We start from the raw sequence: 55,815 nt of genomic DNA on the forward strand, positions 1-55,815 counted from the left end.
TTCATTTTTCTCGTCGTGAGCCATAAATTTGGTAGTTTTCTTTACGAACTTACCATAAATCGGGTGTTTTACTTTACGTTCCACGCTCACTACAACAGATTTATCCATCTTGTTGCTTACCACTAACCCGGTTCTTGTTTTTCTTAATTGTCTTTCCATGTCGACTCTCAAATTATTTAGTTTCAGTAGCTGACTCAGTGTTTTTCACTTTAGTCAACTCAGTGTTTAAACGGGCTATGTCTTTCCTTACTTTTGCAATACGCGAAGGATTTTCGATAGCTGAAATAGTGTGAGCGAACTTCAATTTTGATAAGTTCTCTTTTTCTTCCGCAATCTTAGCTACTAATTCTTCTTTTGAAAGCCCTGTGATTTCTGAATTTTTCATTTTTCTTTTTCTTTTACGTTGAGTGTAGCGGTTATAATAAACAAGTATTTACAACATTCACCTCAACACTTTACTATGCTTCTACGTAATCTCTACGTACTACGAATTTGGTTTGGATCGGTAATTTCTGAGCTGCTAAACGCAATGCTTCTTTAGCAACTTCTAAAGGCACGCCTTCAGCTTCGAAAATTACACGTCCAGGTCTTACAACTGCTACCCAATACTCAGGAGCACCTTTACCTTTACCCATACGTACCTCAGCAGGTTTTTTAGTTACCGGTTTGTCCGGGAAGATCCTGATCCATACTTGGCCTTCACGTTTCATGAAACGAGTTACGGCAATACGGGCAGCCTCTATCTGACGACTTGTGATCCAAGTAGCTTCTAGAGATTTGATACCGAAAGATCCGAATGCTAACTCAGCTCCACGAGAAGCTAAACCCTTCATTCTGCCTTTTTGCATCTTCCTGAACTTCGTTCTTTTTGGCTGTAACATTTTATTTTGTTCTAATCGTTAAACGATGTTAATAAATCAATTATTTACGAGGACCTCTGTTAGCGCCTGCGCCACCACCTCTGTTTGCACCACCTTGGCCTGGACCACGACCGCCACCTTGGTTTCCACCACGTCTGTCGTTACCACCGCCGCGGTTATCTCTTCCGCCACCACGGTTATCTCTTCCACCGAAAGCTGGTTTATCTGATGCGCCTTTTGGACCGTTGTTTGCTGCACCAATGTTTGGAGACAAATCACGTTTTCCATAAACCTCACCTTTGCAGATCCAAACTTTAACACCTATTTTACCATAAGTAGTTAAGGCTTCAGCTAAAGCGTAATCGATATCAGCACGGAATGTATGCAAAGGCACTCTTCCTTCTTTGTACTGCTCAGTACGTGCCATCTCAGCACCACCTAAACGACCAGAAGTCATGATTTTGATACCTTCAGCACCCATACGCATGGTTGATGCGATAGAAGATTTCATTGCTCTACGGAATGAGATCCTTGCTTCTAATTGTTTTGCAACACCTTCTGCAACTAATTGTGCATCAAGCTCTGGGCGTTTAATTTCGAAGATGTTAATTTGAATTTCCTTTTTAGTCAATTTCTTTAACTCTTCTTTGATTTTATCAACCTCAGCACCTGCTTTACCGATTACGATACCTGGACGAGCTGTGTGGATAGTTACAGTGATACGTTTTAAAGTACGCTCGATAACTACTTTTGCAACACCGCCTTTTGCGATACGGGCAGAAAGGTATTTTCTTATTTTCTCATCTTCAACTAATTTATCGGAGTAGTTGTTGCCACCGAACCAGTTAGAATCCCATCCTTTGATAATTCCTAACCTGGCACCTATTGGATTTGCTTTTTGTCCCATTTCCTAATTAGTTTTGAGTTTCTGTGTTTTTACTATCTACAATCAGCGTTACGTGGTTAGAACGTTTACGAATTCTATATCCACGGCCTTGAGGAGCTGGACGTAAGCGTTTTAACTGACGGCCACCATCAACCATAACTGTTTTTACAAAAAGTTGGTTTTCTTCAGGGCGGGCACCTTCATTTTTAGATTCCCAGTTTTTGATAGCAGATAATAATAATTTCTCAACTCTTATTGCTGCTTCTTTATTGGTAAACTTTAAAATGCTTAATGCTTTTTCTACACGTTCACCTCTGATAAGATCTACAACCAAACGCATCTTACGCGGTGAGGTTGGACAATTGTTTAATTTTGCTATTGCTTCCATTGTCTAATTATTTTTTCTTTTCAGCGTGTCCTCTGAATGTTCTGGTTGGAGCAAATTCTCCCAACTTGTGACCAACCATGTTTTCTGTAACGTACACAGGGATAAATTTATTTCCGTTGTGTACAGCAAATGTATGATTCACGAAATCTGGTGATATCATTGATCTGCGAGACCAAGTTTTGATTACAGACTTTTTGCCTGAATCATTCATAGAGTTTACTTTTTTCTCTACGTTATGGTCAATATAAGGTCCTTTTTTTATCGAACGAGCCATTATTTCTTCCTTCTCTCTATGATGTAACGATTAGAATATTTTTTAAGTTCTCTGGTTTTGTAGCCTTTAGCTAAAACGCCATTTCTTGAACGTGGGTGACCACCTGATGATCTACCTTCACCACCACCCATTGGGTGATCTACTGGGTTCATCGCTACCGGTCTAGTTCTCGGACGACGGCCCAACCAACGTTTACGACCTGCTTTACCTAATACTTCGTTTGCGTGATCTGAGTTAGATACAGCACCGATAGTAGCAAGACAAGTAGTCAAGATTAAACGGGTTTCGCCTGAAGGCATTTTTAAAGTAGCATATTTACCATCGCGGGCAGCTAATTGTGCATAAGCACCTGCACTACGAGCTAATTGTGCTCCTTTTCCAGGGTGAATCTCCACGTTGTGGATGATAGAACCTAATGGAATGTTCGATAATTTTAAAGTGTTACCTACTTCTGGTGCTGCTTTATCGCCCGATAATAATACCGAACCAACTTGCAATCCTTCAGGAGCGATGATATAACGCTTCTCGCCATCTGCATAATGTAATAATGCGATGCGGGCAGTACGGTTTGGATCGTATTCAACAGTAGCTACTGTTGCAGGAATATCAAATTTATCGCGTTTGAAGTCGATTAAACGATATGATTTTTTGTGACCACCGCCCATGTAGCGCATAGTCATTTTTCCTGTGTTGTTACGTCCACCAGACTTTTTTGATGATACAACCAATGATTTTTCGGGCTTGGTTGCTGTAATCTCCGTAAAACTAGCACCAACTCTGAAGCGGGTACCTGGAGTAACTGGTTTAAATTTTCTTAAGCCCATAGTTATAATGAATTATTAAATTAAAGGGTTGCGTAATAATCTATTGTTTCGCCGTCTTTTAACGTTACGATAGCTTTTTTGTATTTCGGGCTACGGCCAGATACAAAACCCGCTTTAGTGTAACGAGATTTAGCTTTTCCATCAACAACCATAGTGTTAACTGCAACGATGGTTACACCGTACAATTTCTCAATAGCTGCTTTAATTTGGATTTTGTTAGCCTTATGGTTAACGCTAAAAGTGAAACGGTTAGATTTCTCAGTTAAAGCTGAAGCTTTTTCGGTTAATATTGGTTTTTTTAAAATTTCCATATTACTTGGCAAACGCCTCCTCCAAAGTTTTAACAGAATCAGCAGTTAACACAAGTACACCAGCGTTTAATACATCATAAGTATTTAAATCTGCTGCCGAGATTACTTTAGTTTTCTGAACGTTTCTGCTTGATAAATAGATATTATTATTTTGTGCAGGTAAAACCAATAAAGTTTTTTGAGTATCTACTTTTAAAGCAGCCAATAAACTTGTATAGTTTTTAGTTTTAATGGTATCGAAGTTGAAATCTTCTAAAACTACCACGTTGTTGTCTTTTGCTTTATAAGCCAAAGCAGATTTACGTGCTAATGATTTTAATTTCTTGTTCAATTTAAAACTGTAATCACGTGGCTGAGGACCGAAAACACGACCACCACCGTTAAATAACGGAGATTTAATGCTACCAGCACGGGCACCACCTGTACCTTTTTGTTTGTATAGTTTGCGAGTTGAACCAGCAATCTCATTACGTTGTTTAGATTTGTGCGTACCTTGACGTTGGTTAGCCAAATACTGCTTAACATCTAAATAAATCGCGTGGTCGTTAGGCTCGATACCAAATACCGATTCAGGAAGTTGCACCTTGGCACCTGTTTCTTTACCCGAAATGTTTAATACTTTAACTTCCATCTGATTATTTGTCTAAGATTACGTAAGAACCTTTAGCTCCTGGAATGGAACCACTAACTACTAATAAGTTTTGCTCAGCATAAACTTTCAAAACCTGTAAGTTTTGAATTTTTACCCTGTCTCCACCTGTTCTTCCAGCCATGCGCATTCCTTTGAATACACGTGAAGGGAATGATGATGCTCCCAATGAACCTGGGGCACGTAAACGGTTATGCTGACCGTGAGTCTGCATACCAACACCGGCAAATCCGTGGCGTTTTACAACACCTTGAAAACCTTTACCTTTTGAGGTACCTACAACATCAACAAAATCGCCTTCTGCGAATGCGTCAACGGTTACTACATCACCTAAATTAAGTGAAGTTGTAAACGAATCGAATTCTACCAGCTTGCGTTTCGGAGTTGTGTTTGCTTTCGCGAAATGGCCTTTTAACGGTTGAGTTGTGTTTTTCTCTTTTTTCTCATCATAACCCAATTGGATTGATGAATACCCGTCTTTTTCTTCGGTCTTTACTTGTGTAACTACACAAGGCCCAGCCTCGATTACCGTACAAGGAATGTTTCTTCCTTCGGCATCAAAGATACTGGTCATTCCTACTTTTTTTCCAATAATTCCTGACATTTTATCTTTTCTTTTTAACACCCATCGAAGCAGTAGGGCTTCGTTCAAGGTGGTTGTACATCCCCCGAAAGGGACGGCAAAGATAGACAAGAATTATTAATTTTCAAATAGTTAGCCAAATATTTTTTCAAATAAATTGCTGATATGATGGGATTTAACTAAAAAAGAGATGTTAATGTGCCAAACCACCATTTAAACTGATGGTTATGATCGCTAAAATAATAAATCCAATGAGTACATATAGGTAATCGCGCTCAATTAAAAAGCTGAAAATAGCGAAAACAATGCGGGCAATCGGCGTAAAAATCAACATCAGGATGCCAAACTGCACAATTGCATCTCCCTGAAAAGTAGATACTCCTTTAAATATAGCCAGTATAGAAGAAAACTTGCTCAGCTCAGGTTTAAAAACTTTATAATCGGTAATGGTCCAACTATTATGGATCAGGAAAATGGCGCCACCTATTAAAACAATGCTCATCGAAATAATTACACCTGCGCGCAGAAGCGTGCCTAAAATTACCTGAATATCCTTATCGTTTAAGTTTTCTTTTCCTATTGTACTCATTATAATCCGCTTATTCCTTTATAAATCATCTGCAATGCCAAGAATACAACAACTACGGCAAATATCATTTTGAGCTTATCGGTTTTGGCTCGTAATAAAATTTTTGAGCCAATAGTTGCGCCTGTTAGCACCCCAACACAAACGGGCATGGCAATGCCCGGATCGATCTGGCCGCGATGTAAGTAAACCACTGCACTTGCAGCAGCAGTAACACCCATCATAAAATTACTTGTTGTGGTTGATACCTTAAAGGGCAAACGCATAATATTATCCATCGCGATTACTTTTAATGCCCCACTCCCAATACCCAGCAAGCCCGATAATGTTCCGGCAAAAAGCATCATTAAAAAACCTCCCGGAACATGTTTTACCGCATATGGATGATCTATACCTTTATCTGGATAAGATCCATTGAGCTTAAAAAAATTGGCCCATTTATCGGTGTTATCCAAAGTAGTATGATCTACCTTTTTCTTTAGTGTCATGATGGCCGAAAAAATCAGGATACAGCCAAATAGAATAGCAATATAGTTGGCGTTTAGATAAACAGCTACAATTGCACCGCACACCGCACCTATTGTGGTCGCGATTTCTAAAAACATTCCAATCCGGATATTGGTAATCCCTTCTTTTACATAAGCCGCTGCAGAACCCGAAGAGGTTGCAATAACAGAAACAATCGATGCACCTATAGCATAATGGATATCAACCCCTAAAGCTAAAGTGAGCAATGGAATAATAATTACTCCCCCACCCAAGCCCGTTAGTGAACCCAATAATCCGGCTAAAAAAGCACCTAATAAAATGATAATGGTAAACAGCAATACCGACATGCGGGCAAATATAATGCACTCTTTTTGGGTAAACGAAGAATTAAGGGAATAAAATAAAGTCTATATGTTATATCGATGATGTAAGATCGGAGGCGGAAAATGGAAGTTTACAGCATCGTAATTTTGAATGGGTGAATTATGAATGTGTAAATATAGCACCTGTCCTTTAGATCATTCAAAATTCAATCATTAACTATGACTTATAATGAAGTTTACTTTCCTTATTCAAATCAACATCCCGAAAACTTTCAAGTAGTTCGAAAGCAATTTGCCGAACGATTTCAGGAATTGGGTTAATGGCCGATTTGTTGCCTTCAGCATCTTTAATCGTCCAGCCCGAAGTATTTAGCACCAAGGGCTCGGTATTAGCTAATGATTTAATTATTTTAGCTCTTGTAAAAGCAATCCCGTCCGAATCGACGATTATTTTTTTATTGTTCCACCAGTTTTCTTGTGTTACTGCGTTTAAAGCAGAACGGTCTAACCTGGCAGCATACCCCCACCCCGTTCCAGTATGATGCGCCAGTTTCAATAATCCGATAAAATTAGTGAGGCTTTTGGAATTATAAATCTCCGAACTGCAATACATATCGAGATGGCTTAATTTAAGCTGGCTCACCAATGCTTTTGCATGATCGGAGTTATGGAAAATCACAACGATTTTTTCGGCAATTGACGGAATAGCAGCATCAGTTCCTTTATCGTACTCCCTACAAAGTATTTCTATCTCTATTAATTGTTGTTGCAACAGCGAAACCAGTTCAGGTTTAGGCAGCGTGGTCTTCATTCCTGATGGTTACTTCCCTAACCGCTTAATCATCTCGGCACTCAAATCCCTACCATCATTTAAACGGTTGGCAAAAAATGATTTTGCTGCTTCAAAATGTTCTTTGTAGCCCTTTAAATCGCCATAACCTATAATAGAAGCCCATTCATGTACAGCAGTATGGAATTCTAAATCATCACCACGGATCGATTTATCATACAAAGCAGTGTTGATCGATTCCTCTAACATGGCTTCGTTTTTGAAAAGATATTCGGCAATACCCAACCTCAATTTAAAAGGTGGTGTTTGGCAGATCAGGTTATCATAAGGATTTACCCCCATTTTATACCAGGCATATACCATACTCAGCAAACTTAAATGCGAATTTGGTTTCTGTTTATGACTGGCGTCTGATAGGCTGAATTCTTTCATAATATTATCATCCAATAGCAAAAGTGAACGGCTCTCATGAAAGACAAAATCACGTGCCGCATAGATCTTTTCTCTAAACGCTGCCTCATTTTCGCAGATCATCAGTTTAAACAGCTCAGATTCTGCCTGGGCATAATATTTTACCTGTTTCTGTGCATAAGGATTTAAAATGGCTAAACCGGCATAAATGTGCGATTTGTAACTAAAAATCCTCAGTGTGGTCAAAATTTTCACATTATCGATTCCACCCGCATAAGCAGGATTATCCCAGGGGAAGAAACCTGCATTTTTCCATGCTGAGCCCATACTTTCGAAACCCATGTGTGTTACCGCCTGTGTATCGGCCACAATGCGATCGTGCTCCCTGTAATCGTCCATTTCTATAATGTTCGATTTTAAAGATTTATAAATTTCTAAAGCTTTAGCATAAACAGCATCGGTAGCACGGTGACGTACCACCACAAGTGTTTGCCCCTCCGGGCTAAATGCCGGACCATGCAAAGAATGGCAGGTTACAATCTGCGTATCTTCTGGAAGGTGTTTTTCGAAAGCAGCAATTTCAGGATGTTTAACCGAGGTTTGCCCGGCAACTATGGCACCATATTTTGTTGAACGGGCAAAAGTAGCCACTACCTCATCAATTTTTTCAGCTTCAACACAATAGATAATAAAGTCTGATTTACGGGCAACCTCATGACCATCGATTAAGACTTCGATTCCTTTAGGTTCCAGCTCATTTTTTAAATCTGTAAAACGTAAGGGCATATCTGCCCCACATACCTTATAACCCGCGTTTACAAAAGATAGTGCATACAATTTGCCCATATCTCCTAAACCAATAATTCCTATTTGCATGAAACAAATGTAACCTATCGCAAATAAATTTATAATAAAACTTAGATAAAATTGTTATTTAGAATGTTAAACCAAAACAATTTTATCGATTTGCCAAAACCTTAAACAAATTTACTAACCGGGAAATAGATAAAAATGTAGTTTTACATTCTAACACCTATATTTAAACTATGCAGAAAATTAAACACACCCTATTGTTTTTAGGCGCTATGCTATTTTTAAACGTTGCGTTTGGGCAAACTTTGCCTGACACTACAAAAAATACTGATCCATCTCTAAATGGCCAGTACCAATTCATGTTAAAGAAATCCAAGAGCTTCAACGGCGCAAGGCTGATTAACCCAAACCGGTTATCATCTTTATGGAAAAGTGTTAACGATACGCTAAGAAAGGAACGCAAGCAATTGCAGGAGGCCAGGCAGGAAATTAAAGCGCAGGCTGGTAATATTTTGAGCTTAAAAGGTGAAGTAACCGGAAAAGAAAGCTCGCTGGCCAATGCTACTGCTTCGGTTAATGAAATTAAGTTTTTAGGTATTGCCTTTGATAAAGGAACCTACAACACCATTGTATGGTCGATAATTATTATACTGGCCATTGGCTTGGCTTTTATTATTTTCCAATCTGGCAAATTAAGGCACGAGGCTAAGTATCGTACAGAACTTTACCAGGAAGTGGCCGACGAGTTTCAGGCACACAAAGTAAAGGCAAAAGATAAAGAAATGAAACTTGCACGTGAGCTGCAGGATGAGCGTAATAAATGGGACGATGGCCGGGGAAGATAACTTAATCTTTCGGCAGGCTACCATTGACAGACTTCAATAGAAAAATCATCATCTCGGACCGAAGCAATACGGAGCGCAGAGATCTTTAAAACTATTGATTTATGCTATAAATTAAAATTCAGGACGACAATACTTTTTTATTATAAGTAAAGCAGGGCTTGTGGCACTTCGGTTCTGCTAGCCCCGTCATTCGCTACTTCCGATGAAGAATCGGAATCGCTACTGGTTAATTCCACTTACGGTAGTACCATTTGGCCAACTAAACCCCAATCAGGATGCCAACTCCTTTAATTGGCAGAAGCAAGAGCGGGAATACTCTTCCCTAAAAGCTACCACAACTTCATTCAAAAAAATGACGATTTTTAAAAAACATGTTAAAACAGCTACGTTTCTGAAGGAAAAGATATTCCCTTAATATTCCGATATAAATCTACAGCATAAAGATCTGTCATACCCGAAACAAAATCCAATACACTCTGTATAATAGAATAAATATCGGTTAAATCGGTATGATATTGTTTAGGAATAAGTTTAACCAGTTTCTTGTAATAGTGTGTATTGTTATGAATAAGTGCAGGAACAAACTCTTCTAATAAACCAGCCATAATTTTGTAACCAGCTACCTCTTTTTGTATAACCGACGAGAAATTGTAGATACGCTCAACTGAGATTTTTTCTACGGCTTTCCAGGCTGAAATATAGGGTTCGGGCAGTAAATCGGTTAAACTTTGATTAAGCTCCCCTTTCAATAATTTTTCTTGTTCTCTAAAAAATATGGCTGCACATTGGTTAGTTAACGTGTTAATTGCTTTTGCCCTTAACAAACCGATTTTTGCATCGTCGTCTTCATAATCATTTTTTAAACGATCTTCTATGGTGCTAGAATTGGCAAATGGCAACAGATAACTTTTTACTTCTTCGTATGAAAGTATCTTTAATCGGTGTGCATCTTCCAAATCAATGATGCTATAGCAGATATCATCGGCAGCTTCTACCAGATAAACCAAAGGATGGCGTTTATAAATGAGATATTCGCCTTCTTCTTTCTCCAAATGAAGTTCGGCTGCGATCTTTTGAAAAGTTTCTTCTTCTGACTGAAAAAAACCGTATTTCTTACGGTGCAATAACCCCTTTTGTTTACCCGCAATTGAAGCGCAGGGATACTTTGCAATCGACGCCAGAGTAGAATAAGTTAAGGCATAGGCATCGTTGCCTTTTCCTTTTAAAGGATGGGTAAGAATCCGGATGGCATTTGCATTACCTTCAAAATTAATTAAATCGTGCCACTGCGATTCGTTCATTTCTTTCTGATAAACTTTCCCATCACCATCGGTAAAATATCGTGAAATAGCTGCTTCTCCTGAGTGCCCAAAGGCTGGGTTTCCTAAATCATGCGCTAATGCAGCCGCGGCCACTATATTACCTACTTCATTAATTAAAGGAACATCTTTAATCAGTTGCAGCTGATGTTCTTCCACACTTTTTAAAAATATATTTGCCATTGAGCGGGCTACGCTGGCAACCTCTAAACTATGTGTTAAGCGGTTGTGTACAAAAACACTTCCAGGTAATGGGAAAACCTGGGTTTTATTCTGCAATCTTCTAAAAGGAGATGAAAAAATCAACCGGTCGTAATCACGCTGAAAATCTGAACGTGCCCGATCTGTGCTGGCACCATATTGCTCTTGTCCGTATCTCCTATTCGAAAGTAAATATTTCCACTCCATTTATCCCGTTGGCATTTAAAATTTGGCGCAAGTTAAACAAAACGCGAAAATGGTTAAGCATAAAAATTTAGGTAAATTTTACCATTAAAATTGTGCTTCAAACTATTTCTAACCTCATCTGTTTAGTATAAATAGATAATACTATGAAAACGAATATATATAACAAGAAAGAGCATATTGAAGGTTATGTAGGATCGGGTGATGGGCAATCAGAAAAATCTGATGTACAAAAAGCTTACGATGCAGGTAACAACACCGATATAGTAACCAGTTATGGAAAAGAACCGAGCGAGTTGATTAAAGGAAATCCTTTAGCCAAAGACGGCCTGGATAATTCTGGCACACAAGGCAAAGATTCGCTTAGCGATGACGCATATAATAGCGCTGATAAAAACCCAACCATAAAGAGCGCCGCAAGCCATACCGGAAGTTCATCTGAAGATTTTAAAACAAATACTGGCATTAATGAGGCGGATGAAAACCATGCATTAAATACAGGAATATAAACAGGCAATTATGGGAATATTAAAATATGCTGTTTTAGGGGCAGCAGCCATATATGGTTTTAAGTATGCCACAAAAAAGCGGGCAGCTGATGGAAAATCATTAATTGACGACTTAAAGGAAAAAGTTCCAGCATACATAGATAAGATTAAGAATTATTCTGAAAAAATAAGACAGGATTATCGGCAAACAAGTGATTTATACTGACAGTTAACCTAGTACAGAAATACACATTAGCTTGACATATATCAATATATTAATACCAAAGGTCTTGTAAATTGACGATAAGTTCTTGAAATTTGCAGCGCTGTAGGATTCGCGACAAAGATTAAAAAAAAATCAGAGACTAACGATTTAAGGGCATTTGTTCTTGATTAACGCATTTCAGTTGTGGAATCCTAATTAATTTCCATCTACCGGAAAATGCATAAATTTTATAAAGGGATTATTCTATATGGATAGTCTCTTTATAACCAGATTATAAATCTTTCCCTTTCAAACCTTTCTCCTTATTCTTATTTCTATTTCCAATGTCTTCACTCTGACTTAAATTCAAATTTTCATTTACGGCATGTGTAGGATCATTTTCAGCTTTCGATAAATGCGACGCTGCTGGTTCATCTTTACGTTTAAAATCGGCGCGTTTATGCCCATAAGTAGCCTCTCCATTATCCCATTCTATATCTTCCTCATTGTGGTTAATCTCCTCATTAGGATCGACATTTTTATTTTCATTACTTTCCATAGCCATTCTTTTGTAGATGCTTCTGTTATAACAACAATTGGTACAATAAAAAGTTTAATTGTATACCAGCTGGTCTTTTCGTCTCATCTTACCCATCCTGCAATCAATTGCTGCTATTGTATGCCTTTACTTTGATCAATCTCTCTACTACTGTCCAAATCATCTTTAGTGGATCCATTTTCATCACGATGTTTTGGTGGATTTTCCATTCTGCTTTCTTCTAGTTCAGAAAAATCACCATCTTTTTGATTAACCACTTCGCCATGAGCGGAAGGTTTATCTTTCAGTTCTTCTTTAGGATCGGCAAAATCCTGTCCCTCAACAGGTAATCCTTCTCGTCTCTTTTCTTTATTAGTCATACCAATACAACCAGCCAGTTCAGCTTTTGTTTTGGAATTTGGGGCATATAAAAAAAGGCCTCGATTTGCATCGAGACCTTTTCTGTTCTTTTAAAATCAATTAAACTTTGATTTCAACTTCAACACCACTAGGTAATTCAAGTTTCATTAAAGCATCAACCGTTTTAGAGTTAGAGCTATAAATATCCAATAAACGTTTGTAAGCGCACAATTGGAATTGCTCTCTAGCTTTTTTGTTTACGTGTGGAGAACGTAAAACAGTAAAGATTTTTTTCTCTGTAGGAAGTGGAATCGGACCACTTACCACTGCACCCGTAGGTTTAACAGTTTTTACGATTTTCTCAGCAGATTTATCTACCAAGTTGTAATCGTAAGATTTTAATTTAATTCTGATTCTTTGGCTCATCTTATTTTTAATTATGGTTTCCTGTTAGAGCTATTAACAACAGAAACCGGATTTATCTTTTTTAGAAGCAAGTATTTAGAAGCAAGTATCAAGATTGATAGTTCGTCTTAATACTTGCTACTTTTATCTTGATACTAACTAGTCTTCAGATTTTACTCTTCCTTTAGATTTAGCTACTACTTCATCCTGAACGTTTTTAGGCGCTGGCTCGTAGTGGTCGAATTCCATTGTAGAAGTTGCACGGCCTGAAGTGATGGTACGTAACTGGGTTACATAACCGAACATTTCAGAAAGTGGTACCAATGCTTTAATTACCTGAGCACCGTTACGGGTATCCATACCTTGTAACTGACCACGACGACGGTTCATATCACCGATTACATCACCCATGTTTTCTTCAGGGGTTAAGATTTCGATTTTCATGATTGGCTCCATCAAAGCAGGTCTACATTTAGGTAAAGCCTCACGATATGCCATACGGGCAGCAAGCTCGAATGATAAAGCATCCGAATCGACTGCGTGGAATGAACCATCAATCAAACGTACTTTCATATCAGGAAGCGGATAACCAGCTAATACACCATTTGTCATTGCAGATGCAAAACCTTTCTCAACTGAAGGGATAAACTCACGAGGAATAGCACCACCCACAATTTCGTTTACGAATTGCAAACCACCTTTTTCAAAATCAGCATCAATTGGTGAAATCACAACTTTGATATCGGCAAATTTACCACGACCACCTGATTGTTTTTTGTAAACTTCGCGGTGTTCAGTAGTACCGAAGATTGCCTCTTTGTAAGCTACTTGTGGCGCACCTTGGTTAACCTCTACTTTAAATTCACGTTTTAAACGGTCAATTAAGATATCTAAGTGAAGCTCGCCCATACCAGAAATTACAGTCTGACCAGTTTCCTGATCGGTTTGAACTCTGAATGTAGGATCTTCTTCAGCCAGTTTAGATAAGCCCATACCTAATTTATCAACGTCAGCCTGAGTTTTAGGCTCAATAGCTAAACCGATAACCGGATCAGGGAATACCATCGATTCAAGAACGATTGGGTTTTTCTCATCACAAAGGGTATCACCAGTTTTGATATCTTTAAATCCAACTACAGCAGCAATATCACCAGCAGCCACATTAGGCACAGGATTTTGCTTGTTTGCGTGCATTTGGAAGATACGTGAAATACGCTCTTTGCTTTCTGAACGTGTGTTGTAAACGTAAGAACCAGCTTCTAAATTACCCGAGTAAACACGGATAAAACATAAACGGCCTACAAATGGGTCAGTTGCAATTTTAAATGCTAAAGCTGCAAATGGCTCATTGATGCTTGGTTTTAATAAAACTTCAGCACCTGTATCTGGGTTAGTACCTGTTACACCTTCTGAATCAAGAGGCGAAGGCAATAACTCCATCACGTAATCTAACATGGTTTGAACACCTTTGTTTTTGAAAGATGAACCACATACCATAGGAACGATTTTAGCATCTAAAACAGCTGCACGTAAAGCGTCTAAAACTTCGCGCTCAGTGATGGTTTCAGGAGCATCGAAGAATTTCTCCATTAGAGACTCATCATAATCAGCAACTGATTCCAATAATTTCTCTCTCCACTCAGCAACCTCATCAATCATATCTTCTGGGATTGGCACTTCAGTAAAAGTCATACCTTTATCGTGCTCATTCCAAACGATACCACGGTTGTTGATCAAATCAACCACACCTTTGAAGTTATCTTCAGAACCGATAGGTAATTGCAAAGGAACTGCATTACTACCCAACATGTCTTTAACTTGCTTAACAACTTTTAAGAAGTCAGCACCAGAACGGTCCATTTTGTTAACGAAACCGATACGGGCAACATTATAGTTGTTAGCTAAACGCCAGTTAGTTTCTGATTGAGGCTCAACACCATCAACAGCAGAAAACAAGAACACTAAACCATCCAATACACGTAACGAGCGGTTTACCTCTACGGTAAAATCCACGTGTCCTGGTGTATCGATAATGTTCATGTGATAGTTCTGGTTTCTGTATTTCCAGTTAACTGTAGTTGCAGCAGAAGTAATGGTAATACCACGCTCTTGCTCTTGTGCCATCCAGTCCATTGTTGCAGCACCTTCGTGCACCTCACCAATTTTATGACTTACACCAGCATAATAAAGGATACGCTCAGTTGTTGTAGTTTTACCCGCATCAATGTGAGCAGCAATTCCAATATTTCTTGTAAATTTTAAATCTCTTGCCATGTTATGTTTTTGATTTATCTGATTTTAAATGATTACACCGATTATGTTAAAACAAATCGGTGTAATTTATCTAATCAGTATAATCTTCTAATTAAATCTGTGTAATCTTACTAATCTGTTAATCCTAAATTAGAATCTGAAGTGAGAGAACGCTTTGTTAGCCTCAGCCATTTTGTGCGTATCTTCTTTCTTCTTAACAGCAGCACCTTCACCTTTAGCAGCAGCTACGATTTCACCAGCTAATTTCTCTTTCATGGTTTTTTCGCCACGTTTACGAGCGTATAAAATTAACCATTTCATACCTAAAGCTGTTTTACGCTCTGGTCTAACCTCAGTTGGAACCTGGAAGTTAGCACCACCAACACGACGAGATTTAACCTCTACAGCTGGCATAATGTTAGTTAATGCACGTTTGAATACCTCTAAACCGTTTTCACCTGCTTTTTTCTCAGCAATTTCAACAGCATCGTAAAAAATTGAGTAAGCGATAGATTTTTTTCCATCGTACATCATATTGTTTACAAAACGAGTTACCTGAACATCATTGAATTTTGGATCAGGAAGAATAATTCTCTTTTTTGGTTTTGACTTTCTCATTTCTTATTTCCTCCCGATTATTTCTTTTTACCTTTTGTTGGCGCCGCAGCTACTTGTCCTGGTTTAGGGCGTTTAGTACCATATTTAGAACGACGTTGGTTACGACCAGCTACACCTGATGTATCTAATGCACCACGGATGATGTGGTAACGTACACCTGGTAAATCTTTAACACGACCACCACGGATCAATACGATTGAGTGCTCCTGTAAGTTGTGACCTTCTCCAGGGATGTAAGCATTCACCTCTTTACCGTTTGTTAAACGAACACGGGCTACTTTACGCATTGCTGAGTTTGGTTTTTTAGGGGTAGTGGTGTACACACGTGTACATACACCTCTTCGCTGTGGACAGCTGTCCAACGCTGGAGACTTACTCTTGAACTCCAGTGCTACTCTACCTTTTCTAACTAATTGTTGAATGGTTGGCATTGTGCTTTTTTATGTTTTTTTATTAAAAAATTTACCGCTCCCCCGGCATCTTTACAGATAGCCCATAAAACGGACTGCAAAAGTAGAACAATTCTTTTTAAAAATCAAGGGGTTAGCGCAAAAAGTTTTCTACCGGCAATTGTCAGTTTTGAGTTGAGCATTAAGGAGTTGCGGGTCAATTTGCAGTTGAAGTTTGTTAATTATCGGTTTTCTACCTAAAATCGGCTAATACAAGCGTCATGCTGAACTGTTTCAGCACCTCATTTGCCGTTTAAATTACTTCCCTAAGGTGTTTCCGTTAGGGCGCGGAGTTTTGTAACCATAAATATTGCAAGCCTAAGGGAGGAGCTTAAATTCATAAAAAATTGTTCGAAATATCATATCTTTAATAAAAACCTAAACGCTATGTTCTCAAATATCATCGGCATAATTATTGAATTTGGAATATCAATTAAACAAAATATAGCCGATTACCAATCCCTTCTTTCTTTGGGGTTAAGCGATCGTCAGTTACTATATGAATCAATTAAGTAGAAATTATTAATCTTTTAAAGGTTCGGAAAAATGAAAATAAAAATCTTCACAATCATACTTTGTAGCCTTGCATCTTTATGTAATGCACAAACTACTTCCACTATTAAAAGTAAAAGAAAAGCCATTGTAGATTTTGATGCCTACGAGAAACTCATACCAGAGGTTAAAGCCCATCGTAAAAATAAGCTTATTGATTTACCAACATTTTTAAAAATGGCGAAAGAGAAAGGCGCCGTTATTTTAGATACACGTTCCGATAGCCTATTTAAACGAAAACATGTTAAGGGGGCTATTCATTTAAATTTTGCTGATTTCACGCAGCAAAACCTGTTAAGGATTATACCCAATGCAGATACCAAAATATTAATCTATTGCAATAACAATTTTATAGATGACCAGGCAAATTTTGCCAGCAAAGTAGTTGTACCTGTTTTAGTAAAGAAAAAAATAGCGCCTATTTCATTGGCCTTAAATATCCCTACCTACATTAACCTGTATGGTTATGGATACAGAAATGTTTATGAACTTTCTGAACTGGTTAGCATATTAGATAAAAGAATAACTTTTGAGGGTACCTACGCTAATTAAAGCTCAACCATTAAAACAACTTAATTACAATCCTTAAAGCTATCTCTAAGTACTTTTAACCGTGCAACTGCCGCTTCTAGTTCTTTTGGTGCTTTACCATATTCGTAGGTAATTTTGTACTGTTTACCATCAGCATTAATAGCAATCCACTCTGCACCTCCATCAGCACAATCAGGGCAGCCAATTACTTCTGGCAGGGCCGAAATCTTTTCCAAATTCAATTCGCTTTTGATCGCGTTTATATCTGCTTCAGAAATTGTTTTGCTACAGATTTTGGTATCGGCCGTTTGCCCATTTTTCGATTTGGAAAAAGTAAGTTTCAGATCACTAATGAGCAGATTATTGGAACAATAGCCTACACACATCCCAAATGATGATCCATAACCAATGCTGTTTAGGTTTTTGATATTGCCTTTTTTGCAACTAAAAATAGTCGTAATTAAAGCTAACGTAAGGATGAATTTTAGAAATTTCTTCATAGTTAAGAGACAAAATACAACCTCAAAGATATTGTTTATCAGTTAAGAACTTATACAAAAGCCCCGTAAACAAAGAAAGCGATCTTAATTTTGATCGCTTTCTTTAAATTACCATAATTTTAGAGTTTCACATATCCCTCAAAATTCGCCAGGCAAGGATAACTTGCACCTTCGAGCAACGTAATTTTCACATAACGGATTGGGGCTGTTGGCGAAACAGCAAATTTCTGCTCACTCACTGTAGTTGGATTGAAAATCCGTTCATCGCCCAATTGAGAAAAAGTAACGCCATCTACACTCCCCGAAATGGAAAATTTGCTAAAACCTTGTTTTGGATCGGTATGGGCGTTAAGGCCGATGTAAGAAAGTAAACTTGCCTTTTTCATATCAACAACAATCCAATGCGGATATGGATGCAGCACATCGTAATCAGCTTGCCAGAATGATGGGACTGTTGGTGCTGTTGGACTTTTGGCCGAAATTACATCAACCACATATGCGGCTAAATTGGTTTCATCGCCAGGATAATTTACTTCGCTCGAAGCTGTTGCTGTCCATCCTGTTTTGCTCAACGCAATATCGGTAAGTGGCTTCCTTTGCTGCAAACCGGTAACAGTAAATTCAGACAGAAAGGTAACGTTGCCCGTTTGTGTTGTTGCTTTTTCGAGGGTAGTTAATCTAAGATAACGTACATTCCTGGCAGGCGAGAAAGTAAATGCCTGTTCGGTATAAGTGGCAGGATTAAATGTAAGCTCGCCAATAGTTGTAAAACTCGTTCCATCATTACTACCTTCCAGTCTGAATTTGGTAAAACCTTTCGGGTCGCCCTGTTTTGTGGTTAAACCAATTTTTGTTACTACCGTCTGTTTTTTCATATCGATTAATAACCAATGTGGAAATGTAGCGGTAGCATTAGAACTCCAAAAAGTATTCGTATTGCCATCTAAAACAGTTGCGGGTAAATTAGCCGTTCCCTGACTAGAAGCTGTTGCACTCCAGCCCGAACGGTCTAACGCAACCTCTTCTAAATTGGACGTAAGCTCAGCACTTTTGTCCTTTTTACAACCTATTGCCAAACCTACAAAAAGGAGGCAAACGGTATATATTTTTATATTTTTCATCTCTTTAATTTTGATTTCAATGGTGATAAAGCCCTCATTATTTTATCACGGATGAGCTAAGGGTTTTGAGTTAGATTTTTGTTATTGTCTATCTCATACTGTGGAACATAAAAAATAACACGTGCATCGGTAGGCAAAATGGTTTGCGTGATGTTTGTATTTGGCGTGTTATTTAAGGCATGTGTCCCCGGATAGTTTCTTGTCATCGATCTGTTGTTCCTGAACAGATCATAAGCACGCTGTCCTTCAAAAGCAAATTCGAGTCTACGTTCTTCTAAAACTACATCCAAAGCCGTTTTATTTTCTGCAGCAATGCCTGCAAGCGTTAAAACCGGAATTCCGGCCCTGGTACGGATCAGGTTTACATCATCGAGTGCCAATTGTGCATTGCCGAGTTTGGCATTTGCCTCGGCTTTGTTCAAATACATCTCAGCCAAACGCAGGTAAACCGGTGAGCTTAAATTTGCAATCCCTTCCTGCAAATTGTATTTGGTTACATAATACATCGGTACATTTGGAGCTATTTTAGTATTTACCTGCAGCACACCGTTAATTTTATAAGGCGCAATAAAACTGTGTCTTAAATCTGCAGGATTTTTATCTAACGCTGCCACATACTGCTGAGAAGCATAAATTTCGCCGTAACCAGTATTGCCTTGAGCACCTGGGGTAGATAAAGCACCAGGTGTACCGCTGTAGTACATAGAGCCGATTGCTCCAAAATCCTGATCTTCTGTTTTGGTATAACGGATGGCAAAAATAGTTTCAGAATTGGCTTCAGGTGTTTTGGTAAAATAACTGGCATAATCTGTACCTTGAAGCAATTTATAACGACCAGAAGCGATTACCAGATCGGCATATTTTATTGCATTGGCATTATCACCCATATTTAAGTAAATACGAGATAGCAAAGCATAAGCAACTTCCTTCGATGCAAATATATCCGCCTTTGCTACAGTCATTAAATCTGCTGCTTTTAATAAATCGGCAATGGCAGCGGCGTACACCTCTTTAACGGTATTTCTTGCTGGAGCGCCTGCGGGTACACCTTCCTTTAAAATAGGAACACCCGGATTTTCACCATTGCCCTGTGTATACGGTCTTCCAAATACGCGAACCAGGTTAAACTCCATCATTCCCTTTAGGTAAAGATTTTCGCCTTTAAGCTGCTTCAAATCTACACTCGAATTATCTGGAATAGCTGCTATAATCTTATTTGCAGCAACAATAACGTAATAAGCCTGTTTCCAAAAATTAGCGCCATGTGTCCCCGTAGGAATATGGGTATAGCGATAGCATCTCGAAAGATCATCAGAAGATGGTTGTCCTTGAGCCACATTATCTCCCTGAAATTCTGTTAAAAAATGAGCACTCCTAACATAAGTCGCATTTCTTAGCACAGCATAAGTACCAATTGTTGCGGTCTCAATATCGCCGGGGTTTGTCAATGCAGATTCATCATCAATGGCTGTTGATGGTTTTACTTCCTTTTTACAAGCACTTACACTAAAAACCAATGCCAGTGCAGCTATATATATTTTAATTTGATTCGCTTTCATATTTTTCCTCTCCTATAAACTAATGTTTACACCAAACAATATTTTTTTGCTGATCGGGTATCTAAAACTTGAACTTCCCGGAACAACATTGGGATCATTATCATCTGGCGCCAGTACAACCTCAGGGTCTATACCCGAAAATTTAGTTCCTGTCCAAAGGTTATCGCCACTAACAAAAATCCGGGCACTACTTATTTTAATTTTACTTAACCAGCTTGTTGGAATCTGATAGCCGAGTGTAATATTGCGCAAACGGATATAACTTCCATCTTCCAGGTAACGTGATGATTGTTGATTGGAATCATGGTTACCACCTAAAACCGGTTTAGGGTGTGTAGCAACATCTCCAACTTTTTCCCATCTGCTCCAGCCTGATTTTAATACCATCGCATTATAACTTTCGTACAAACCATCATTATCAAAATAAGCACGGCTATTGTTATACACTTCATTGCCATAAACAAAATTGAAAAACGCGCTTAATGAAACACCTTTATAGCTAAAGGTATTGGTAAAACCTCCTGTAAATTTTGGTGAAGCCGATGTTCCGGTATATTGGCGGGTAGCCTGAGCGTAAGTATTGGTCACCGCGATATGGTTTACCCCATCTGCATCAGTAATTACTTTTTCCCAAAGCGGATCGCCATTGTTTGGATCTACTCCTGCCCAAATCGGCATTTTCCAATCATAAATATCACGACCTACCGCCTTTGGCTGAGAACCGCCTGGATTAATAGCATCCTTTCCTTCAGTAAGGCCTAAGATGGTATTGCGGTTAAAGGCCATATTGAAATTGGTTTCCCATTGGAACTCACCTGTAAAGTTTTTAGTATTGATGCTGAACTCAAGCCCTCTGTTTTTTAAGGCACCAACGTTTTGGAAAATATATCCGTAACCATCAGTTGAAGGCAATGGCACTTTAAACAATAGCGCATTAGAGCGTTTATCATATAAATCAACAGTTAAATCTATCCTATTCCAAAAACCGATATCCAAACCAATATTGGCTGTTTTTTGCTTTTCCCAGGTTAAATCAGGATTGCCTTTTTGATCAGGCCTAGCCCCAGGCAAACCGCCATAACTGGCTGACGCATCAATGGCATATAGTCCTAAAGATGGATAATCGCCAATTTCGGCATTACCCGTTGTACCATAACTTGCCCTTAATTTTAAGAAACTAATCGGTTTAACTTCTTTTAAAAATTGTTCGTTGCTCAAAATCCATGAAGCACCTAACTGATAAAAATCGCCACCACTTTTGTTTAAACCAAAACGCGAAGAATTTTCGTGCACAAAGGAGGCAATTGCAAAATATTTACCTGCATAATTATAATCAACCTGGCTTAAATATTTGCTGAAATTATATTCATTTGTCCCTCCAGATGGATTGCTGATAATATCGGTTGCGGTAGACATTACCGGACGGCCTGCCGGAAGATTTTTACCATTTAGATTAGCTTCATCGTAGTAAGATTTTTCAGCTTCGCCAACTGCCAATACTGTTAAATGATTTTCACCAAAGCTATTTTCGTATTTCAGTCTGTTTGAGCTCAACAACCTGTTTTTGTATGTTGTTGAGTTGTAAAGCGAGCCATTAGTTGCGCCCCCTTCTTTAGTTCTTTTATCGTAATAATCTACAGCAAACGTATTGTAAAAAGTGGTTCTGTTATAACTGGAGAAAGTCAGGTTTTTTACAATGTTATAATCTAAATTCACATCGGCACTTAAATTTAAGCTTCTTTGATAAGAAAGATTATACTGCGTAGAATGAAGAAAATTTTCTACATCGCGGCCTTTCCATGTTGGTGTAATCCGTGGATCAACAGGTGTTCCATCAGCATTGTATGCAGGATCGAAAGGGAGATTTAAATAACCATCTCCAAGTGTATTGCTGTTCGCATAGTTATTTCTGGTAAATACACCGTTTAACAATAAACTCAATTTAAGTTTTTTGGTTAACTGGCTATTTAAATTCGCCCTTAAGTTATAGGCATTTTTATCGTTATTGATTACTGTACCCTGTTCTCTATAAAAGTTACCGGCAATATAGTACCTCGTTTTTTCTGTACCTCCTGATGCAGACAGGGTATAGTTCTGCGTCATTCCGTTCTGGGTAGCCAAATCCCACCAATTGGTATCATTTTTTAAAACAGATGGATCGGGATTGGAAAATGTTTTTTGATAATCATACAATTGCTGACTGTTCATCAATTTGAAATGACCAGTAGAAGGTGAGTTAAAACCTACTGTTGAACTGAAATCTATTTTTGCCTCTCCCGCTTTACCTGTTTTAGTGGTTACGATGATAACGCCACTACCTGCACGTGAGCCATATAAGCCCGTAGCCGCAGCATCTTTTAAAATGGTAATAGATTCCACATCATTTGGACTATAAGTAGCACCTTCGGTACCGTAAGCCCCAAGAATATTTCCATCTACCACTAACAACGGCGCTGTTCCACCATTAATACTTCCTATGCCCCTTATCGTCATTTTAGGAGCAGAAGTAGGATCTCCACTGCCAGAAGAAACCACAACGCCAGGGGCTTTACCCTGAATCATGGAAATTACATCGTTGGATGCTACCCCCTTTAGCTTTTCGGCAGAAATTACCGAAACAGAACTCGATAATTCTCCCTGCTTTTTTGACGAATAACCAACCACTACTACATCGCTCAGGCTGTTATTTTCTTCCTCGAGGCTAACGTTTATTGTAGTTTTGCCATGAACAGGAATTTCCTGTGTTTTATAGCCTACAGATTTAATGATTAAAATGCCATCAGCAGGCACAGTGATTGCAAAATTACCAGATCCATCAGTAGAGGTGCCGATACTTGGATTTGATTTTAAAGTGATGGTTACCCCAGGAACCGGACCAGATTTATCGGTTATTTTTCCTTTAATGGTAATATCGGCAAAGTGGTTTGGACCCATTGCCTTGGGATTAAGGTCTGTGTGATGGTTTAAATCGGCAAAAGCTTTACTTTCGTTAAGCCATAATAAGCCAACTGTACCAAAAATCAGTAAAGATTTAATCTTCATGTTATTGTTGTTTTTTTAAGTTAGTTGATAGGTTGCGGTGAGATAATTCAGATTTCTTCTTTTTAAATCATAGGCTAATTATCTTTTTTATACATAAGAATTTTTAGGATGTTGTTGCTCGCTCGTTGAAAAAAGGAGTATGTAGTGAAGCTGGTTAACCTCCATATTTTCCCTTTCCAAACCTAATTTAAGCGATTTGAAGCATGCAAAATCTGCAAACACCACGCAAACGTTTGATTATAAATTAAGAAATTGACCAATTTTATACCTCTTGCCGGATGGCAATAGAAACTTATTAAAAGAACACCCATTTAATATTATTGAAACTGTTTTTTCGAACCAATAATTAAAGAAATCTGTCTAAGAAAATAGATGATCACCTAGGGGAAAAAAAACTAACAAACGTTTGCGTTAAGATTTTTAAGCTTACAGAAATAAAAAACCTTAACAATCCACTTTGGGGAATAAATGTTATACTTTTTACAAAAAAAAGAACCAATGCTTATGGTTGGCAGTAATTATTAAGGATGAAGATTTATTTTTGAAATAATCTGAGAAAATACCCTGTCACTATTTTGCTCTGGACTTTCTGTATGAATTTTAATGACAAGATTAGCGTTAACAGCCGGCTCAAACTTAGCACTAATGCCGGTAAAGTTTATAACCAGATTTAGGCCGGCATTTTCATATAAACCTTTCTTTTACATCTCTTTCCTGGCGAATGGCCAAGCGACAGTCTAAAAAAACTTCTAAATACTATTCACCGATAATTTTGGCAGTCAATACCCGGTGTTCTTACAAAGGCGTAACAAAAGAGCAAATGTTAATGATATTGTTTTTTAACATCCCTTCGGCAATTTCTGCTGCCCGCCTGATGTTTCCGGCCCGATCTGATTCGCCAAAACCCAAATCTAAAGTCATTGTAAAGTAGCCTTCATCTTCCGGCTTTTCTTTTAATAAAGTAGAATAGTTCTGTTCCAGAACCAGGACCAAAAAACCTGATTAGAATTCCTTTTTCATTTAGACCGGTAAAATTATTTTTGGATGAAACTTCGAGAGGCATTGTGCGTTAAACGGGATTATTTAATAACATAAAAAGCCCTTAACATTCTCTTCTGATAGCAATGTTAAAGGCTTAAAATAATTGGAAAAACTAATTCACCGTATTACGCGGATTATTTCTTTCGTTGTTTGCCCCTACTTTGGTCAATTTATAATTTAAAGATAAATAAAAATACCTGGTAATGTTATTGTACCGTACATCCTCAATCCGGCTACTGTTTACAATCCTATCTATGCTCGTGTTTTGGTTCAAAATATCAAAACCTTTCAAACTTAAAGTTACCCTGCGTTTCATTAAATATTTATTTACCCCGGCATTAAGCAAAAAGTAATTATTGTTAAATCCATCGGCACGGCCCGCTGAGCCAACATGGTTCAGATCGGCCTCTACCCTTAAATCTTTAATAAACTCGTAGCTCAGGTTAAGTGTATTCTCCAGACTGAAATATTTATTATCAATGGCCGCTTCTGCTGTATTATTTACTTTGGTATAGGCTACATAAGCATAAATGCCAGCATTAAATTTATCATCAATATCATAACTCCAGTTAATATTTGGTCCGATTTCAAACCTATTGGTAATGTTTTTAGAACTGCTGATAAAATTTGTTCTGTGTTCGGCAAAAAAGTTCATTCCATAGTTCATCCTTAAGCCCTTAAGTTTGGATGGCATTCCGAAAAATGTTCCGGCACGCAGATAATAATTGCCGTTTACATTAATGGGTTTAACCGTTTGAACCCCATTGTTGTAGGTAATATCGTTCCCGGTATCATCAAAAGATAAATTATACAAGAAATAGCCGTTCCAATAGCGGTTATTATCAGGGCTGAATGTATTGAAGTTTACCGAGAGACGGTGATTTTTTCTGGCTTCGAGATCCGGATTTCCAGCTCTTTGATATAGCGGATTGGTATTGTTCTGTACAGGCTGTAAATCGGTTACCGATGGCAGGTTAACACTCGCTCTGTAATTTATAGCGATTGTTTGGTTGGCTTTATTTTTAAAATTTACCGTTAAACGTGGCAACAAATTATAATACGACTTTTCGATGTTGCCCATATTAGCCCCGATGTTATTAAATACGTTTGCATTTAATAAACTTTGCTGTCCGTTTAATCCAAAATTATAAGTCCAGTCTTTGCCGGTATAAATGAAACCCAACCCTACGGTTTGCAAGCTATTGCGGTTATCGAAGGTATTGGTTAATGAAGGAACAATAGTTTCGTAACGATCTGTAATTGGGTTATAATCGAAAGTAAGCTGCTGTGCATCCACAATACTGCGTGTAAAACCATAAGCCACATTTGTGCTCCATTTTTGATTTAAAGGTCTTGCATAATTCCCATTAATGGTATAGGTTTTTGAAGCATTTTCCTGATTGGCTTGTTGATTGATATTGGTTACAGTAGTACCTCCATTTACATATTGATTAAGCAAAGATTGATTTAGCCAATCGGAATTATATGTATTTTGTGTGCCATTTAAACGGATCGAAACCGAGCCTTTCTTATTTGGCAACCTTCTCAGTACGGTAAACTCTCCAAAGAGAGCGGGCGTAAAATTATGCTGTTTGTAATACTGGCTTCCATCATTAGCCTTTCCAGTAGCATCAAAATCAGAACGGAAAGACCGATTGTTGATGTTTGTCGTATTATTCAGGATCACATTCGGCCGCAGTACAATATCGGTTAAGGAATCTGGATGATATTCTGCCTTAAAGTTAAAACGATGTGCCTGATTGTTACTGTTCCGATCTGTATTATCGAAAGTACGTAGAATATCTCCTGAGCTTAAATCCTGGATATTTGATAATTTATTACCTAAACCGGAAGAGAAATAAGTAAAATAACTTCCGCTAAGGGCCAGCTTATTGTTTTTACCCCACGAATTACTATAGTTTACACCTCCACTGTGGGTAGTATACAATCCAATGGCACTGTTGTCAAAAACACCACTTCCTCCAACCGTTACTTTGCCGTTATTGTTATTGATCGAGAAACTTCCTCCGGCAGGTGGGGCAAAAATATTTCCGATATTGCCACCACTAAAACTGCTTAGGTCATCGTAACCAAAACTGGCATCGTTGGTATTGTTACTCATACCCAAAACAGCAAATTGAAGGCTTTTATTAAAATGATTGGCACTTAAATAACTGCCGTATTTATCGGTAGTGCCGCCAGCAAGATTGGCATTTCCGAACCATCCTTTTTTCTTATCTTCTTTGATGGTTAGGTTAAGTACCTTTTCACGCTGTCCATCATCTATTCCGGTTGCCTTCGCTTCATGTGTCTTACTATCAATCAATTGTACTTTTGCTATGGCATCAGCCGGTAGGTTTTTGGTTGCAGTTTTGGGGTCAGTACCAAAAAAGTCTTTACCATCAACCGTTAATCGGGTAACTTTTTGTCCCTGCACCAAAATACTCCCATCTTTATCAACTGTTACACCAGGAAGTTTTTTCAAAAGATCTTCTACCGCGGCATTTGGCCTGGTTTTATACGCATTGGCATTAAATTCTATTGTATCTTTTTTAACCGTTGCCGTAGCATATCGGCCACTCACCGCAACATCTTTAAGGGCAATGGCATCTTCATGCATTTTTAATATTCCCAGTGCAATATTTTTTCCGTTTACGCTTATGTTTTTAGTGATGGAATTATAACCCATTGCAGAAATGCTGATTTTATAATCACCGTTAGTCACTGTATTAAAGGAAAATTCTCCAGCTTTGTTGGTTACTACACCAACTTTTTTGGTTGAATCGGCCCTGCTTGACAAAACAATACCCACATATTCGATTGGTTGATTAGTTTTTCCATCAATAATTTTTCCATTGATACTACCACTCTGTTGTGCGAAAGATTTCGTAGATAACACACACAACAACATCAATAAATAGGTTTTCATAGCTAAGGTTCTGATTTTTTGTTTGGTTTTGTTAGCCTTTTCTGCAAGGCTTTAGCTATAAGACATCAGAAATATTAAAATGTGACAGGAAAAATTATTTTTTAACTGGTTAAAACAAAAAAAGTCTTTCAAATTGAAAGACTTTTTATTGTTAAGCTTTGGTTACTTTGTGTGTGTGTTTTTTATGATGATGTTTTTTATGACTTTTTTTAGTCTGTGATTTTTCTGTAGTTGGTTTTACAGGTGCTGCAGTTTGCGCATTAACCGTTGCGAAGGTAAACATGGCTAATAAAGCGATGCTTAAAACTTTAATTGCTTTCATTTTTCAAGTTGATTAATAATGAATAAACCTTGTTATTTTTTTATTAAATCTCGAAAATCAAGATGAAGATTTAGTGAATAATTCTCGCATCGTCATTTAATTTTTATACTCTTTTTGAAGTTAAAAAATATCTCTTTTATCTAAGGCAAATAGAAATCAAGACCATACAATACTTTTTTATTGGTCAAAATTTGTTCACTGATTACCTTTCCATCAACTAAAACTTTAAATTCACCCCTGGCTTTATCGCCTTTGGCAGTAATTTTTATATGCCCATTACTTCCTGGTTTTAATGTAAGTACCTTTTCCCATCTCCCTTTAATACTTTTTAATTTTTGCCGCTTTCCATTTTCATCAATATAAGAAATCTTTGCTGTTGTGTTTTCATTTAAGAAGGCTTGATAGCTTACTACATAACTTTCCTTCTGAGGAACATCTATTTTTCCTTTTTTTAAATAATGCATGCTCAAAGAGCAGCCACTCATAACAGTAATCAGCAAAAGACAAGCGAGAATATTTTTCATTTTATGGGGGTTTAGATCAGTATGACGAGAATTTTAATGGAATGGTTGCAAGGTGCCAAAAATGATTGCGTAAAATAGCTACTTACGGCAAATCGAATAAGAAAGTATAATTTAGCTTCTTTCCGCTCAATGTATATTCCGAAACTACTTTTCCATCAACCAGAATTTTATACTCGCCTTTAGCACTTGCTTTAGCAGTAGCGAATGTTTTGAGCTGAACATGTGTACCCGATTTTAATGTGACGCGCTGTTCCCAGGCGCCACTTACTCCTGTTAATTCGGTTTGCTTTGCAGTTTCGTCGGTATAGCTTATATCAGCCCTCAAACGATCGCCGAAATTGGCCTGATATACCACTTGATAACTTTCTTTTTGTGGCACATCTATTTTACCCCTCGAATTCGAATAAACGGTGGTAATATTTACAAGGGAGCAACTGCTTAAAACAAGCATCAGCAAAAAGCAATAGAAAATATTTTTCATTTGATAAGGTTTATACTAGGATGACGACCATTATCAGGGAAAGGTTGCAAAGGCGCTGGAAATATTTAATGAGAGCATGATGGAATGATAGATTTAATCGCTAACACATTCAGTCATTCGAAATTCAATCATTTATGAAACGTATCCAGATATAATTCTTCTACCTTTTTACGGGCCCAGGGCATTCTCCTTAAGAATTTTAAACTGGATTTAATGCTCTGGTTATTGTTAAAACAATCGATTCTGATCAGTGCTCCCAATTTTTCCCAACCATAGTGCACCTGCAGATCGGTTACAATTTTCTCTAAGGTAATACCATGTAATGGATTGTTTTTTTGCTCTTCGGCCATATAGCAAAGTTAAGGCAAAATTATCGGGGTTTATACTGTGCCATCCAAACATTTGCACCACCGCAATCGGGATCATTTATTTTGTGCCTAAGCACTTCAAATTGGTTTGATTGTAGTAAAGTTTGATATTCTGCAGTCGCTAAAGAAGCATGAAAAAGATTTTCGCCGCCATTCATTCCCCATACCTCTCCCCTTTCTGTTCCTGATGTAAACAATAAAATACCGCTGGGTTTAAGGTGATGTTTAAAAATATCAAACATATTCGGCTGATCATCGGCAGGGAGATGAAAAAAACTATGCCATGCAATAATCGCATCAAATTTTTCGTCGAGATCGAGTTCACGCATATCTTTTAGCATAAACCTGATAGATGGGAAATTGATTTTTGCCAGCTCGATCATTTGCTGGCTGGCATCCACTCCTAAAACATTTATCCCGTGGTTGATAAAATATTCCAATATGGGTTTCCCATCACCACAGCCCAGGTCCAAAACCTTTGCATCCTGTGGAAGGTGTTGGTGGATATCATTTAGATAAGCTTTTTCTACCGAATCGGCATAGCGGTTTTCGGCAAACCAGCGGCCTATCTTGTTGTAAACTTTGTAAACGTTTTTGCTTTCTCCTTTTTCCATCCTTATAATTTCGATTATTATTGATTTTAATTTAAAGTTTTAAAATATTCGGAACGTTACCTTATGCTTTAGTAACACCAAATTAATCATATTTATATTTTTTATTGGAAACAAACGTACAATGGTTCTTGGCAAATGCAGTCCTGCCATCCGCTTTATTCCGTTGCTCTTCATGCCCGCTACTGTCAAGGTTTAGGACGAAAGGCCTGTTCCTGGCAATGTGCCATAAGCATTTAACTATTGTAACTAAACCCGATCAAAGTGGTTCCGGTTCTTCACCGGAAGTGACGGAGAGCGGGACTGAAGACCGCCAAAAGAATCTGACTGTTCATTTCCTAAGCCTAAGTATTATTTTTTTTATTTGAAAACGAACGGCTAGTGCTTATGGCTTTGCAGCCCCGCCATCCGCTTTACTCCGTTGCACTTCGTGTTCGCTGCTGTCGGGTTTATGATGAATGGCATGCACCCGGCGTGTAGCCAAAGCAGCTTAACCGCTGTAAATAAACCCGATTGTACAAATGCAGGTTTTTTCAATCTGCGGAAGAGAAAGGTATTGAAAAACCGCCAAAAGAGCAGAACTTTTCATTTCCAAAACAATACCAGTTTAACAATTGTAACCGGGTTTATAAATTAACCAACAGCCGTAGCATCAATTTCGATCAGCATTCCATCTAAGGCTAATCTTTGTACCGGAATAAGCGTGTTTACAGGGAATTTCTGATCAGTCCATATTTTACCCGATTCCTCGATCAAGATCTTATGTTTCACTTCATCATAATCTACTACCAATGTTGTCAACTTTGCAATGTTGGCCATGGTTAAATTTTTGCTTTTTAAAGCTAAGGCAAGATTTTCTAAAACAATGACTACCTGTGTCCTAAAATCATCGCTCAATATGCCATCTGTTCTGCTACCGCCCTGCCCTGCAACAAACACCAGCTGGCTTTCTGCTGAAACGGAAGCTACGTGAGAGTAGCCATGTGGACGGGGATCGTATATACCAGCGGGATTGGTAATTTCTAATGTGGTCTTTTCCATATCTGTAATTTATATCCGCTAAATTATCTGATAGTTTTCCCTAAACCGTCGGTTGTTTGCAATAAAAAGCCTCCTGATTTTAAAAAATCAGGAGGCTTTAATTAATTATTCAGGTTAAATTAGTTACCTGAAGCTGTCCAGGTATTATTATCCGTATTCGAATCTGGTAATACTTTATTAGGATCTAAAGTAACTGATTCAATCTCTTCAGTTGTTGGATAACGTACCAACCAACTCGTGTTTTTCATCCAAACATCAACCGGAACTTTTACGATATCCGTTTTACCGCTTTTGGTTTTAATCTGCAGGATAATTGGCATTGGCATTTTCTCGAGGTTTACAACTTTAATTGTGTAACCTACCAATTTATCATCTTGCTTAACAGCCTCAACACCAGCAATACCTTGGTCCATTTTCCAATTGTTTAACCACCAGCTTCTCCAGAACCAGGCTAAATCTTCACCTGCACCATTCTCCATAGAACGGAAGAAATCAAATGGTGTTGGATGTTTAAATGCCCAGTTTTTAATGTATTGACGGAAAGCGTAATCAAAACGGTCTTCACCTAAAATCTGATTTCTCAAAATATCTAGTCCCCATCCTGGTTTAAAATATAAATTAACACCGATATTACGTTCTGCCATACCATCAGGCATTAACATTATGTTTTCATAAACCGGGTTTCCAATGTTTGTTTTACCAACTTTATTCATATCAGTTGGTGGAGTAGCATACTCGCCCTTATTAAAACTACTTTTAGAAATACCGTTTATAAAGGTATTAAAGCCTTCATCCATCCAACCATATTTACGCTCGTTAGAGCCTACAATCATGGGGAACCAGGTATGACCAAATTCGTGATCAATTACACCCCAAGCGCTAGCTTTTTTAGCTTTCCAGCCACAAAATACGATACCAGGGTATTCCATACCACCTACATTGGTAGCCACGTTAACGGCCATTGGATACGGGTACTCAAACCATTTCGTAGAATAATGCTCAATAGTAGATTTTACATATTCTACTCCACGGCCATATGCATCTTCGCCATTGCTTTCTACCGGTTGTGCAGAAACTGCTAAAGCTTTTTTACCACTCGGCAAATTAATTTTTGCGGCATCCAACACAAAAGATTTAGATGAAGCCCAGGCGGCATCGCGTGCATTTAAGATTTTAAATTTCCAGGTTAACTTATCTTTTGCCGGACGGGATTGTGGATTGGTCACCTCTGCTTCAGTGCGGATGTGAACGGTAGCATCACTGGTTTTAGCTGCATTCCATCTTTGTAGTTGTTCTGGTGTAAAAACTTCTGCAGGGTTTAATAATTCGCCAGATCCCATCACAATATGGCTTGCTGGTGCAGTAATGGCAAAATTAATATCGCCATACTCGCAATAAAACTCTCCACCGCCCCAATATGGCAGGGTATTCCATCCTATTACATCATCATACACGCACATCCTTGGAAACCACTGTGCAACGGCAAAAATTTCGCCGTTTTTTGTAGTTAAATGTCCTGTTCTGTCCGATCCCTCTTTGGGTATAACAAAAGAATAATCCATTTTAACAGTTACAATATCGCCATTGGCTGCCATTGGTTGGTCTAAACGGATCTGCATGCGCGTATCTTCTACCAAAGAAGTAAATTTTACCGCTGTAGCTTTTTGCGAAACACTGATATTCTGGATTTTATAACCACCATCAAATTTTTCGCCTTGGGCACCGTAACGGCTACGGGCTGGTGTAATGGCATAGCCACGCGAGGTTTCTTTAAAGGTATTCTGATCTAATTGCAGCCATAAATAGGGTAATTTATCGGGACTGTTGTTTTTGTAAGTAATTGTAACAGTACCCGTAACCATGTTTTTTGTTTCGTCTAGACTAGCTGTAATGTTATAGTCAACGCGATTTTGCCAATATTTTGGTCCTGGTGCGCCAATTGCAGAGCGGAATTCATTTCCGTTTTGCGTATAAAACAGTGGTCCAAAGGCTTCAGCAGGGTTATAGTTGGTAGCTGGCGCAGGTGTTGTGGTTTGCTGGGCTGATGCAGAAAAGGCAAAAACGCAACAAACCAAACAAAAAGTTATTAGTTTAGTAAATTTCATGATAATAATAAGGTATAATCAGGTGGTAAATATAAAAAATAACCACATATAGATTTATATGTGGTTATAATGTTACCAATAACGGTTAAATTGATACCGTTTAGTAATTATTGTGTATTAATTTGCTTTTAACTTGGGTAAATCCTGTAGTTTTCTTTCTTGTGGCGTTAATTTTTTCCATGCTACAAAGGCTCGGGAGATATAATAAGCATAACGGTATGGCCTTTCTGCTTTTACTGTTTCAACTGAAGGGCGATAAATAATCATGAAGTTTTTCAGCTCTTCTCCCTCTAACTTGGTCATATCCGTAATGGCCTTTGCAGTAAAGTTCTCGTCAATTTCCTGGAGATATATTTCCTTTTCTTCTATATCGGCTTCTTTTCGCTGTTGTCTTCTATATTTGCCATAGCCAAGATTTAGGTTTAAGCCTCCAACCTTATCGGTCATACGTTTACGGTTTAGGTTTCCTCCGGTACTTAATAGCGTATATTTTTCAGCCAATGGATCTTTTGCATCTGTAATCTGACTATTCATCCGCACTGCCGTAATATCTACATCTTTCAAATTATTTGTTTTAACCGGAAGATATATCGTTCTATTTAACAAGTTGGTTAAGTAAAGCGTATCTGTATGATAACCGACAGCAGAAAACTCTATCAGATCGCCAATATTGGCACCAATGGTATACTTTCCTTCTTTATTTGTACTGGTCGATTTTTTACTGTTCAGGTTTCTGATACTAACACCAGGGAGAGAAAGCGTTTTTTTCGAATAGTCGAAAACTGTACCTGTAGTTACCGTTTGGGCAAAAACGCCAATCGGCAGGGCAAGCAATAGAAAAATGATCAGTTTGTACATATTCAAAAGTAACTTAGTTCGACATTTAAAAGCTGCATTTAACAAACTTTAACATTAGAACAATTGAATTAGATTAGTGTTTTTAAATAATTTTCATCGTCAAATCCAATTAATATAGCTTTGTTGTTTTGCTCAATAACCGGGCGTTTTATTGCACTGGTATTTTCTTTTAAATAAGCAATTGCCAAATCTTGGTTATCGATTTTGGCTTGCTCTTCTTTAGTTAGTTTTTTCCAGGTTAAACCTTTACGGTTTAATACTGTTTCCCAACCGAAGGTATTGCACCATTCGTTTAACTTTTCTGCCGTAATGCCTTTTTTCTTGAAATCGTGAAATTCAAAATCAACTTGATGTGCTTTTAACCAATCGAGCGACTTTTTAACTGTATTGCAATTAGGAATTCCGTAAACGGTCATATTGAATGAATGAATTTTGAAGCGTGAATAATAAATGGAAAATGTATAATGGAGAAACCAACCCAACAATCCGCTTCAAAGATAATAAAATTGTTTATCAGTGGTGCTGGATATTACTATCCTACATTAGTGAACAATCGGATGGGAACATCCAACTACATATAAATAACATTTAGTTACAAATAAAGAGTTGTCAACTTTCTAGCGAGCGGACGATGAAAGTTGACAACTCTACAATCCGCAATCCTATAAATCCTGCTCATTCGTCACATTTTTAACCCCATCCATCACATTTTAGGTATTTTGGCCGATTCTCTTTGTAAAATTGTGCCATTAATTTAGAACAATATGGTAATTCTTTCAGGTACCCCATCCACAATAAAAACCAAAAACATCAACCAACTTGAGTTTTGGATTTCTACAACGTTATATATTCTGGCGTTGATCAGTATTTGTACGCAAATTACTTATGGATCTGGCGGATCGTACCGTTTCTCTGAAAACTCGATCGACTATAGTATCATGGAGAATTTTTTCCTTCCCGAACTGTTTAAGATCAGCATTATCTATTTCAGTTTCTTGCTGTTCAATTTTGTCTCGATGCCCCAATTGGCCAGAAAGCAAAACATCGTTATGAACCTGATTATCACGGTTGCTGTTACCGCTTTTTCTATTATTGCCTGGATGGTTGCCAATACCTATACGCAAGCATACAGAATTATTGAATATGATGATATAGATAAAGCCTACGATATGTTTTTTGGAGAAGCTTTTACCTATATCTTTTTTCTTTACCTGCTTTTTAATGCCTATTCTTATTTCAATGAGCGAGGGTTAGAACTGTTAAAAAGAATTCCCTTTTTAAAACATTACAATAACAACATCATTCCAGAAGTTTTTACCGTTACCAAAATCTGGTTGATTTCACTCATGATTTTTGCAGCCGTACTTTCGGTAAGAATAGATTACGAAATACTGATCGTTTGGGTAATTGTACCGCCCGTAAATATTTTTTTTGCTTTTTGTTCTATTTATTATATCATTCCAAACCTTAGAAAAAATTTTAAAGGTTTTGGCCGGTATTTTTGGGGAAATGTAGGTTTAACCATTATCGTCTCATTACTATTGTTGATGGTCCTTATCCCTTTTATGCGTAATGGCGGAGTGGTACCAGTTACCTTAATTTTAAATGCCATATGTTTAATCTGTATTACTACACCATCTGCCTGGTACATTTACAAGCATAAATTTGAAAAACTGAGCGAAATCCAGATGCTTAAAACAGAGTTAGGTAAATCGGATGCGAACCTGAATTTTTTAAAATCGCAGATCAATCCACACTTCTTATTCAATGCTTTAAATACGCTATTTGGAACAGCTTTACAGGAAAATGCAGAAAGGACTGGCGAGGGGATTCAGAAACTGGGCGATATGATGCGTTTTATGCTTCATGAAAATACTCAGGATAAAATTTCATTGACCCGTGAGCTAGAATACCTGAACAATTATATCGATTTACAAAAGTTACGCACCTCGCGTTCTGCGGATATCAGGATTGATACACATATTGAAGAACAGCTAAACAACCTGCAGATTACACCAATGTTATTGATTCCATTTATCGAAAATGCATTTAAACACGGCATCAGCCTGCAACAGCCTTCGTACATTAAAATTACCCTGCAAACCAAAGAAAAAACTTTATATTTTGACGTGAGCAACAGCATTTACACCAAGGCAGATAACGACCCTGAGAAATTAAAAAGTGGCATCGGACTTGAAAATGTTAAACAACGCTTATCATTACTTTATTATGGAAAACACGAATTAATTATCCGCGAAAGTGCCAATGAGTTTTTTGTTCACTTAACTTTGCAGCTGGATTAGTGATACGTATCTTTCAGAAATCAAATAACGAGTAAATAATTTATATTGATAAATTTGGACGATTCGTCATTTCGACTGGAGCGCAGCGTAATGGAGAAATCTTTCGCCGAAGTTTAAAAGATTTCTCCACTACGGTCGAAATGACGATCGCCTTTGAGCTACAAGAGATGCTTCCTTCGTCAGCATGACAGAAGAGATAAAACAGAAAAAAACAAAAAATGATTGCTATTGCTATAGATGATGAACCGATTGCACTTGATATTATAAAATCGCATGCCTCAAAAGTTCCGTTTGTAGCATTAGAGCAAACTTTTACAGATGCCTTTGCGGCCATCACCTATCTTCAACACAACAAGGTTGATTTAATTTTTCTCGACATTAAAATGCCTGATATTAGTGGGATTGATTTTTTAAAGAGCCTGAGCAAACCTCCTATGGTTATTTTTACCACGGCTTATACCGAACATGCCGTGCAAAGTTTCGAACTTGATGCAGTTGATTATTTGCTAAAGCCCTTTTCGCTTTCGCGTTTCTTAAAAGCCTGTAATAAAGCGCAGGAGCTCTTTAACCTGCGTAACCAGAAGCTAGAAACGAAAACTGAATACATTTTTATAAAAGATGGCTATGAACAGATTAAGGTGGAGTTGGATGAAATTCTGTACATAGAAGCCTCGGGCAACTATACCCAGATACAACTAAAAGATAAACTTTTAAGTTCGAGGATTACCATTAACGATTTGGTTGAACTGTTGCCAAAGGTAGATTTTATCCGGTGTCACCGGGCTTTTATTGTGGCTAAAAACAAAATATCCAAATTTGACCGCAGCCAAATCTGGATTGGAGAAAAAATTATTCCTATCGGGGCCACTTATGGCGGAATTCAACTTACTTAATGCAATTTAAAAGCTTATATCATAAAGGCAATTCATCTCAGATAGTGTCATGTTGAGCCTGTCGAAACACCTTAAAGAACCTGAACCTGATAATTATTTAATGAAAATACTGCCTTACAAACGCCCCAGGCTGGCTCGATTCGTCATGTTGAATTTATTTTACAAGTATAAATAGTGTTTTCAATTGCCTTGTAGCTACTTCGTGGTCGGCATCTTTTTAGCAGGAAAGACCCCCAAAAATAATTCAGCGTAACGATCAACATCTTAAGGCTTTACATTTACCCTTATCCCTGTAGAATGGGTGGTAAACTCCGGTGCATACATACTTTGCAGAGAAGTAATCCCATTTGAAAAGTTTCCTGCATGTGTAACCCGTAACGGATACTCGAATACATAGGTTCCTTTTGGCATATAACTGATAAAGAAATTGGTTGAGGCATCTTTTGTACTTTCATAATAGCCCAAACCATCCTGATATTTATACTGAGAGATCACATTTAAAGGTTCAAAACCTGACGATCGCATATCTTTTAAATGAATGTACTCCATATTTCGATCACAATAAATTTCTATGCGTACTTTCAATAAATCTCCCGGGGCTAAAATATTTGCCGCGGTTAATGGAGTCAAAATATCGCCCTTAGTACTGGCTTTTTGGATAAACAATTGCTTTTTGATTTTAACACCTGTACTTGCTGTTGTTATTTTGTCCAATTGCTCAAAATACTGCCAGTAAAGTGCACCCCAAGCAATTGTTGTATTGTCATTTTTCACCTGTACTTTACCCATTTCTGGTTTTACATTGTTACCAGCAATGGTTAACTTTTGATAGCCCGTTCCGGCTTCCTTTACGGCATTGGGTTGTTGCAAATCAGTTAGTTTTTGATTTCCAATCATGATTTCAGGCTCATTACTTTCGCTTAATAAATCGGTTCCTTTCATTAACAGTGCATAACAGGCAGCGGCAGTAGCTTTGGTGGTTTGCCAATCGTTGGTTTGTTTGTTTTTAAGCAGCCAGATTTTCATTTCTTCTACAGCTTTGGTATCATTGGCCACTTCATCAAAAGCCTCAATCAATAAAGCCTGTGTCTCGATCGGATTTTGGTACCACCACCAGCCCGCTTTATTAGCAGCCCAGTACATGCCCATTTCATCATGCTGCTGAGCAGTTTGGCTTAACAGGGTAATAATCTTTTTTGATTCTACATTATTACCGTTTCTGTTTAAAACCAAGGCTGTTTGTGCCAGTTGGTAAGTATCAAAGGTTTTCCAGTTAGCGATTAATTTTTTGAGGTAAAAATCTTTAGCCTTTGTAAACTCAGCTGTTGTATTTTTTTGATTGGTATAACTTCTGGCAAACAGGTAGTGTAGCGGCAAGTAGGCAAAACGTTTTCCCTTCACTTCATCCTTATAATCCTTAACTAATTCTGCATCTAAATAAATAATGGCCTTATTAAGCATAACATTAAAATTTGGATAAGCTTTTTCGTCGATCAATTTTAACCTTTTTAACTGGCCCATTCCCAAAACAATATGTTGGGTAATGTATCGATCTTCTCGCATACCATTAAACCAAGGAAAAGCACCATTATTAAATTGCATTTTTTCCAGCTTTTCGAAATTATTTTTCAATTCATAAGTCATTCTGTTTAAATCGAAAAGCACAGCCAAACGTTTTTTCCGTTCGGTTTCATTATCGGCATTACGTACCCAAGGTGTTTCTTCTAACAAAATTGATTTAAGCCCTTCATTTTTTTCCAGGTTAGATAAAAGTGCCTGACCACTATTGGTATTTTGCCATTGTGCGAAAACCGTTTTTATTTTTGGCGATGAATTGATGATTCCTGTTGCAAAACTATTGGCATAAAAGCGGCTAAAAGTTTGCTCGGCACATTCATACGGATACTCCATCAGGTAAGGCAAGGCCTGCACCGCATACCAAACCGGATTGGAGGTAAACTCAAAAGTTAAATTTTGGTTACGTAAGGTTTTTGAGGTTCCTGATTTCTCCAGTTTCTCAAAATCGAATGTTTTACTGGTATTGCCACGTACATTTATGGGCATGCTTTCGGTAACCAACATGGCATTTGCCAAAACCGGAATGGTATTTTCTTCTCCATCACTAAACTTACCACTTTCGGCCAAAACTTTATAGGTAATGGCATTAATGCCAGATGGGATAATTAAGGTCCATTTTAAAACCGAACTCGCTTCATTATCAACTTCGAAAGTTTTTTCGGTTTTTTCATTTGCCTCAAAAATCCTGATGGCTTTTCCTGTTAAGGCATCTGTAAGTGCTAAACTGGCGTTGCCCACAAGTTTTTTACCAGCCAGGTTATTCAGTTTGGCACTTAGTAAAATGGTATCACCCTCCCTAAAAAAACGTGGGGCATTAATGGCAATGGCCAATTGTTTTTGTGTAACCAGCTCATTCGTAATAGTTGCTGTTTTTAAATCTTTGGTATGTGCAAAACCCATCATCTTATAGCGGGTTAAACTTTGCGGTATAGTAAATTCGATCTTGATTTCGCCTTTTGCATCAGTTAACAACTGTGGATAAAAGAATGCAAGCTCGTTGAAATTGGTACGTGGAGTGATATCAGGTTTTTTGTATTTAAGTGCTTCCACTTCCTGGCGCAACGTGGGGTCTTTTAATTCATCATATAACGTTGCTCTACCTGAACCAGCTCCCTTTAGTTTTTCAACCGTAGGTGGCTCAGCACTTAATCCTGCGGCCCTCCCTTGCAGGGTAGCTACTCCTCTAATCTGGACGCTTGATGCAGTATAAGTCTTTTTTTTCTGTACCCCATACCCCACAACCGCTACTTCATTTAAAGCATTCCCATCTTCTTTCAATGTTACATCAATCCGTTTTTTACTGCCTATTTTTGTAGAATAGTTTTTAAAGCCGATAAAAGAAAATTTCAGTGTTTCTCCTATTTTAGCATCAATGGTGTAAATGCCAAAAACATTGGTGGTGGATACCTTTTTACCTACACTAACCTGTACACCCGGCAGTATTGCGCCCTGGCTATCGAACACTACCCCATAAATTAATTTACCTTTTTCTAATTCCGCAAGTTTTTTTACCACATCCGGCGATAAGTCTTTTCGTTTAGCCTGTTGTAAATTACTGATGTAGTTCCGGTATCCGTAATTGTATCCGCCATAATAGTTATAACCAAACAGATTAAGGTTTTCGTAACTACGTGTAATTACGCCATAATTATTTTCAGACCTTAAAAACCATAAATAACCTGGGTTAGCGACATCATTTACATTGAAATTCCAATTGTAAAAATAATAGTTAAAGCCTGTTGGTAACTGCGTGTTCCAATCCGTTCTTTTCAGGTCATCCAAACTTGCATCATAAAGTGTAGCCACCATTTCGGCCATCTGCTTCTCGCCATTTTTATTACTGATCTGCAGTTTCCAGCTTTCTTTTTCGCCAGGTTGCAATTTATCCCTGAAAGTTAAAAATTTAATGTTCAATTCTTTTTCAGGATCAATAATTCTGACCTGTTGCATCGAATTGTAAACCGTTCCTTCATGTACCATAGTAAACTGAACGGCAAAGCCTTCTTCATAATTTGCTTGTGGCTTAATTTTAACGATACTTTGTTTTGGCGATAGGTTGATCCAAACTTTTTCGGCAATACTATCCCGATAATAAACTTCGTAATAAGCTTTGCTATTATTAGCTAAGCCCGCCAAACGAAAAACAGCACTTTCAGTTAGCTTAATCACACTTATTTCGGGTGCAATCCATTCGATATTCGATTGTATTACAGCAGGCTGATCGTTGTAAACTATTAAATACTTATCAACTTTAGTGGTATCTTTCTGCTCATTTACAGCAAACAGGCTTATTTTATAATAGCCAGGTTTTAGCTTATTTTGATTAAAGGTTAAGTCCCCACGACCACGATCTATAGAGAGGTTTTGTTTCAGTTCTACCGACTTTACCGGCCATTTAGCTACTTCGAGTTCATTGTTATAGTCATCATAAGGGAAGTTTTTAATAAAATCTTCCTTGCTCATAGCATAATTTTCGGCATAAAACGGGCTTTTGTTCATCAACCTTGATGGTGCCTGTAATAAACTCCATTCTGCTCGAATATTAGCTTTTATAGGCTCGTTGTTTAAATTGGTTACCCAGAATGGAATGCTATCTGTTTTATGACTCACGTAAATAACCTGTTCTGCACTGATATTAAGATTAATATCTTTTTGCCCTACATTGATGCTGGTACTTTTCGTTCGGGTTTCACCGTTTAAATCTGTAGCCTCAATTTCAATATCGTAGCTATAGTTTTGTTTGATATCAGTAGCTTTTGCAAAAAAGGTAATATCGAATTTACCACTTAATTGGGTATTTGTTCTACCGATAGCAATTTGCTTCCTCTCGAAACCAACTGAACCATAAATAGCGTTACGCTGTGTATAGTTTAATCCATATTCGTAGATTGCCCTTCTGAAAATCTTATAATTTATTTTGGCATTGTTTACTGAATATCCAGAAAAAGCACTGACTTTACCTTGTACTTTAATCGTATCGTTTAACTTGTATTTTTGGTTAGGCTTATCAAAAACGACCTCAAAAGTTGGGCGTTTATATTCCTCAACCTGAACTGAAATACGACCATTGTCGGTTTCGATTTCCATCTGACCATTCAATATGCCCATTGGTATACTAAACGAGCCCTGAAAAGTACCATAATCGTTACTGGTAACATTGGTTGTGGCTATTTCTTTTCCATTGGCATCGTTAAAATAAACCTTAAGTACTTTATTTACTTCTATTTTATTTTTACCATTTTTCGATTGCAAGCATAACCCCTTATAGTAAACGGTTTGTCCGGGGCGATAGATCGGCCTATCCGTAAAAAGAATTACGCGCGCGTCATCGTCTTCATCCTTATAGCTATTATAATTATTGATGTTTAATTTCAATTCGTCTTTCCCGAAAGTAGCCACCGCAAAAGACATATTCCTATCAGTTTCATTTGTACTGGCATAACCTTTATCGTTAGTCGTCATTAAATCTCCGGCAATAAATTTCCGGGTATTGTAATCATATCTCCATTGCTGAATTTTAACATTTTTTAAAGGTGCGCCATCACTAAGTTGATTCACAAAATATTCATGTCTTTTGATATTCCGCCGGTTAATCACAGCCATTGCAGTAACCTTAAAATTAATATTGCTATAAACAGTATCTTTTTGTTCGCGGTTAATGGTTTGGGCAATCAATGTATAAGCACCAAATGCTAAGCCATCCATTTTATCAATTAATGTATGGTTTTGGTAGTCGCTAGTTTTTGGAACGATTACATCCCATTGTTTTATGGCCTTATTTTTTGTAAAAAAAGTTAAAAAATTATCCTTACTCTCAAACTGTTCGTAACCATTTTGAGGTTCTACTGCCTTAAATAGCCTAATATGTACTGTATCTGTATTTTTATAAGATAAATGCAACTGGGCAGGCCGATCTGGTTGGATATACCCTTTTATTTTAATTGATAATTCGCTGCTTTTAATCTGCCTGATTAAATTTTCTGCATTTTGCGCACCAATACTTTTGGGATACCTATCAGCAGCTTTTTTGGCTAAAGCAACGGCTGTTAAAAAATTTTGTTTGTTCGTATCAACAGGGAGTTGCGCGTTTTTATGCATGAGGGCCTGTTCGTATAAAATATCGGCATAAACTTCGGTTTGCGTACTTTGCCCGGCTAACTGGCTTAATGCTTTATAATACAGATCCTGCACCTCGCCATTAAAATTTTGTTGCACAAACTTTAGCCGTTTTAAATCAACATCGGCCAAAGCCGAAAAGTTATGGTTGTTTTGATGAAATCTGATCAGGCTTTTAAACAACTGCAAACTCTGTAGTTTAAACGAGGTGCTGTCTGATGGCAATTCCATAGTAAGAAAATACTGTCTATCATCAAACCAAGCTGCATTATTCATATCAAGCAGCTCATCATCATATTGCGTGAGATTAATTTGTGTATTATTAAAAACATCAATGGCGCGGTGTGCCAACAGATCATATAATGTGGGCCTAAAGGTTCTATTGTTTTTATCGCCTGCTAAAACGGCATCCAAGATATCAACATTGGTTTGTTGCAAAAGTTGAGCTTCTTTTAACGATAACAGGTAGTATTTTACGGTTTCATCACTCAGTTTTTTAATACTCCACGTTTTAATATCATTACCAATATCGCCCTGTACTTGTGTACGCTGACTAATCTGCCATCTATTTTGTTGTAAATAATTCCAATAGGTTTCGGCCAAAAGTGATTGTAAAATGCTTTTTTCGGGCTGCTTAGCTTTAGTGATATCATCACGCAGATTAATCAAAATTTTATCAAAAGCATTCTCTTCCAAATAACTTTGAAACATCATTCTATAAATAACCGATTTGATCTGCAATGGCGTATTGTTCTCTTTATGCGCCGCTTGATTTATTTTTTCGATCAAAGCCAGCGCATCTTTAGGTTTGCCCTGGTTGGCAATAGAATCGACCCTATAAAAATCGTCGAGCGTATATTTCTGCTGGGCAGAAACATGCAGCGATAGCAAAATAAAAAGAAAAAATAAAGTGGAGAGGCGTAATGATATATTCATAGCTGGCTTGCGTTTTTAATATAGATGGGCTGAACGCTTAAATTCCATAAGTGGTTAGTATTTATCTGATTCTTACACGAATCTAAGTATTAATAGACTAAATGTTACAAGCCACAAACATTAACGTTTTAAACATTCGAAGCATAACATTATCTTTGCCGCATGTCAACACAATTAAAAAATCTATCAGATTTCTCTCATACCACCGTTCCAAGCGGAGCAAATTATAAATTCGGGATTATTGTAGCCGAGTGGAATGCTGAAATTACAGGTGCACTATATAATGGCGCATTAAAAACACTTTTAGCCAATGGCGTTGCGGAAGAAAATATAATTTCTTTACCTGTTCCCGGAAGTTTCGAATTAACAGGTGGTGCAGAAATTTTATTGAGCAAAAGAAGTGATATAGATGCCGTAATCTGTTTAGGTTGCGTAATTCAGGGCGATACGAAACACTTCGATTTTATTTGTGATGCTGTAGCGCAAGGGATAACCAACGTTGGCATTAAGTACAGTAAACCGGTTATCTTCGGGGTTTTAACCACCAATAACCTGGAGCAAGCCCAAGACCGTGCCGGCGGGAAACATGGCAATAAAGGTGATGAAGCTGCAATTACTGCCATTAAAATGGCTGATTTTTCGGCTCAAATTTAAACTTGTGTTAATAATTATTTGTAACTTAGAAGTTTAAAAATTATCAGATCCGATGAAATATCATGAGTAATCTTGATAGCTTCATTACCATTGAAACAAACTTATACAGATGAAAAAAGTAGCTATCTTACTATTGGCGGTGTTTTGCACCATTACCATTTTAGAATCTTGCTCTTCTAAACTTTGTCCTGCTTATGGGTCTTATCCAGAAGGAAAGCGCAGAAGAAATTAATCTACCTCATTTGTAATCTCATATTTAGGTCATTTACAGAACTTTATTTAACTGTAATTGTTATCCTGTAAACAACACGTATCATATCATGACTTGGGTTAACTTAACTTCGATTGAACAGCTTGATGAAATCAAAAATGCAAAGGGTTTTAGCCTTATTTTTAAACACAGCACACGTTGTTCAATTAGTTTAATGGCTAAAAAGAATTTCGAGTTTGATTGGGACATCATTCCTGCAAGTACAAAACTTTACTTTTTAGATTTGATCAGCTACCGTGATATTTCCAACCAGATTGCTGAAGTGTTTCAAGTAGCACACCAATCGCCTCAGATTTTATTGATTAAAGATGGCGATTGCGTATTAGAAGCATCACATAGCGATATTTCTGCTGATGAAGTTGCAGAAGTGATTGCTGCTTAATCATAAAAATATTTTTCTTAAAAAAGGGTATTCAAGCAATTGGATACCCTCTTCTGTTTGTTGGCATACTATTAGGTTACTCTACCCGTAGCGTACTGAAAGGTTTTACGGATTACTGAATGGAAGTCTCCGACTTGCTATTAAATAAATATTAAGTTATATACTCAATTTGATTCACCAATCCTTAGAGGCGCTATGCTTAACTCTACGGACAGACATATGTTGTCAGTCTGAGCTTGTGTTGAGAACCTTCGAAAAAAACATTTGTACTTCGACAGACTACCATTGACGTTATTCGATAACTAATTGATAATTAACACATTACTTTGACGCCTGCATTTCCGCCCCGCTAGGCCATAGCACAGTATCTCCGTTTCAATTAAACCCGGCCTAACAAATTTTTCGGACTGCACTGCCCAAGCCAACCTAGTAGCTTCGAAAGAAAACGGCAAGGCCCTCATGAATGCAGCTGAAAGCTACAAAAACAAATGAATAAATTTTCAGCCGGTGTTTTATTAATGGTTTTCTATTGCTTTCATTTGTATTAATGAGCTCGGCAATGCCTCGGTTTTGTTTCTTTTTTAACACCAAAAAGAAAGAAGCCTGTCCGGCTAGGACTAATAAAACACCCCGTCCTGCGGACACCCCTCTGAAAGAGGGGAATTACATATCGCAAAAGACCAATAATTAAATGTCATTTATATTGATTTTTATACAATAAATTACCCCTCAGGATGACATTTTTTTGTTTCTCCTTAACTTAATGTCATTTTCCTTCACTAACCAGTTACAGTCTGTGAGAACACAGACCTTGGAAATACTTAAAACAAAAAGGTCCCGATTTACATCGCGACCTTTAAAAAATTTATGCTGTTATTGCCTAGGCAACAACTGTATTTTCGATTTTCAACACTTTTGAGGTTCTGTTTCTGGTTTCTCTGCAAAGATCTGCATCCTGAGCAAGTGATTTTCCATAAGTAGGAATCATCTCTTTAATTTTTTCCTGCCATTCTTCAGTGGCCAAATCATCAGCAAAACAACGGCTTAATAGGTCGAGCATAATAGAAACAGCTGTTGAGGCCCCAGGAGATGCACCCAATAAGGCCGCAATAGAGCCATCAGCAGCACTTACCACCTCTGTACCAAATTCTAAAATACCACCTTGTTTTTCATCTTTTTTAATTACCTGAACGCGCTGTCCGGCATATTCCAGCTCCCAATCTTTAAGTTCGGCAGTTGGCAGATATTCTTTTAATGCTTCCAATCTATCTTCTGGCGATTGCCTAACCTGCTCAATCAAATATTTTGTTAAATCAAGGTTATGTAAGCCTGCCGACAGCATCGGACGGATATTATTAAATTTTATCGATTTTGGTAGATCCAAGAATGAGCCATTCTTAAGGAATTTAGTAGAAAAACCAGCGTACGGACCGAACAACAGTGCCTGTTTGCCATTAATCATCCTGGTATCCAGATGTGGAACAGACATTGGCGGTGCACCAACCGCAGCTTTTCCATATACCTTAGCGTGGTGTTTTTTAATAATTTCTTCGTTGGTACATTTTAACCATTGTCCGCTTACAGGGAAACCGCCAAAACCTTTTCCTTCGGGAATATCAGATTTTTCTAACAGCGGTAAAGAGCCACCACCAGCACCAATAAACACAAACTTAGCTACACGTTTACGTTTGTCTCCACTTTCTAAATCTTTAACTTTTACGATCCAATTACCATCTTTATTCTTCTTAAGGTCGCGGATTTCGTGGTTAAAATACAGATTAACATTACTTTGTTCCTTTAAGTTGTTAAACATGTCTCGGGTTAAAGTACCAAAGTTAACATCAGTACCTAAATCCATTTTTGTGGCAGCAACTTTTTCGCTTTTTTTACGGCCATCCATAATCAATGGTGCCCAGTTTTTTACAAGCTCCGTATCTTCAGTATATTGCATATCGCTAAACAGATCGCATTGGGTTAATGCATCGTAGCGTTTTTTAAGATATTCTACATTCTTTTTACCCCAAACAAAACTCATGTGAGGAATATTGCGGATAAAATTGCAAGGATCAGAAACCAATCCCTTGTTTACTAAATATGACCAAAATTGTTTAGAAACCTCAAAATGTTCTGCAATTTGAACCGCTTTTTTTATTTCAACCGTACCATCCTTCTTTTCTGGTGTATAGTTCAATTCGCAAAAAGCAGAATGTCCCGTTCCGGCATTATTCCATGCATCAGAACTTTCTGCTGCCGCAATATCTAAACGTTCGTAAATTTCTATGCTTAAATTGGGTTCTAATTGTTTTAATAAAACACCGAGGGTTGCACTCATGATGCCAGCCCCTATTAAAATTACATCAGCGTCAGTTTTACCAACTGTCTTTTTCTTTTTTGTCATCTTAGTTTAAAGGAGTTACAAATTTAGGATGATTTTAAACATACCACGAATTTTAAGGCGTTAAATCTGAAAAAATTGCCAAAAAATTAGAAATACTTTCTGTTTTTTGATAACTTCTAATCAAATTTTAATCCAAAAAACAGTTCAATTAATAACAAACTGAAAAGGGCATTACCCCTGCCTAAAAAGCCCATTATTAAATTACTAATTACTACCCCCGTTTCTTTAAAATATTTATCATTTTAGTTTTAAACAGTCAAAAAAAATTAAATTTCAATAACAAGCCCTGCTGTTTCATAGGCCAAATATTAAAGAAACAAGATTCCGTATTTTTTTTCTTAAAAACCGCTGTTCGATAAACCTGAAAACAGCGAGCATCACAATTCTCCATCGGGATAATGCGAATGGCAGGAAACAGCACCTATAAAATGCTAACGTTCATTTCCAAAAAATACTTTTCGATTTAGCTTAAGCATCTTCAACTACATTATTATTGGACGCTGGTATTGATAGAATACGATTAAAAGGGTTGTTAGTCTTCAATATGGCTTAAAATATTGATCAATTTACCAAATGGATCTCTGGTGTAAAATCGCCTAACACCCCAGGGTTCATTGACAGGGCCATATTCGATAGGAAACCCAGCTGCTTTTATTTTCTCCAATAGGTCATCAACATTTTCAACTTCGATCGATAGATCTGGTGTTGGAGTACCCGACCCGCCCTCGGAGGCAAAACTAATCTGTACATCCATTTTTTGCTCTGTCTCGCCATAAGTGGCAATCCAACCATGATCCATTAGCAGATCAAGGTCCAAAATATCTTTATAAAAACTGGCTGCATCAGCAATTTTTTGGGTATTAATATTATGCACTATTCTTTTTACCATAGCGGGATTATTGTATTAATGAAAGAGATCATCTTGTTGGTTTTTATTTAAGCAGGATGTCATATCGGGCCTGTCGAAACACTTCACACCTATATAGCTACATCCTTCGATAAGCTTAGAATAACGATTCAATATTGTCATGAATTCTTATACATACTTATCATCGCTATTTGGAGAAATCTCTCAGTCTCTGTTTAAAAGATTTCTCCTTTCCGCTGTGCTCCGGTCGAAACGATAACGGCATATTAATTTTTAAGCTTCGCTTTAAAAACTTTTTCGAGTTTTTCTATTTTTGGAAGAATCACCAATCTGCAATAGGGCTCACTTCCATTTTTATTGAAATAATTCTGGTGATAATTTTCGGCGACATAAAAAGGTTTGGCCGCCTCTATAGCGGTTACCACTTTCTTGCCATAGGCATTGGTTTTATTCAACTCTGCCTTATATTTTTCTGCCAAAGCTTTTTGCTCTGCTGTATGGTAAAAAACTACTGAACGATATTGGGTGCCACTATCGGCCCCCTGACGGTTTAATGTAGTTGGGTCGTGGCTTTTCCAAAAAACTTCTAACAAATCATCGTACGATATCACCATTGGGTTATAAGTAATTTCCAAAACCTCTGCATGCCCGGTAGCACCGGTGCACACTTCTTCGTAAGTTGGATTGCTTAATGTACCGCCTTCGTAGCCTGATTTAACCGATACTACACCTTTTAACCTTTGAAATATGGCCTCGGTACACCAAAAGCAGCCCATACCGAATGTTGCCTTCTCTGTTTTTTTGCCCTGTGCGTTGGCCTGATTTATGGCCAATACTGCTAATAGCAGTAAAATTATTTTTCTCATTTTGTGTTTATTTACTTTTACCTGTAATGAGGCTATCATGATTTTTTTGCTCTATTACTTGCAAAATGCAAATCATGATGGTTTCATGAGAGTGTTTTATTTTGTTAGTCGCAAATAACTCATTTACCTTACAAGCCAACTGCGTTATTTTCTAGTTAATTATACGAAATTAAATAAAGCCTAGTTTGCGTATAAATTATAATGGATTTATTGTGACAATCGGACATCATATTAATTTGTCATTTTGTTAATAACTTAAAAAACTGTATATTAATTCGTTAAATACATAACACCTAACCTAAATACAGTTATTAACAATTCTTTTTAAATTCGTATAACATTAAATATAAAATTATGTCTACACCGTATATTCCTTGTTTAGATTTAGGCTCTTACATCAATGGCTCTGCAGATGACCGTAAAAAGTTTTCGGATGAATTGGGCAGAGCTTTTAACGATTCAGGTTTTGTTACCATTACCAACCATGGCTTAAGTCAGGAATTAATTGATAAGCTTTACGAAAACATTAAAGCTGCCTTTGCATTACCAGTTGAAATTAAAAGGAAATACGAAAAGCCAGAATTGGCAGGCCAACGTGGTTATACCAGTGCAGGTAAGGAAACCGCTAAAGGCGCCAAAACACCAGATTTAAAAGAATTTTGGCAGATTGGGCAGGAAGTAACGGATGGCGATCCGGTTAAAAACGAATATCCTGATAACGAAATTTTAGAAGAATTACCTGAATTTAATAAAGTAACAGGCGATATCTATAAAAAACTGGAAGAAAACGGCACACATTTATTACGTGCCATCGCTACCTATTTAGAATTACCGATCAACTATTTCGACAAACATGTTCACAATGGAAATTCAATTTTAAGAGGTATCCACTACTTCCCGATCGAAAACCCAGAAACCATTCCTGATGATGCGGTACGCGCCGGGGCACATGAAGACATCAACCTCATTACTTTGCTCATTGGCGCAAGTGCCGATGGCCTTGAAGTGTTAACCCGAAGCAATGAATGGTTACCAATTAAAGCACACCATACCGATATTGTAGTAAATGTGGGCGATATGTTGCAAAGATTGACCAATAACAAATTAAAATCGACAACACACAGAGTGGTAAATCCTCCTCGTGAACTGATGAAAACTTCACGCTTTTCGGTTCCGTTCTTTCTACATCCGCGCAGTGATATGGATTTAACCAGTTTACCATCAACCATTGATGCAGAACATCCTAAAGCTTATAGCGATATGACAGCCGGAGAATATTTAGATGAAAGATTAAGAGAAATTGGATTGAAAAAATAGTCAGGCGTTTGGAGTTCTAGCAAATCGCAAACAGAAAATTAAAAGCATCGGTTAAAAAATCGATGCTTTTTTGTTATTTAGATAATATGTATTCAGCACATTTAGACGTTTTCGCCGAAATTGATGGCATTGGCTCTGCCTCAGGGTTATTCGCAAGTGGAGATTTGCTTTACATTATAGGCGATAACAGTGCTTATCTAAATGAATATAACATCAAAACCAGACAACTACGTAAAATTCAAATTTTATTTGATCCCTCATTAAATCAATTAGAAAACATTACCAAAGCCTTAAAGCCCGATTTCGAAATACTGTGCGGGCATGGCGATAAATTGTACATTCTGGGTTCTGGCTCTACAAATAAACGAAACCTGATGATCGAATTTGACCTGAAAACACAACAGGTTATACAGAAAGATCTTACCCATACTTACAACAGACTTAAAACGATTGCCCATGTAAATGACGAGAACTTTAACCTCGAAGGTGCAATCTACACGGATACAACCTGGCTCCTTTTTAACCGTGGCAATGGAATTGGCACAAAAAACGGAATATTCAAAATCAATGGTACAGATTTAAACGGTCTATACTTGGCAACATTTACTCCTGCTAAGCTCCCGAACATGGAGCAGGTAGAAGCTTCCTTTACCGATGCGGTGCTGGTTAAAAACGAAATATTTTTCATTGCAACTGTTGAGGATACCCAATCGACTTACACAGATGGTGAAATTTTAGGCAGCTTTATTGGTAGCCTTAATGCTGATACCCTTAAGCTAAATTTTACTTATAGAATATCTGGTAACCATAAGTTTGAAGGGATAACGCTCTTTAAACAAACCGACAATAAACTGGAGTTCCTACTTTGCGAAGACCGGGACAATGAAGAATTGAAAACTACGATCTATAAACTGATACTGAATTATTAAGAGCAACTATCGCACAAAACATCTGATAATCATGAAATCTACAGTGTTCAGAATTTTTATCGTACTCACCTACCTACTTTTTTTCTGTCATCCTGATAAACCAATTGAGCAGAAAAACATTGTTAACGATGTTAAGCCGCTAAAATAAAACAAAAGTATGATCCCGAATATAGGTCCAGAAACAAGCTTTTCGATACTTATTATTATACCCGGGATAAACAAAAATAAATAGCCGCCTTTACTGGGCAAACTCCAATAAAGCTAGCAATCCTCTTTTTAATTCTTTAATAAACTTCTTACCGCAACTTGTGGAGTTTCACCAGCTGGTACAATAAAAATAGCATCATTTTCTATTACCTGGCCCTGATCGAAATAATACCCGGCTGTAACAGGCAATACCGCACTGATGGTTTTTCCATCTTTATCTTTGGTCGCATAAGTAACATTGATTAAATGGCTTTTCATACTAACCTGTAGCTTTTTTGATGTTAACCTCGCACCCGTAGCATTGGTACAATCTAATTCTATAATTTTCGAATTGCTAATTCCAGACAGGTCCAATGAACTCGCCAAACGAATATTAAACGATTTGCCGCTGTTGTTTTTTACCGAAGCCAAAACTTTATAACGATCAAAGTTCTGGTCTTTTATGTTTATCTTTTCTTTATTCACAACAGTATACGTTACTGCAAAACCATTTATGTTTACCGTTTCTCCATCTTTGATCTGTTGCGCTTTAACGATAGCTGCCATTCCACAAAAAAGCAGCAGAAAGGCCAGTTTTTTAGTCCATTTCATATTGATTTGTTTTTTAGGTTGATGTGCTTAATTTACAAATAATAATTAGACTTATGCCCGCTATTTCTTCGAATCATCTATCGCTTTATTAACTACATCCTGTATTCTGCCCCTGATTTTTAGATTAGAAAGTTTATCGGTAACAGTTGGGTTAACCCGGTTTGACAGAAATATATAAACCAAACCTCGTGATGGATCGACCCAAACACAGGTACCGGTATACCCTGTATGTCCGTAAGTTTGTGGAGAAGCCAGATCAGAAGGATAATGTTTGGTACTATCCGGATCCCAACGATCGAAACCCAAGCCTCTGCGACTAACATTCGATTGCTTTGAGGTAAACATATCTACTGTTGTATCTTTGAAATATTCCACTCCACCATAGGTACCACGGTTCAACAACATCTGATAAATAATGGCTAAGTCGTTAGCACTGGCAAATAAACCAGCATGACCTGAAACTCCTCCTGCCAAAGCTGCCCCCTGATCATGCACATAACCTACAAGCAAGGTTTTTCTAAAATACTTATCATCTTCGGTAGGAATAATCTGCTCTGGTTTAAAACGGTTCCGCGGCAAGAAACCTGCCGTTTGCATCCCCAATGGTTTATAAAAATTTTCATAAGTGTATTGATTTAGTGGTTCCTCGCTGATGTGCTCTACAATATCTTTCATCACGTACATACTGATATCGCTGTACACATATTTACCACGTGTTTTAATGGGCGAATTGAGCATTTTAGGCCACATAAAATCTTTAAAAAAGCCTTTTTTGATATAATAATTATCCGCTACCTTGGTTGGATAGGCCGCTGATGAATCTCGGCTATAATCGCCTGTTTTAATATAATCGTGAAAAGGGATGTAACGGATAAAACCCGCCTGGTGCAACATTACTTCCCGCACCTGAATATTGTTCATGGGCGTGGTACGTGCTTTCGGGATATAAGCGCCAATATTAGTATCTAGTTTTAGTTTTCCTTCTTCAAATAAACGCATTACCGCAGGTGTTGTTGCTGTTACCTTGGTTACCGAAGCGAGATCAAAAATATCGGTTACCTTATCTGGTACATTCGTATCATAGGTATGGGTGCCATAAGCCTTATTAAAAATAACTTTACCATCTTTCGCTACCAAAACCACCATACCCGGAGTTGCTTTCTGCGTTATTGCTTCGGAAGCAATGGCATCAATTTCTTTTAAGTTGTTGGAGTTGATTCCCGCATCTTCGGGTACCGTATACTTTAAACGGGTAGCAGTGGTAACAAAACCAGCGCCCATGGTATAACGGGCAGAAAAGGCTGTGGTTAATTTATTTACAGCGGCAATGCCTCCAAAAATATATTGTGGAACAACCGCAGCTGCATCGGCATTGTTCTGTGGGGTCCAAATAATTGGCGATTTCAACAGATCGAAAGATTTTAAACCAGGCCCGTTACCAAAAAAAGAAATAATTACCTGTTTATTTTTACTGATACTGTTAATGAAATTAATGTATTTGGCTTTGCTTACATTTTGATCATCAATAGAAATTAAAATGGTATTAAAATATTTAAGGTCATCTTCTAAATCGTTCAAGTTCACGCTATCTTTATAAGAATCGGCAGAAAATGAGGTAATTTTATCGTATTTGTTGGCCAAACTGTCGAAAACGGCACTATAAGCAAAACTAAGGCTAACTGCAGCAATATTCTTTTTCTCTAATGATTTTAAAGGAATAATTCCATCCTGATTGTTTAATAATACTGTTCCGTTAGAAATTGCATTGGCAATAGCCAGTTTTTTTTCATTCGCGGTATGCTCCTGTGCGCAAGCCATTAAACATAAAACATTGCAGCAAAATGCTACAACCAGGATACGCAATCTATTTTGCTTCATATACTTTTTCTCCGTTCAGGTAGGTTTTTAAAACTTTGGTTTTTAATATTTTTTGTGGTGTTGATTTTAAAATATCATGGTCGAGGATTACGAAATCGGCTAGTTTACCTTTTTCCAAACTTCCTTTCTCTTCTTCTTCAAAATTAGCTTTCGCCGCCCAGATCGTCATTCCGCGCAAAGCCTCTTCGGGCGTTAAGGCATTTTCTATCTGGAAGCCTCCTTTTGGAAAACCTTTTGCGTCTGCTCTCACTGTTGCTGCATAAAACGTTAATAATGGATTAATGTTTTCGACGGGAAAATCGGTACCTAAGGGAATCCAACCATTTTGTTTTAACAATTGTTTGTAAGCATATGCATTTTTTAACCTTTTAGCACCCAAACGCTGTTTGGCCCAATACATATCGGAAGTGGCATGAGTAGGCTGAACAGACGGGATGATACTTGCGCTTCCAAATAAACCAAAATCGCTGGCATTCACCACCTGTGCATGTTCAATGCGCCAGCGTTTATCGTTTTTCCCCTTTAAGATTTTATTGTAGATATTCAGGATTATCCGATTCGCCGAATCGCCGATGGCATGGGTACACATCTGAAAATGATTGGCGGCAATTTTTATGGCTACTTCTTCAAAATGTTTCGCATCGCTTAACAGAAAACCGGCTTTATTTGGCATATCGCTATAAGGATGCAGCAGACAGGCACCACGCGAACCTAAAGCACCATCGGCATAAACCTTAAAAGCCCGAACATTTAACCGATCTGTTTTAATTGGACCACGGTTAAAAAGATATTTATAATTATCAGGCTCATCTGAAAGCATAACATAGAGCCTCATTTTCAGTTTGTTTTCCTTTTGCAGTTTTTCGATAAATTCGACAGCCTGGTAACTTAAGCCGCAATCATCAATAGTAGTTAAACCAGCAGCGAAACAGTTTTTCTGTGCATCTGTAAATATTTTTTCGGCCAGTTTAACATCTGGTGAAGGGATTTTACGCTCTACCAAAGCTACAGCGTTATCGATTAACACACCAGTAAGCTTTCCATTTTGGGTTAACATATCGCCACCTACCAGCTTCTGCACGCCATTAATGCCAGCATCATGCAACGCTTTTTGGTTAGCAATGGCCGCGTGCCCATCAATCCGGTTTAAAAATACCGGACGGCCAGGAAAAAGTGCTGTTAACTTTTCATTTGTGGGGAAATCTTTCTTATCCCAATCGTTTTGGTCCCAGCCATTACCAATTAACCAGCCCTCTGGGTGGGTTTTAGCAAAATCGCTTAAGCGAGCAAGCACTTCATCCCACGATTTTGTTTCTCTTAAATCGGCCGTTTGCAAGCTTTTACCATAACCGTAAAAATGAGCATGCGCATCTATAAAACCTGGATAAACGGTTTTACCTTCTGCATTGATTTCTTCTTTGCCCACATATTTTGATTTGATATCATCGCTTTTACCGAGTGCCGTGATTTTACCATCCTTTACGGCAAAAGCCTCCACTGTATCGAATTTACTGTTAACAGTATAAACTTTAGCGTTATAAACAATTACATCAACCTCTTCTTTTTTAGAGCAAGCAGTAAAGAGCAACGCCAGAAAAAGGCTGTATAAAATGGACTTCATAGCGATAAAGATAGAAAATTGAAAGCATTGGATTTGTAAATTCGGTTTTACAGAGAGATGGTGAATAGTTTGCCACGAAAACACAGAAAGCACGGAAAGCACGGATTTTTCATCTACGCCGTGGTCTGTGTATCCACTGACCTTCTAAATAACAACTTTTTTTCCGTTAATAGATCCTGAAACGAGTTCAGGAGGACGGCTCTTCTTAAACCAATCAATTGATTCTTGCATTTATGGCTACTGGCCCAAGTGAAATAAACCTCCTATGAATAAAACCCTTTTTCAAGCAGCTTAGGAAGCTTTTTCTTTTTTTATGGGCAAAAGATGTTCCCTGTCCTGAGAATTGGCGG

General features: G+C 37.6%; 54 protein-coding genes and 1 pseudogene (1 of these 55 only partly in view). 11 read left to right on the top strand and 44 right to left on the bottom strand.

Annotated features, from left to right (window positions below; translation table 11 throughout):
* The 14 genes from rpsQ to HDC90_RS03700 form a co-directional block, all read right to left on the bottom strand.
* Nucleotides 1-159, bottom strand: partial view of a 30S ribosomal protein S17 gene (gene rpsQ, locus HDC90_RS03635; RefSeq protein ID WP_010599901.1) — the 5' portion only. Its footprint begins 96 nt before the window's first position; only the first 159 of its 255 coding nucleotides appear in the window; the start codon lies at nucleotides 157-159; its stop codon lies beyond the left edge, outside the window.
* 13 nt (nucleotides 160-172) lie between these two features.
* Entirely contained in the window at nucleotides 173-385 is a 213-nt protein-coding gene (rpmC, locus tag HDC90_RS03640) for a 50S ribosomal protein L29 (RefSeq protein WP_025145217.1), read from the bottom strand.
* Nucleotides 386-458: 73 nt separating this feature from the next.
* The gene (gene rplP / locus HDC90_RS03645; protein ID WP_010599903.1) at nucleotides 459-881 is read right to left on the bottom strand and encodes a 50S ribosomal protein L16; all 423 of its coding nucleotides are present in this window, start codon (nucleotides 879-881) and stop codon (nucleotides 459-461) included.
* A gap of 40 nt (nucleotides 882-921) precedes the next feature.
* Nucleotides 922-1,767, bottom strand: a complete 846-nt coding sequence (gene rpsC / locus HDC90_RS03650; RefSeq protein ID WP_147224782.1) for a 30S ribosomal protein S3 — start codon at nucleotides 1,765-1,767, stop codon at nucleotides 922-924.
* 7 nt (nucleotides 1,768-1,774) lie between these two features.
* Nucleotides 1,775-2,134, bottom strand: coding sequence for a 50S ribosomal protein L22 (gene rplV, locus HDC90_RS03655; RefSeq protein WP_167297004.1), 360 nt, complete (start codon nucleotides 2,132-2,134; stop codon nucleotides 1,775-1,777).
* Between the two features lie 7 nt (nucleotides 2,135-2,141).
* Entirely contained in the window at nucleotides 2,142-2,408 is a 267-nt protein-coding gene (gene rpsS / locus HDC90_RS03660) for a 30S ribosomal protein S19 (RefSeq protein WP_010599906.1), read from the bottom strand.
* Nucleotides 2,408-3,232: a 50S ribosomal protein L2 gene (gene rplB / locus HDC90_RS03665; protein ID WP_090501100.1), complete on the bottom strand. Its 825-nt coding sequence runs from the start codon at nucleotides 3,230-3,232 to the stop codon at nucleotides 2,408-2,410. Before rplB ends, rpsS begins: the two co-directional genes overlap by 1 nt.
* A gap of 20 nt (nucleotides 3,233-3,252) precedes the next feature.
* Nucleotides 3,253-3,543 carry a 50S ribosomal protein L23 gene (rplW, locus tag HDC90_RS03670; RefSeq protein WP_025145221.1) on the bottom strand — a complete coding sequence of 97 codons (291 nt, stop codon included), beginning with the start codon at nucleotides 3,541-3,543 and terminating at the stop codon, nucleotides 3,253-3,255.
* A 1-nt stretch (nucleotide 3,544) separates the two neighbouring features.
* Nucleotides 3,545-4,174, bottom strand: a complete 630-nt coding sequence (gene rplD / locus HDC90_RS03675; RefSeq protein WP_167297006.1) for a 50S ribosomal protein L4 — start codon at nucleotides 4,172-4,174, stop codon at nucleotides 3,545-3,547.
* A 4-nt stretch (nucleotides 4,175-4,178) separates the two neighbouring features.
* On the bottom strand, nucleotides 4,179-4,796 hold the full coding sequence (gene rplC, locus HDC90_RS03680; protein ID WP_057932251.1) for a 50S ribosomal protein L3: 618 nt from the start codon (nucleotides 4,794-4,796) through the stop codon (nucleotides 4,179-4,181).
* A 172-nt stretch (nucleotides 4,797-4,968) separates the two neighbouring features.
* Nucleotides 4,969-5,364 carry a DUF1634 domain-containing protein gene (locus HDC90_RS03685; RefSeq protein ID WP_184463974.1) on the bottom strand — a complete coding sequence of 132 codons (396 nt, stop codon included), beginning with the start codon at nucleotides 5,362-5,364 and terminating at the stop codon, nucleotides 4,969-4,971.
* Nucleotides 5,364-6,197, bottom strand: coding sequence for a sulfite exporter TauE/SafE family protein (locus HDC90_RS03690; protein ID WP_184463975.1), 834 nt, complete (start codon nucleotides 6,195-6,197; stop codon nucleotides 5,364-5,366). The genes HDC90_RS03685 and HDC90_RS03690 overlap by 1 nt, the downstream gene beginning before the upstream one ends.
* A gap of 193 nt (nucleotides 6,198-6,390) precedes the next feature.
* Nucleotides 6,391-6,984, bottom strand: coding sequence for a hypothetical protein (locus HDC90_RS03695; protein ID WP_184463976.1), 594 nt, complete (start codon nucleotides 6,982-6,984; stop codon nucleotides 6,391-6,393).
* Between the two features lie 9 nt (nucleotides 6,985-6,993).
* Nucleotides 6,994-8,250, bottom strand: coding sequence for a prephenate dehydrogenase (locus HDC90_RS03700; RefSeq protein WP_184463978.1), 1,257 nt, complete (start codon nucleotides 8,248-8,250; stop codon nucleotides 6,994-6,996).
* A gap of 170 nt (nucleotides 8,251-8,420) precedes the next feature.
* Between HDC90_RS03700 and HDC90_RS03705 the strand changes: the two genes are divergently transcribed.
* A complete protein-coding gene (locus HDC90_RS03705; RefSeq protein ID WP_184463980.1) occupies nucleotides 8,421-9,032 on the top strand; it encodes a hypothetical protein in 612 nt (203 codons plus the stop codon).
* 383 nt (nucleotides 9,033-9,415) lie between these two features.
* Here the strand turns inward: HDC90_RS03705 and dgt are convergent, their stop codons facing one another.
* Nucleotides 9,416-10,759: a dGTP triphosphohydrolase gene (dgt, locus tag HDC90_RS03710; RefSeq protein WP_184463982.1), complete on the bottom strand. Its 1,344-nt coding sequence runs from the start codon at nucleotides 10,757-10,759 to the stop codon at nucleotides 9,416-9,418.
* Between the two features lie 143 nt (nucleotides 10,760-10,902).
* Between dgt and HDC90_RS03715 the strand changes: the two genes are divergently transcribed.
* Entirely contained in the window at nucleotides 10,903-11,265 is a 363-nt protein-coding gene (locus HDC90_RS03715) for a hypothetical protein (protein WP_184463984.1), read from the top strand.
* Between the two features lie 10 nt (nucleotides 11,266-11,275).
* Nucleotides 11,276-11,470 carry a YtxH domain-containing protein gene (locus tag HDC90_RS03720; protein ID WP_184463986.1) on the top strand — a complete coding sequence of 65 codons (195 nt, stop codon included), beginning with the start codon at nucleotides 11,276-11,278 and terminating at the stop codon, nucleotides 11,468-11,470.
* 271 nt (nucleotides 11,471-11,741) lie between these two features.
* On the opposite strand, the gene HDC90_RS03725 is transcribed toward HDC90_RS03720, so the two are convergent.
* From HDC90_RS03725 to rpsL, 6 genes are all read right to left on the bottom strand, one after another.
* Nucleotides 11,742-12,008, bottom strand: coding sequence for a hypothetical protein (locus HDC90_RS03725; protein WP_184463988.1), 267 nt, complete (start codon nucleotides 12,006-12,008; stop codon nucleotides 11,742-11,744).
* Nucleotides 12,009-12,121: 113 nt separating this feature from the next.
* Nucleotides 12,122-12,367: a hypothetical protein gene (locus tag HDC90_RS03730; RefSeq protein WP_184463990.1), complete on the bottom strand. Its 246-nt coding sequence runs from the start codon at nucleotides 12,365-12,367 to the stop codon at nucleotides 12,122-12,124.
* 100 nt (nucleotides 12,368-12,467) lie between these two features.
* On the bottom strand, nucleotides 12,468-12,773 hold the full coding sequence (gene rpsJ / locus HDC90_RS03735) for a 30S ribosomal protein S10 (RefSeq protein ID WP_008244591.1): 306 nt from the start codon (nucleotides 12,771-12,773) through the stop codon (nucleotides 12,468-12,470).
* 138 nt (nucleotides 12,774-12,911) lie between these two features.
* On the bottom strand, nucleotides 12,912-15,026 hold the full coding sequence (fusA, locus tag HDC90_RS03740; RefSeq protein ID WP_184463992.1) for an elongation factor G: 2,115 nt from the start codon (nucleotides 15,024-15,026) through the stop codon (nucleotides 12,912-12,914).
* 129 nt (nucleotides 15,027-15,155) lie between these two features.
* The gene (gene rpsG / locus HDC90_RS03745) at nucleotides 15,156-15,623 is read right to left on the bottom strand and encodes a 30S ribosomal protein S7 (RefSeq protein ID WP_184463994.1); all 468 of its coding nucleotides are present in this window, start codon (nucleotides 15,621-15,623) and stop codon (nucleotides 15,156-15,158) included.
* Nucleotides 15,624-15,640: 17 nt separating this feature from the next.
* Entirely contained in the window at nucleotides 15,641-16,054 is a 414-nt protein-coding gene (gene rpsL, locus HDC90_RS03750; RefSeq protein ID WP_008244597.1) for a 30S ribosomal protein S12, read from the bottom strand.
* Nucleotides 16,055-16,618: 564 nt separating this feature from the next.
* On the opposite strand from rpsL, the gene HDC90_RS03755 reads away from it, so the two are divergent.
* Nucleotides 16,619-17,176: a rhodanese-like domain-containing protein gene (locus HDC90_RS03755; RefSeq protein WP_184463996.1), complete on the top strand. Its 558-nt coding sequence runs from the start codon at nucleotides 16,619-16,621 to the stop codon at nucleotides 17,174-17,176.
* 20 nt (nucleotides 17,177-17,196) lie between these two features.
* Here HDC90_RS03755 and HDC90_RS03760 read toward each other — a convergent pair whose 3' ends face one another.
* The 16 genes and pseudogenes from HDC90_RS03760 to HDC90_RS03830 all read right to left on the bottom strand — a co-directional run bounded on the left by HDC90_RS03760 (nucleotide 17,197) and on the right by HDC90_RS03830 (nucleotide 34,073).
* Entirely contained in the window at nucleotides 17,197-17,655 is a 459-nt protein-coding gene (locus HDC90_RS03760) for a hypothetical protein (RefSeq protein ID WP_184463998.1), read from the bottom strand.
* 119 nt (nucleotides 17,656-17,774) lie between these two features.
* A complete protein-coding gene (locus HDC90_RS03765; RefSeq protein WP_184464000.1) occupies nucleotides 17,775-18,776 on the bottom strand; it encodes a discoidin domain-containing protein in 1,002 nt (333 codons plus the stop codon).
* Between the two features lie 56 nt (nucleotides 18,777-18,832).
* Complete coding sequence (locus HDC90_RS03770; RefSeq protein ID WP_184464002.1) at nucleotides 18,833-20,335, bottom strand: RagB/SusD family nutrient uptake outer membrane protein; 1,503 nt, start codon at nucleotides 20,333-20,335, stop codon at nucleotides 18,833-18,835.
* Between the two features lie 12 nt (nucleotides 20,336-20,347).
* The gene (locus HDC90_RS03775; protein ID WP_184464004.1) at nucleotides 20,348-23,377 is read right to left on the bottom strand and encodes a SusC/RagA family TonB-linked outer membrane protein; all 3,030 of its coding nucleotides are present in this window, start codon (nucleotides 23,375-23,377) and stop codon (nucleotides 20,348-20,350) included.
* Between the two features lie 521 nt (nucleotides 23,378-23,898).
* Nucleotides 23,899-24,066, bottom strand: a pseudogene (locus HDC90_RS25660) (hypothetical protein); the annotation flags it as partial.
* A 106-nt stretch (nucleotides 24,067-24,172) separates the two neighbouring features.
* A complete protein-coding gene (locus HDC90_RS03780; protein WP_184464006.1) occupies nucleotides 24,173-24,370 on the bottom strand; it encodes an adenylyl-sulfate kinase in 198 nt (65 codons plus the stop codon).
* Nucleotides 24,371-24,530: 160 nt separating this feature from the next.
* The gene (locus HDC90_RS03785; protein ID WP_184464008.1) at nucleotides 24,531-27,347 is read right to left on the bottom strand and encodes a TonB-dependent receptor; all 2,817 of its coding nucleotides are present in this window, start codon (nucleotides 27,345-27,347) and stop codon (nucleotides 24,531-24,533) included.
* A gap of 151 nt (nucleotides 27,348-27,498) precedes the next feature.
* On the bottom strand, nucleotides 27,499-27,669 hold the full coding sequence (locus HDC90_RS03790) for a hypothetical protein (protein ID WP_184464011.1): 171 nt from the start codon (nucleotides 27,667-27,669) through the stop codon (nucleotides 27,499-27,501).
* A 140-nt stretch (nucleotides 27,670-27,809) separates the two neighbouring features.
* Nucleotides 27,810-28,193, bottom strand: coding sequence for an MmpS family transport accessory protein (locus HDC90_RS03795; protein WP_184464013.1), 384 nt, complete (start codon nucleotides 28,191-28,193; stop codon nucleotides 27,810-27,812).
* An 82-nt stretch (nucleotides 28,194-28,275) separates the two neighbouring features.
* Entirely contained in the window at nucleotides 28,276-28,674 is a 399-nt protein-coding gene (locus tag HDC90_RS03800; protein ID WP_184464015.1) for a hypothetical protein, read from the bottom strand.
* Between the two features lie 128 nt (nucleotides 28,675-28,802).
* Nucleotides 28,803-29,024 carry a VF530 family DNA-binding protein gene (locus HDC90_RS03805; RefSeq protein WP_184464017.1) on the bottom strand — a complete coding sequence of 74 codons (222 nt, stop codon included), beginning with the start codon at nucleotides 29,022-29,024 and terminating at the stop codon, nucleotides 28,803-28,805.
* 20 nt (nucleotides 29,025-29,044) lie between these two features.
* On the bottom strand, nucleotides 29,045-29,656 hold the full coding sequence (locus HDC90_RS03810; protein WP_184464019.1) for a trans-aconitate 2-methyltransferase: 612 nt from the start codon (nucleotides 29,654-29,656) through the stop codon (nucleotides 29,045-29,047).
* A 630-nt stretch (nucleotides 29,657-30,286) separates the two neighbouring features.
* Complete coding sequence (locus tag HDC90_RS03815) at nucleotides 30,287-30,694, bottom strand: RidA family protein (RefSeq protein ID WP_184464021.1); 408 nt, start codon at nucleotides 30,692-30,694, stop codon at nucleotides 30,287-30,289.
* A 119-nt stretch (nucleotides 30,695-30,813) separates the two neighbouring features.
* Nucleotides 30,814-32,799 carry a M1 family metallopeptidase gene (locus tag HDC90_RS03820; RefSeq protein WP_184464023.1) on the bottom strand — a complete coding sequence of 662 codons (1,986 nt, stop codon included), beginning with the start codon at nucleotides 32,797-32,799 and terminating at the stop codon, nucleotides 30,814-30,816.
* Nucleotides 32,800-32,916: 117 nt separating this feature from the next.
* Nucleotides 32,917-33,657 carry a carboxypeptidase-like regulatory domain-containing protein gene (locus HDC90_RS03825; protein WP_184464025.1) on the bottom strand — a complete coding sequence of 247 codons (741 nt, stop codon included), beginning with the start codon at nucleotides 33,655-33,657 and terminating at the stop codon, nucleotides 32,917-32,919.
* Between the two features lie 68 nt (nucleotides 33,658-33,725).
* On the bottom strand, nucleotides 33,726-34,073 hold the full coding sequence (locus HDC90_RS03830) for a Spx/MgsR family RNA polymerase-binding regulatory protein (RefSeq protein ID WP_184464028.1): 348 nt from the start codon (nucleotides 34,071-34,073) through the stop codon (nucleotides 33,726-33,728).
* 348 nt (nucleotides 34,074-34,421) lie between these two features.
* On the opposite strand from HDC90_RS03830, the gene HDC90_RS03835 reads away from it, so the two are divergent.
* Together HDC90_RS03835 and HDC90_RS03840 are read left to right on the top strand one after the other, a co-directional pair.
* On the top strand, nucleotides 34,422-35,960 hold the full coding sequence (locus HDC90_RS03835; protein ID WP_184464030.1) for a sensor histidine kinase: 1,539 nt from the start codon (nucleotides 34,422-34,424) through the stop codon (nucleotides 35,958-35,960).
* Nucleotides 35,961-36,178: 218 nt separating this feature from the next.
* Nucleotides 36,179-36,853 (top strand): LytTR family DNA-binding domain-containing protein, encoded by a 675-nt coding sequence (locus HDC90_RS03840; RefSeq protein ID WP_184464033.1) that lies wholly within the window; start codon nucleotides 36,179-36,181, stop codon nucleotides 36,851-36,853.
* Between the two features lie 264 nt (nucleotides 36,854-37,117).
* Here the strand turns inward: HDC90_RS03840 and HDC90_RS03845 are convergent, their stop codons facing one another.
* Nucleotides 37,118-43,483, bottom strand: coding sequence for an alpha-2-macroglobulin (locus tag HDC90_RS03845; protein ID WP_184464035.1), 6,366 nt, complete (start codon nucleotides 43,481-43,483; stop codon nucleotides 37,118-37,120).
* 162 nt (nucleotides 43,484-43,645) lie between these two features.
* On the opposite strand from HDC90_RS03845, the gene ribH reads away from it, so the two are divergent.
* From ribH to ytxJ, 3 genes are all read left to right on the top strand, one after another.
* On the top strand, nucleotides 43,646-44,137 hold the full coding sequence (gene ribH, locus HDC90_RS03850) for a 6,7-dimethyl-8-ribityllumazine synthase (RefSeq protein ID WP_090501043.1): 492 nt from the start codon (nucleotides 43,646-43,648) through the stop codon (nucleotides 44,135-44,137).
* A gap of 109 nt (nucleotides 44,138-44,246) precedes the next feature.
* Nucleotides 44,247-44,369: a hypothetical protein gene (locus tag HDC90_RS25450; protein ID WP_255420130.1), complete on the top strand. Its 123-nt coding sequence runs from the start codon at nucleotides 44,247-44,249 to the stop codon at nucleotides 44,367-44,369.
* 88 nt (nucleotides 44,370-44,457) lie between these two features.
* On the top strand, nucleotides 44,458-44,790 hold the full coding sequence (gene ytxJ / locus HDC90_RS03855) for a bacillithiol system redox-active protein YtxJ (protein ID WP_184464037.1): 333 nt from the start codon (nucleotides 44,458-44,460) through the stop codon (nucleotides 44,788-44,790).
* Between the two features lie 880 nt (nucleotides 44,791-45,670).
* Here the strand turns inward: ytxJ and HDC90_RS03860 are convergent.
* The 3 genes from HDC90_RS03860 to msrA form a co-directional block, all read right to left on the bottom strand.
* Complete coding sequence (locus tag HDC90_RS03860) at nucleotides 45,671-47,188, bottom strand: malate:quinone oxidoreductase (RefSeq protein ID WP_184464039.1); 1,518 nt, start codon at nucleotides 47,186-47,188, stop codon at nucleotides 45,671-45,673.
* A gap of 532 nt (nucleotides 47,189-47,720) precedes the next feature.
* Nucleotides 47,721-48,077, bottom strand: a complete 357-nt coding sequence (locus HDC90_RS03865; protein WP_184464041.1) for a VOC family protein — start codon at nucleotides 48,075-48,077, stop codon at nucleotides 47,721-47,723.
* Nucleotides 48,078-48,322: 245 nt separating this feature from the next.
* Nucleotides 48,323-48,922 (bottom strand): peptide-methionine (S)-S-oxide reductase MsrA, encoded by a 600-nt coding sequence (gene msrA / locus HDC90_RS03870; protein ID WP_221451783.1) that lies wholly within the window; start codon nucleotides 48,920-48,922, stop codon nucleotides 48,323-48,325.
* Nucleotides 48,923-49,276: 354 nt separating this feature from the next.
* Here msrA and HDC90_RS03875 point away from each other — a divergent pair, with 354 nt between their 5' ends.
* A complete protein-coding gene (locus HDC90_RS03875; protein ID WP_184464045.1) occupies nucleotides 49,277-50,239 on the top strand; it encodes an isopenicillin N synthase family oxygenase in 963 nt (320 codons plus the stop codon).
* A gap of 86 nt (nucleotides 50,240-50,325) precedes the next feature.
* The gene (locus HDC90_RS03880; protein ID WP_184464047.1) at nucleotides 50,326-51,168 is read left to right on the top strand and encodes a hypothetical protein; all 843 of its coding nucleotides are present in this window, start codon (nucleotides 50,326-50,328) and stop codon (nucleotides 51,166-51,168) included.
* Between the two features lie 276 nt (nucleotides 51,169-51,444).
* Here HDC90_RS03880 and HDC90_RS03885 read toward each other — a convergent pair whose 3' ends face one another.
* The 3 genes from HDC90_RS03885 to HDC90_RS03895 are packed head-to-tail and all read right to left on the bottom strand — an operon-like array spanning nucleotide 51,445 to nucleotide 55,465.
* Nucleotides 51,445-51,966: a hypothetical protein gene (locus HDC90_RS03885; RefSeq protein ID WP_184464049.1), complete on the bottom strand. Its 522-nt coding sequence runs from the start codon at nucleotides 51,964-51,966 to the stop codon at nucleotides 51,445-51,447.
* A 60-nt stretch (nucleotides 51,967-52,026) separates the two neighbouring features.
* Entirely contained in the window at nucleotides 52,027-53,844 is a 1,818-nt protein-coding gene (locus HDC90_RS03890; RefSeq protein WP_184464051.1) for a serine hydrolase, read from the bottom strand.
* Nucleotides 53,831-55,465 carry an amidohydrolase gene (locus HDC90_RS03895; RefSeq protein ID WP_184464053.1) on the bottom strand — a complete coding sequence of 545 codons (1,635 nt, stop codon included), beginning with the start codon at nucleotides 55,463-55,465 and terminating at the stop codon, nucleotides 53,831-53,833. The genes HDC90_RS03890 and HDC90_RS03895 overlap by 14 nt, the downstream gene beginning before the upstream one ends.
* Between the last annotated feature and the right edge of the window lie 350 nt (nucleotides 55,466-55,815).

The organism is Pedobacter sp. AK013, from assembly GCF_014205835.1.
Classification (GTDB): Bacteria; Bacteroidota; Bacteroidia; order Sphingobacteriales; family Sphingobacteriaceae; genus Pedobacter.

Coding starts and splice junctions, on each gene's coding strand:
- rpmC (WP_025145217.1), bottom strand. CDS start 385: ATGAAAAATTCAGAAATCACAGGGCTTTCAAAAGAAGAATTAGTAGCT.
- rplP (WP_010599903.1), bottom strand. CDS start 881: ATGTTACAGCCAAAAAGAACGAAGTTCAGGAAGATGCAAAAAGGCAGA.
- rpsC (WP_147224782.1), bottom strand. CDS start 1,767: ATGGGACAAAAAGCAAATCCAATAGGTGCCAGGTTAGGAATTATCAAA.
- rplV (WP_167297004.1), bottom strand. CDS start 2,134: ATGGAAGCAATAGCAAAATTAAACAATTGTCCAACCTCACCGCGTAAG.
- rpsS (WP_010599906.1), bottom strand. CDS start 2,408: ATGGCTCGTTCGATAAAAAAAGGACCTTATATTGACCATAACGTAGAG.
- rplB (WP_090501100.1), bottom strand. CDS start 3,232: ATGGGCTTAAGAAAATTTAAACCAGTTACTCCAGGTACCCGCTTCAGA.
- rplW (WP_025145221.1), bottom strand. CDS start 3,543: ATGGAAATTTTAAAAAAACCAATATTAACCGAAAAAGCTTCAGCTTTA.
- rplD (WP_167297006.1), bottom strand. CDS start 4,174: ATGGAAGTTAAAGTATTAAACATTTCGGGTAAAGAAACAGGTGCCAAG.
- rplC (WP_057932251.1), bottom strand. CDS start 4,796: ATGTCAGGAATTATTGGAAAAAAAGTAGGAATGACCAGTATCTTTGAT.
- HDC90_RS03685 (WP_184463974.1), bottom strand. CDS start 5,364: ATGAGTACAATAGGAAAAGAAAACTTAAACGATAAGGATATTCAGGTA.
- HDC90_RS03690 (WP_184463975.1), bottom strand. CDS start 6,197: ATGTCGGTATTGCTGTTTACCATTATCATTTTATTAGGTGCTTTTTTA.
- HDC90_RS03695 (WP_184463976.1), bottom strand. CDS start 6,984: ATGAAGACCACGCTGCCTAAACCTGAACTGGTTTCGCTGTTGCAACAA.
- HDC90_RS03700 (WP_184463978.1), bottom strand. CDS start 8,250: ATGCAAATAGGAATTATTGGTTTAGGAGATATGGGCAAATTGTATGCA.
- HDC90_RS03705 (WP_184463980.1), top strand. CDS start 8,421: ATGCAGAAAATTAAACACACCCTATTGTTTTTAGGCGCTATGCTATTT.
- dgt (WP_184463982.1), bottom strand. CDS start 10,759: ATGGAGTGGAAATATTTACTTTCGAATAGGAGATACGGACAAGAGCAA.
- HDC90_RS03715 (WP_184463984.1), top strand. CDS start 10,903: ATGAAAACGAATATATATAACAAGAAAGAGCATATTGAAGGTTATGTA.
- HDC90_RS03720 (WP_184463986.1), top strand. CDS start 11,276: ATGGGAATATTAAAATATGCTGTTTTAGGGGCAGCAGCCATATATGGT.
- HDC90_RS03725 (WP_184463988.1), bottom strand. CDS start 12,008: ATGGAAAGTAATGAAAATAAAAATGTCGATCCTAATGAGGAGATTAAC.
- HDC90_RS03730 (WP_184463990.1), bottom strand. CDS start 12,367: ATGACTAATAAAGAAAAGAGACGAGAAGGATTACCTGTTGAGGGACAG.
- rpsJ (WP_008244591.1), bottom strand. CDS start 12,773: ATGAGCCAAAGAATCAGAATTAAATTAAAATCTTACGATTACAACTTG.
- fusA (WP_184463992.1), bottom strand. CDS start 15,026: ATGGCAAGAGATTTAAAATTTACAAGAAATATTGGAATTGCTGCTCAC.
- rpsG (WP_184463994.1), bottom strand. CDS start 15,623: ATGAGAAAGTCAAAACCAAAAAAGAGAATTATTCTTCCTGATCCAAAA.
- rpsL (WP_008244597.1), bottom strand. CDS start 16,054: ATGCCAACCATTCAACAATTAGTTAGAAAAGGTAGAGTAGCACTGGAG.
- HDC90_RS03755 (WP_184463996.1), top strand. CDS start 16,619: ATGAAAATAAAAATCTTCACAATCATACTTTGTAGCCTTGCATCTTTA.
- HDC90_RS03760 (WP_184463998.1), bottom strand. CDS start 17,655: ATGAAGAAATTTCTAAAATTCATCCTTACGTTAGCTTTAATTACGACT.
- HDC90_RS03765 (WP_184464000.1), bottom strand. CDS start 18,776: ATGAAAAATATAAAAATATATACCGTTTGCCTCCTTTTTGTAGGTTTG.
- HDC90_RS03770 (WP_184464002.1), bottom strand. CDS start 20,335: ATGAAAGCGAATCAAATTAAAATATATATAGCTGCACTGGCATTGGTT.
- HDC90_RS03775 (WP_184464004.1), bottom strand. CDS start 23,377: ATGAAGATTAAATCTTTACTGATTTTTGGTACAGTTGGCTTATTATGG.
- HDC90_RS03785 (WP_184464008.1), bottom strand. CDS start 27,347: ATGAAAACCTATTTATTGATGTTGTTGTGTGTGTTATCTACGAAATCT.
- HDC90_RS03790 (WP_184464011.1), bottom strand. CDS start 27,669: ATGAAAGCAATTAAAGTTTTAAGCATCGCTTTATTAGCCATGTTTACC.
- HDC90_RS03795 (WP_184464013.1), bottom strand. CDS start 28,193: ATGAAAAATATTCTCGCTTGTCTTTTGCTGATTACTGTTATGAGTGGC.
- HDC90_RS03800 (WP_184464015.1), bottom strand. CDS start 28,674: ATGAAAAATATTTTCTATTGCTTTTTGCTGATGCTTGTTTTAAGCAGT.
- HDC90_RS03805 (WP_184464017.1), bottom strand. CDS start 29,024: ATGGCCGAAGAGCAAAAAAACAATCCATTACATGGTATTACCTTAGAG.
- HDC90_RS03810 (WP_184464019.1), bottom strand. CDS start 29,656: ATGGAAAAAGGAGAAAGCAAAAACGTTTACAAAGTTTACAACAAGATA.
- HDC90_RS03815 (WP_184464021.1), bottom strand. CDS start 30,694: ATGGAAAAGACCACATTAGAAATTACCAATCCCGCTGGTATATACGAT.
- HDC90_RS03820 (WP_184464023.1), bottom strand. CDS start 32,799: ATGAAATTTACTAAACTAATAACTTTTTGTTTGGTTTGTTGCGTTTTT.
- HDC90_RS03825 (WP_184464025.1), bottom strand. CDS start 33,657: ATGTACAAACTGATCATTTTTCTATTGCTTGCCCTGCCGATTGGCGTT.
- HDC90_RS03830 (WP_184464028.1), bottom strand. CDS start 34,073: ATGACCGTTTACGGAATTCCTAATTGCAATACAGTTAAAAAGTCGCTC.
- HDC90_RS03835 (WP_184464030.1), top strand. CDS start 34,422: ATGGTAATTCTTTCAGGTACCCCATCCACAATAAAAACCAAAAACATC.
- HDC90_RS03840 (WP_184464033.1), top strand. CDS start 36,179: ATGATTGCTATTGCTATAGATGATGAACCGATTGCACTTGATATTATA.
- HDC90_RS03845 (WP_184464035.1), bottom strand. CDS start 43,483: ATGAATATATCATTACGCCTCTCCACTTTATTTTTTCTTTTTATTTTG.
- ribH (WP_090501043.1), top strand. CDS start 43,646: ATGTCAACACAATTAAAAAATCTATCAGATTTCTCTCATACCACCGTT.
- HDC90_RS25450 (WP_255420130.1), top strand. CDS start 44,247: ATGAAAAAAGTAGCTATCTTACTATTGGCGGTGTTTTGCACCATTACC.
- ytxJ (WP_184464037.1), top strand. CDS start 44,458: ATGACTTGGGTTAACTTAACTTCGATTGAACAGCTTGATGAAATCAAA.
- HDC90_RS03860 (WP_184464039.1), bottom strand. CDS start 47,188: ATGACAAAAAAGAAAAAGACAGTTGGTAAAACTGACGCTGATGTAATT.
- HDC90_RS03865 (WP_184464041.1), bottom strand. CDS start 48,077: ATGGTAAAAAGAATAGTGCATAATATTAATACCCAAAAAATTGCTGAT.
- msrA (WP_221451783.1), bottom strand. CDS start 48,922: ATGAGAAAAATAATTTTACTGCTATTAGCAGTATTGGCCATAAATCAG.
- HDC90_RS03875 (WP_184464045.1), top strand. CDS start 49,277: ATGTCTACACCGTATATTCCTTGTTTAGATTTAGGCTCTTACATCAAT.
- HDC90_RS03880 (WP_184464047.1), top strand. CDS start 50,326: ATGTATTCAGCACATTTAGACGTTTTCGCCGAAATTGATGGCATTGGC.
- HDC90_RS03885 (WP_184464049.1), bottom strand. CDS start 51,966: ATGAAATGGACTAAAAAACTGGCCTTTCTGCTGCTTTTTTGTGGAATG.
- HDC90_RS03890 (WP_184464051.1), bottom strand. CDS start 53,844: ATGAAGCAAAATAGATTGCGTATCCTGGTTGTAGCATTTTGCTGCAAT.
- HDC90_RS03895 (WP_184464053.1), bottom strand. CDS start 55,465: ATGAAGTCCATTTTATACAGCCTTTTTCTGGCGTTGCTCTTTACTGCT.